Source organism: Hydrogenophaga sp. (assembly GCF_025699295.1).
In the GTDB taxonomy this organism is placed as follows: domain Bacteria; phylum Pseudomonadota; class Gammaproteobacteria; order Burkholderiales; family Burkholderiaceae_C; genus Hydrogenophaga.
This window is the reverse complement of record NZ_JAILWB010000008.1, coordinates 54,355-109,146: the sequence shown is the minus strand read 5'-3', so window position 1 is coordinate 109,146 and position 54,792 is coordinate 54,355. Positions and strand designations below refer to the sequence as shown.

64 protein-coding genes (2 of these 64 cut by a window edge) are annotated in these 54,792 nt (G+C 62.4%); 42 read left to right on the top strand and 22 right to left on the bottom strand.

The annotated features are described in order from the left end of the window. The 4 genes from K5880_RS10140 to K5880_RS10125 form a co-directional block, all read left to right on the top strand. Positions 1-997: the 3' portion of a hypothetical protein gene (locus K5880_RS10140; protein WP_297651337.1), read on the top strand. It extends 71 nt beyond the left edge of the window; 997 of the gene's 1,068 nt are visible here — the last part of the coding sequence; the start codon falls outside the window, past its left edge; the stop codon is at positions 995-997. Between the two features lie 109 nt (positions 998-1,106). Then, entirely contained in the window at positions 1,107-2,492 is a 1,386-nt protein-coding gene (gene dnaB, locus K5880_RS10135) for a replicative DNA helicase (RefSeq protein WP_297651498.1), read from the top strand. Positions 2,493-2,519: 27 nt separating this feature from the next. Continuing rightward, complete coding sequence (locus K5880_RS10130; protein WP_297651335.1) at positions 2,520-3,713, top strand: competence protein CoiA family protein; 1,194 nt, start codon at positions 2,520-2,522, stop codon at positions 3,711-3,713. A 176-nt stretch (positions 3,714-3,889) separates the two neighbouring features. Further along, a complete protein-coding gene (locus K5880_RS10125) occupies positions 3,890-4,288 on the top strand; it encodes a hypothetical protein (RefSeq protein ID WP_297651333.1) in 399 nt (132 codons plus the stop codon). On the opposite strand, the gene K5880_RS10120 is transcribed toward K5880_RS10125, so the two are convergent. Further along, entirely contained in the window at positions 4,285-4,560 is a 276-nt protein-coding gene (locus tag K5880_RS10120; RefSeq protein ID WP_297651331.1) for a hypothetical protein, read from the bottom strand. The two genes, K5880_RS10125 and K5880_RS10120, sit on opposite strands and share 4 nt — an antisense overlap. Positions 4,561-5,043: 483 nt before the next feature. Here K5880_RS10120 and K5880_RS10115 point away from each other — a divergent pair, with 483 nt between their 5' ends. The 6 genes from K5880_RS10115 to K5880_RS10090 all read left to right on the top strand — a co-directional run bounded on the left by K5880_RS10115 (position 5,044) and on the right by K5880_RS10090 (position 8,110). After that, entirely contained in the window at positions 5,044-5,265 is a 222-nt protein-coding gene (locus K5880_RS10115) for a hypothetical protein (protein ID WP_297651329.1), read from the top strand. 230 nt (positions 5,266-5,495) lie between these two features. Then, positions 5,496-6,110: a hypothetical protein gene (locus K5880_RS10110; RefSeq protein ID WP_297651327.1), complete on the top strand. Its 615-nt coding sequence runs from the start codon at positions 5,496-5,498 to the stop codon at positions 6,108-6,110. A gap of 47 nt (positions 6,111-6,157) precedes the next feature. Beyond that, a complete protein-coding gene (locus tag K5880_RS10105; protein ID WP_297651325.1) occupies positions 6,158-6,382 on the top strand; it encodes a hypothetical protein in 225 nt (74 codons plus the stop codon). A 118-nt stretch (positions 6,383-6,500) separates the two neighbouring features. Then, complete coding sequence (locus K5880_RS10100) at positions 6,501-6,923, top strand: hypothetical protein (RefSeq protein ID WP_297651323.1); 423 nt, start codon at positions 6,501-6,503, stop codon at positions 6,921-6,923. A gap of 85 nt (positions 6,924-7,008) precedes the next feature. Then, positions 7,009-7,131, top strand: coding sequence for a hypothetical protein (locus K5880_RS10095; protein ID WP_297651321.1), 123 nt, complete (start codon positions 7,009-7,011; stop codon positions 7,129-7,131). Between the two features lie 130 nt (positions 7,132-7,261). Beyond that, entirely contained in the window at positions 7,262-8,110 is an 849-nt protein-coding gene (locus tag K5880_RS10090) for a hypothetical protein (RefSeq protein ID WP_297651319.1), read from the top strand. Positions 8,111-8,265: 155 nt separating this feature from the next. On the opposite strand, the gene K5880_RS10085 is transcribed toward K5880_RS10090, so the two are convergent. The 4 genes from K5880_RS10085 to K5880_RS10070 form a co-directional block, all read right to left on the bottom strand. Beyond that, entirely contained in the window at positions 8,266-8,469 is a 204-nt protein-coding gene (locus K5880_RS10085; RefSeq protein ID WP_297651317.1) for a hypothetical protein, read from the bottom strand. A 16-nt stretch (positions 8,470-8,485) separates the two neighbouring features. Further along, a complete protein-coding gene (locus tag K5880_RS10080) occupies positions 8,486-8,830 on the bottom strand; it encodes a hypothetical protein (RefSeq protein WP_297651315.1) in 345 nt (114 codons plus the stop codon). A 117-nt stretch (positions 8,831-8,947) separates the two neighbouring features. Beyond that, positions 8,948-9,367, bottom strand: a complete 420-nt coding sequence (locus tag K5880_RS10075; protein ID WP_297651313.1) for a hypothetical protein — start codon at positions 9,365-9,367, stop codon at positions 8,948-8,950. 20 nt (positions 9,368-9,387) lie between these two features. Next, entirely contained in the window at positions 9,388-10,494 is a 1,107-nt protein-coding gene (locus tag K5880_RS10070; RefSeq protein ID WP_297651312.1) for a ParM/StbA family protein, read from the bottom strand. Positions 10,495-11,999: 1,505 nt separating this feature from the next. Between K5880_RS10070 and K5880_RS10065 the strand changes: the two genes are divergently transcribed. Then, complete coding sequence (locus K5880_RS10065; protein ID WP_297651310.1) at positions 12,000-13,538, top strand: integrase domain-containing protein; 1,539 nt, start codon at positions 12,000-12,002, stop codon at positions 13,536-13,538. Positions 13,539-13,830: 292 nt separating this feature from the next. Beyond that, the gene (locus K5880_RS10060; RefSeq protein WP_297651308.1) at positions 13,831-14,076 is read left to right on the top strand and encodes a hypothetical protein; all 246 of its coding nucleotides are present in this window, start codon (positions 13,831-13,833) and stop codon (positions 14,074-14,076) included. On the opposite strand, the gene K5880_RS10055 is transcribed toward K5880_RS10060, so the two are convergent. The 3 genes from K5880_RS10055 to K5880_RS10045 form a co-directional block, all read right to left on the bottom strand. Then, positions 14,060-14,710, bottom strand: a complete 651-nt coding sequence (locus K5880_RS10055) for a uracil-DNA glycosylase family protein (RefSeq protein WP_297651306.1) — start codon at positions 14,708-14,710, stop codon at positions 14,060-14,062. The genes K5880_RS10060 and K5880_RS10055 overlap by 17 nt on opposite strands. A gap of 76 nt (positions 14,711-14,786) precedes the next feature. Then, entirely contained in the window at positions 14,787-15,527 is a 741-nt protein-coding gene (locus K5880_RS10050; protein ID WP_297651304.1) for a hypothetical protein, read from the bottom strand. Positions 15,528-15,840: 313 nt separating this feature from the next. Then, the gene (locus K5880_RS10045; protein WP_297651302.1) at positions 15,841-16,836 is read right to left on the bottom strand and encodes a hypothetical protein; all 996 of its coding nucleotides are present in this window, start codon (positions 16,834-16,836) and stop codon (positions 15,841-15,843) included. A gap of 205 nt (positions 16,837-17,041) precedes the next feature. Between K5880_RS10045 and K5880_RS10040 the strand changes: the two genes are divergently transcribed. The 7 genes from K5880_RS10040 to K5880_RS10010 all read left to right on the top strand — a co-directional run bounded on the left by K5880_RS10040 (position 17,042) and on the right by K5880_RS10010 (position 22,113). Then, positions 17,042-17,578, top strand: coding sequence for a hypothetical protein (locus K5880_RS10040; protein ID WP_297651300.1), 537 nt, complete (start codon positions 17,042-17,044; stop codon positions 17,576-17,578). Positions 17,579-17,592: 14 nt separating this feature from the next. Next, positions 17,593-17,892, top strand: a complete 300-nt coding sequence (locus K5880_RS10035) for a hypothetical protein (protein ID WP_297651298.1) — start codon at positions 17,593-17,595, stop codon at positions 17,890-17,892. A gap of 175 nt (positions 17,893-18,067) precedes the next feature. Continuing rightward, complete coding sequence (locus tag K5880_RS10030) at positions 18,068-19,177, top strand: hypothetical protein (protein ID WP_297651297.1); 1,110 nt, start codon at positions 18,068-18,070, stop codon at positions 19,175-19,177. A 144-nt stretch (positions 19,178-19,321) separates the two neighbouring features. Next, positions 19,322-20,257: a hypothetical protein gene (locus K5880_RS10025; RefSeq protein WP_297651296.1), complete on the top strand. Its 936-nt coding sequence runs from the start codon at positions 19,322-19,324 to the stop codon at positions 20,255-20,257. Between the two features lie 118 nt (positions 20,258-20,375). Next, positions 20,376-20,699, top strand: coding sequence for a hypothetical protein (locus tag K5880_RS10020; RefSeq protein ID WP_297651295.1), 324 nt, complete (start codon positions 20,376-20,378; stop codon positions 20,697-20,699). Between the two features lie 40 nt (positions 20,700-20,739). Further along, complete coding sequence (locus K5880_RS10015) at positions 20,740-20,922, top strand: hypothetical protein (protein WP_297651294.1); 183 nt, start codon at positions 20,740-20,742, stop codon at positions 20,920-20,922. Positions 20,923-20,967: 45 nt separating this feature from the next. Continuing rightward, positions 20,968-22,113 (top strand): hypothetical protein, encoded by a 1,146-nt coding sequence (locus K5880_RS10010; RefSeq protein WP_297651293.1) that lies wholly within the window; start codon positions 20,968-20,970, stop codon positions 22,111-22,113. 123 nt (positions 22,114-22,236) lie between these two features. Here K5880_RS10010 and K5880_RS10005 read toward each other — a convergent pair whose 3' ends face one another. Next, complete coding sequence (locus tag K5880_RS10005; RefSeq protein ID WP_297651292.1) at positions 22,237-22,905, bottom strand: uracil-DNA glycosylase; 669 nt, start codon at positions 22,903-22,905, stop codon at positions 22,237-22,239. Then, positions 22,902-23,081: a hypothetical protein gene (locus K5880_RS10000; RefSeq protein ID WP_297651291.1), complete on the bottom strand. Its 180-nt coding sequence runs from the start codon at positions 23,079-23,081 to the stop codon at positions 22,902-22,904. Before K5880_RS10000 ends, K5880_RS10005 begins: the two co-directional genes overlap by 4 nt. A gap of 259 nt (positions 23,082-23,340) precedes the next feature. On the opposite strand from K5880_RS10000, the gene K5880_RS09995 reads away from it, so the two are divergent. Next, positions 23,341-24,129, top strand: coding sequence for a hypothetical protein (locus K5880_RS09995; protein ID WP_297651290.1), 789 nt, complete (start codon positions 23,341-23,343; stop codon positions 24,127-24,129). A 29-nt stretch (positions 24,130-24,158) separates the two neighbouring features. Continuing rightward, positions 24,159-24,518: a hypothetical protein gene (locus tag K5880_RS09990; RefSeq protein WP_297651289.1), complete on the top strand. Its 360-nt coding sequence runs from the start codon at positions 24,159-24,161 to the stop codon at positions 24,516-24,518. A gap of 46 nt (positions 24,519-24,564) precedes the next feature. Here the strand turns inward: K5880_RS09990 and K5880_RS09985 are convergent, their stop codons facing one another. Further along, the gene (locus K5880_RS09985; RefSeq protein WP_297651288.1) at positions 24,565-25,521 is read right to left on the bottom strand and encodes a hypothetical protein; all 957 of its coding nucleotides are present in this window, start codon (positions 25,519-25,521) and stop codon (positions 24,565-24,567) included. Between the two features lie 140 nt (positions 25,522-25,661). Here K5880_RS09985 and K5880_RS09980 point away from each other — a divergent pair, with 140 nt between their 5' ends. From K5880_RS09980 to K5880_RS09930, 11 genes are all read left to right on the top strand, one after another. Further along, on the top strand, positions 25,662-26,120 hold the full coding sequence (locus K5880_RS09980) for a hypothetical protein (protein ID WP_297651287.1): 459 nt from the start codon (positions 25,662-25,664) through the stop codon (positions 26,118-26,120). A gap of 257 nt (positions 26,121-26,377) precedes the next feature. Then, on the top strand, positions 26,378-27,349 hold the full coding sequence (locus K5880_RS09975; protein ID WP_297651286.1) for a hypothetical protein: 972 nt from the start codon (positions 26,378-26,380) through the stop codon (positions 27,347-27,349). Between the two features lie 201 nt (positions 27,350-27,550). Then, entirely contained in the window at positions 27,551-27,829 is a 279-nt protein-coding gene (locus K5880_RS09970; protein WP_297651285.1) for a hypothetical protein, read from the top strand. A 179-nt stretch (positions 27,830-28,008) separates the two neighbouring features. Continuing rightward, the gene (locus tag K5880_RS09965) at positions 28,009-28,938 is read left to right on the top strand and encodes a hypothetical protein (RefSeq protein WP_297651284.1); all 930 of its coding nucleotides are present in this window, start codon (positions 28,009-28,011) and stop codon (positions 28,936-28,938) included. Between the two features lie 286 nt (positions 28,939-29,224). Further along, a complete protein-coding gene (locus tag K5880_RS09960; protein WP_297651282.1) occupies positions 29,225-29,545 on the top strand; it encodes a hypothetical protein in 321 nt (106 codons plus the stop codon). A gap of 58 nt (positions 29,546-29,603) precedes the next feature. Next, the gene (locus tag K5880_RS09955) at positions 29,604-29,978 is read left to right on the top strand and encodes a hypothetical protein (protein ID WP_297651280.1); all 375 of its coding nucleotides are present in this window, start codon (positions 29,604-29,606) and stop codon (positions 29,976-29,978) included. Positions 29,979-30,027: 49 nt separating this feature from the next. Further along, a complete protein-coding gene (locus K5880_RS09950) occupies positions 30,028-30,651 on the top strand; it encodes a hypothetical protein (RefSeq protein ID WP_297651278.1) in 624 nt (207 codons plus the stop codon). Positions 30,652-30,854: 203 nt separating this feature from the next. Beyond that, positions 30,855-31,298, top strand: a complete 444-nt coding sequence (locus K5880_RS09945) for a hypothetical protein (RefSeq protein ID WP_297651277.1) — start codon at positions 30,855-30,857, stop codon at positions 31,296-31,298. 116 nt (positions 31,299-31,414) lie between these two features. Beyond that, on the top strand, positions 31,415-32,077 hold the full coding sequence (locus K5880_RS09940) for a hypothetical protein (protein WP_297651275.1): 663 nt from the start codon (positions 31,415-31,417) through the stop codon (positions 32,075-32,077). Positions 32,078-32,180: 103 nt separating this feature from the next. Continuing rightward, positions 32,181-33,263: a hypothetical protein gene (locus K5880_RS09935; RefSeq protein WP_297651273.1), complete on the top strand. Its 1,083-nt coding sequence runs from the start codon at positions 32,181-32,183 to the stop codon at positions 33,261-33,263. A gap of 30 nt (positions 33,264-33,293) precedes the next feature. Next, complete coding sequence (locus K5880_RS09930) at positions 33,294-34,250, top strand: hypothetical protein (protein WP_297651271.1); 957 nt, start codon at positions 33,294-33,296, stop codon at positions 34,248-34,250. A gap of 7 nt (positions 34,251-34,257) precedes the next feature. Here K5880_RS09930 and K5880_RS09925 read toward each other — a convergent pair whose 3' ends face one another. Then, on the bottom strand, positions 34,258-35,973 hold the full coding sequence (locus K5880_RS09925) for an ATP-binding protein (RefSeq protein ID WP_297651269.1): 1,716 nt from the start codon (positions 35,971-35,973) through the stop codon (positions 34,258-34,260). Positions 35,974-36,055: 82 nt separating this feature from the next. On the opposite strand from K5880_RS09925, the gene K5880_RS09920 reads away from it, so the two are divergent. The 3 genes from K5880_RS09920 to K5880_RS09910 all read left to right on the top strand — a co-directional run bounded on the left by K5880_RS09920 (position 36,056) and on the right by K5880_RS09910 (position 41,573). Next, positions 36,056-38,344 carry an ATP-binding protein gene (locus K5880_RS09920; RefSeq protein ID WP_297651267.1) on the top strand — a complete coding sequence of 763 codons (2,289 nt, stop codon included), beginning with the start codon at positions 36,056-36,058 and terminating at the stop codon, positions 38,342-38,344. Positions 38,345-38,469: 125 nt separating this feature from the next. After that, positions 38,470-39,660: a site-specific DNA-methyltransferase gene (locus K5880_RS09915; protein ID WP_297651265.1), complete on the top strand. Its 1,191-nt coding sequence runs from the start codon at positions 38,470-38,472 to the stop codon at positions 39,658-39,660. A 347-nt stretch (positions 39,661-40,007) separates the two neighbouring features. After that, positions 40,008-41,573: a methyltransferase gene (locus K5880_RS09910; protein WP_297651263.1), complete on the top strand. Its 1,566-nt coding sequence runs from the start codon at positions 40,008-40,010 to the stop codon at positions 41,571-41,573. Positions 41,574-41,646: 73 nt separating this feature from the next. On the opposite strand, the gene K5880_RS09905 is transcribed toward K5880_RS09910, so the two are convergent. The 6 genes from K5880_RS09905 to K5880_RS09880 all read right to left on the bottom strand — a co-directional run bounded on the left by K5880_RS09905 (position 41,647) and on the right by K5880_RS09880 (position 44,563). After that, positions 41,647-42,087, bottom strand: a complete 441-nt coding sequence (locus tag K5880_RS09905) for a hypothetical protein (RefSeq protein WP_297651261.1) — start codon at positions 42,085-42,087, stop codon at positions 41,647-41,649. A gap of 181 nt (positions 42,088-42,268) precedes the next feature. Continuing rightward, positions 42,269-42,829: a thermonuclease family protein gene (locus tag K5880_RS09900; protein WP_297651259.1), complete on the bottom strand. Its 561-nt coding sequence runs from the start codon at positions 42,827-42,829 to the stop codon at positions 42,269-42,271. After that, the gene (locus tag K5880_RS09895) at positions 42,826-43,146 is read right to left on the bottom strand and encodes a hypothetical protein (protein WP_297651257.1); all 321 of its coding nucleotides are present in this window, start codon (positions 43,144-43,146) and stop codon (positions 42,826-42,828) included. Before K5880_RS09895 ends, K5880_RS09900 begins: the two co-directional genes overlap by 4 nt. A 123-nt stretch (positions 43,147-43,269) precedes the next feature. Continuing rightward, positions 43,270-43,839, bottom strand: coding sequence for a hypothetical protein (locus K5880_RS09890; protein ID WP_297651255.1), 570 nt, complete (start codon positions 43,837-43,839; stop codon positions 43,270-43,272). After that, positions 43,836-44,120: a hypothetical protein gene (locus K5880_RS09885; protein WP_297651253.1), complete on the bottom strand. Its 285-nt coding sequence runs from the start codon at positions 44,118-44,120 to the stop codon at positions 43,836-43,838. The genes K5880_RS09890 and K5880_RS09885 overlap by 4 nt, the downstream gene beginning before the upstream one ends. After that, on the bottom strand, positions 44,117-44,563 hold the full coding sequence (locus tag K5880_RS09880; RefSeq protein ID WP_297651251.1) for a hypothetical protein: 447 nt from the start codon (positions 44,561-44,563) through the stop codon (positions 44,117-44,119). Before K5880_RS09880 ends, K5880_RS09885 begins: the two co-directional genes overlap by 4 nt. A 408-nt stretch (positions 44,564-44,971) precedes the next feature. Here K5880_RS09880 and K5880_RS09875 point away from each other — a divergent pair, with 408 nt between their 5' ends. From K5880_RS09875 to K5880_RS09855, 6 genes are all read left to right on the top strand, one after another. Continuing rightward, positions 44,972-45,172 carry a hypothetical protein gene (locus tag K5880_RS09875; RefSeq protein ID WP_297651249.1) on the top strand — a complete coding sequence of 67 codons (201 nt, stop codon included), beginning with the start codon at positions 44,972-44,974 and terminating at the stop codon, positions 45,170-45,172. 109 nt (positions 45,173-45,281) lie between these two features. Beyond that, positions 45,282-45,839 carry a hypothetical protein gene (locus K5880_RS09870; RefSeq protein WP_297651247.1) on the top strand — a complete coding sequence of 186 codons (558 nt, stop codon included), beginning with the start codon at positions 45,282-45,284 and terminating at the stop codon, positions 45,837-45,839. Positions 45,840-46,090: 251 nt separating this feature from the next. Then, positions 46,091-46,363, top strand: coding sequence for a hypothetical protein (locus K5880_RS09865; protein ID WP_297651245.1), 273 nt, complete (start codon positions 46,091-46,093; stop codon positions 46,361-46,363). Further along, on the top strand, positions 46,360-47,070 hold the full coding sequence (locus K5880_RS09860; protein ID WP_297651243.1) for a hypothetical protein: 711 nt from the start codon (positions 46,360-46,362) through the stop codon (positions 47,068-47,070). The genes K5880_RS09865 and K5880_RS09860 overlap by 4 nt, the downstream gene beginning before the upstream one ends. Then, positions 47,054-47,293 (top strand): ABC-three component system middle component 6, encoded by a 240-nt coding sequence (locus K5880_RS23145; RefSeq protein WP_366882788.1) that lies wholly within the window; start codon positions 47,054-47,056, stop codon positions 47,291-47,293. The genes K5880_RS09860 and K5880_RS23145 overlap by 17 nt, the downstream gene beginning before the upstream one ends. A 59-nt stretch (positions 47,294-47,352) precedes the next feature. Further along, complete coding sequence (locus K5880_RS09855) at positions 47,353-48,987, top strand: DUF2326 domain-containing protein (RefSeq protein WP_297651241.1); 1,635 nt, start codon at positions 47,353-47,355, stop codon at positions 48,985-48,987. 676 nt (positions 48,988-49,663) lie between these two features. On the opposite strand, the gene K5880_RS09850 is transcribed toward K5880_RS09855, so the two are convergent. From K5880_RS09850 to K5880_RS09835, 4 genes are all read right to left on the bottom strand, one after another. After that, a complete protein-coding gene (locus tag K5880_RS09850) occupies positions 49,664-50,335 on the bottom strand; it encodes a TetR/AcrR family transcriptional regulator (protein ID WP_297651239.1) in 672 nt (223 codons plus the stop codon). A gap of 137 nt (positions 50,336-50,472) precedes the next feature. Continuing rightward, complete coding sequence (locus tag K5880_RS09845) at positions 50,473-51,981, bottom strand: long-chain fatty acid--CoA ligase (RefSeq protein ID WP_297651237.1); 1,509 nt, start codon at positions 51,979-51,981, stop codon at positions 50,473-50,475. A 28-nt stretch (positions 51,982-52,009) separates the two neighbouring features. Continuing rightward, on the bottom strand, positions 52,010-52,384 hold the full coding sequence (locus tag K5880_RS09840; protein WP_297651235.1) for a zinc ribbon domain-containing protein: 375 nt from the start codon (positions 52,382-52,384) through the stop codon (positions 52,010-52,012). Between the two features lie 2 nt (positions 52,385-52,386). Further along, entirely contained in the window at positions 52,387-53,469 is a 1,083-nt protein-coding gene (locus K5880_RS09835; protein WP_297651233.1) for a thiolase family protein, read from the bottom strand. A gap of 456 nt (positions 53,470-53,925) precedes the next feature. On the opposite strand from K5880_RS09835, the gene K5880_RS09830 reads away from it, so the two are divergent. After that, positions 53,926-54,792: the 5' portion of an ABC transporter substrate-binding protein gene (locus K5880_RS09830; RefSeq protein ID WP_297651231.1), read on the top strand. 339 nt of this gene lie beyond the right edge of the window; the window shows 867 of its 1,206 coding nt (coding positions 1-867); the start codon lies at positions 53,926-53,928; its stop codon lies off the right edge, out of view.

Sequence of the window (54,792 nt, the reverse complement as noted above, 5' to 3'; positions counted from 1 at the left end):
CTGGATCGAGGACGTCCCGACGCTTGAAGAGCTCCAGCCCGAATACAACGCACAGGATGCTCAAGGCGCCGTGCTGCCCCCAGGCCTGCTCGCTCGGCTGCAAAACACCCGCCAGCTGCGCCAGACCTTCGCCCCAAGCACGGACAGTATTCGCCAGTGGTGGCTGTTGCGCGACCGCGCGGCCGTCGCACTCGTTGCCGAGACGGGCATCACCTGCGCTGAACTGATCAACCTCAAGCTCGCAGACCTCGGCGCAGGAGGGCTCAACATCCTGAAGGCTATGCAGGATGCCGGCCAAGGCACGCTGCTGCCTGGCACAGCGCCCGCGTGCGATCTCAACGTCGATGACCCGGCTATAGACAACCCTTGCGCTGCGCGTATGCCGCTGGCACCGGTGGTGCTCACCGTGCCCGCCTCGCGCACCCTGCAATCGCGAAGCATCACGCTCAGCACGCGCCTTTGCGAATCCTTGTTGCCGTGGGTCGCTCTGCGCGAACGCATGCTCACCCTAAAGGCAGCCACCTTCACCACGCTCTATGAGCGCTCGGCCTTCCTCAAGCTGCACAGCCTTCAGGGGCCACTGTTCCCCTCGCGTCAAGGCAAGCGCCCTGCGCCAGGGCAGGAGGTGAAGAACGAGCACTTTCTCCCCATGGAAAGCGCCTCGGTCTACCTCGTCTTCAAGCGCGCCTTCGCCGGGCTGCACGCCGGACAGGCCCGTCAGCCGCGCGGCGCGGCCAACGTCCCCGGCATCCACTATGGCGGCGCGCAAGGCCCATCGGTCATCCGCAACACGCTCATCCAACAGTGGCTGCGCGAGATGGACGAGGAGCAAGTGAAGCTGCGCGCGGGCTTCAAAACACTGGAGGCGCTGCGCGTGATTGCCCGAGCCGCCGGCATCGCATGCATTGCGGCCGACGCTCCAGATGCAGAAACGACAGATGAGCGCCCAGCGCGCCGCCGCGCAGCCGAATCCAAGGAGGCAACGAGTGAGCATTGAAGACTTTGACGACATCGGCTCGCTGGGCACGCCACCGGATGGATTGTTCGATCCAACCTTCTCGCCCGCCGCGCCGGCGCCGCGAGCGCACCGCGCTGCACGACCAACAATCCCCCAGGATCCGCCTGCGGGCTTCGACGTACCAAGCGACTTGGGGGCCTTGCGCGTTCCCCCGCACTCCATCGAAGCGGAGTCCAGCGTGCTCGGCGGCCTGCTGCTGGACAACGCCGCCTGGGACCGCGTGGGCGACATGCTGACCCCGGGAGCCTTCTACCGCTACGAACACCGCCTGATCTATGAGGCCATCGAGCAGCTGATCAACGCTAGCAGGGCAGCAGACGTGGTCACGGTCTTCGAGCGGCTGCAGTCGCACGGCAAGGAAGATGCCGCGGGAGGACTGGTCTACCTCAACTCGCTCGCTCAGTACGTGCCCAGCGCGGCCAACATCCGCCGCTACGCCGAGATCGTGCACGAGCGCTCGGTGCTGCGCCGCCTTGTGGCCGCAAGTGATGAGATCGCGACCACCGCGCTCAATCCGCAAGGGCGCGACGTGGCCACCATCCTCGACCAGGCAGAGCAAAAGGTTTTCTCCATCGGTGAGCAGGGCTCTCGATTGAAGGCCGGGTTTCAGTCGATGACCAACCTCGTCGCCGCCCTCATCGATGAGGTGAGCGCGCGCGCGGACAACCCGCAGGACGTCACAGGCCTTCCCACCGGCTTCATCGACCTCGATCGCATGACCTCAGGCCTGCAGCCGGGCGACCTGATCGTGTTGGCTGCACGCCCGAGCATGGGGAAGACCTCGCTAGCTATCAACATCGCCGAGAACGTCGCACTCAACGAGGGCAAGGCCGTCGCTGTCTTCTCCATGGAAATGGGCGCCTCGCAGCTGGCCGTGCGCGTCGTGGGATCGATTGGACGCATCAACCAGGGAAACCTTCGAACCGGCAAGCTCACGGATGAGGAATGGCCCCGCCTCACAGAGGCGATAGAGAAGCTGCGCAACGTCTCGCTGCACATCGACGAATCCCCGGGCCTCAAGCCCAGTGAGTTGCGCGCCAATGCACGCCGCCTTGCCCGCCAGACCGGGGGGTTGGGCCTCATCGTCGTGGACTACCTGCAGCTGATGTCGGGCAGCAACGACGGCGACAACCGCGCTTCGGAAATTGGGGAGATCTCGCGAGGGCTGAAGATGCTGGCCAAGGAGCTGCAGTGCCCGGTGATCGCGCTCTCGCAGTTGAACCGAAGCGTTGAGGCCCGCGCCGACAAGCGCCCCATGATGAGCGACCTGCGCGAGTCGGGCGCCATTGAACAAGATGCGGACATCATCATGTTCATCTACCGAGACGAGTACTACACAAAGGACGCTTGCAAGGAGCCAGGCGTGGCCGAGGTCATCATCGCCAAGCAACGCAACGGCCCCACCGGCACCGTCAAGCTGGCATTCTTGAACTCGCTCACGCGCTTTGAGTCCCTGTCGGGCTACGAACCCTGAGCAACAGCGAGGAAGGCGCGCTTCCCTATGTCATCCGTTCTGATCATGGCTCTTGACGCCCAGGGGGTGGTTCGCTTTGTCGGCGATGTCCCCAAGGGAGCTGCGTGTGGCTGCTTCTGTCCGACCTGCAACAGCCCGCTCGTGGCCAGAAAGGGGGAGGAGAAGGAGTGGCATTTCGCGCACGAGGCCGCGCAGGAGCGTCCTGAGTGCGCCGCAGGGGCCGAGAACCTTGCGCGAGCCTTGGGTATCGAGTGGCTGCGCGCGATGCAAGCCAAGGGTGCCCTTCGATTGCCAGACTACAAGACGCGCGTGAGCAGCGCTGTCCTGCCGCTTGATGGCGAATTGGTGCAATGGCCGGTACGGCTGGTCGGCCCATTGCTGTGGCACGAGCACGCGCCAAAGAACCACCCGGTGGCCACCGCAAGCCTGGACAGTGGTGTGCCGCTCGCGCTGTTTGTCCAGGTTGGAGAAAGTGGCGTCCTGGCGCTGCAAGATCTGCCGCCCAACTGCGCCTACGGCAGCTTGATCGTTGCGCCGAACTGGCCCGCAGGCACGCGCACGCGCGAGGACGCAATGGCCGCGATCAACCAAACGGTGACCTTCCGCTGGGGATTCCACCCAGACATGAAGGGACTGGTGGCCAGCGCGCAGCGACGCCTGGAGGAGCGCGAGCAGCGCATCCGCGCGGCTCAAGAGGCTTACCAACGGCAGCAGAGCGAGGCAGCGGGTAGGCGCTGGGCGCAGATCGCCCGCATGCAGCAGGGCCACCAGACGCAGCAATCACAGCTGGAACTACAAGAAACGGGGCTGTTCCCAGAACCGGCGACGCCCGCGGCAAGAAAACCGGTGAGCGACGAAGAAGCTCCTCGCTATTCGGTTGCGCCTGGCCACGCGCCGAACTGCAATTTCCAGTTCTTTCGCCTCGGGCCTGACGAGGCTTGGTTGTACTACCTGCTCGACCCTCGGTTTGTGAGCCAACACCCCACGGCCGCGGAGCGTGTGCACAACCCCGACGCGCCGAGCGCAAAGCGCTGGGCCATCGCGCCGGCCTTCGGTCAATTCGACGGCTGGGACGAGTGTTTGCCCCCAAGCGTCGGCATCGCCGATGAGGAAAACGGCATGTACTGGGCTCGGGGAGGCGTGGGAGCGGTCATCTTCCTCAGCCAGCGATCGAAGGGCTCGCACAGCGCACACGACCCGGCCGAGTTCGCGTCGAAGTAGGCCGCCGCGCACTGGACCAGATGGCTGGCACGGCTCCGCGCCAGCCCGTAGACTTCTGGCCACCTTTCGCAATTGCGACAGACGCGTGCCCCAGCGCACGCATTCACCACCCTGACGGGAACACCCCGTCAGGGGTGCTCCTTGGCAGGTTTCACAACCAAAAACAAGGAGTACAAATGACCCTTTGGAAAATCCTTGCGCTTGTCGCACTGGTGCCGCTTCTTGCGGTACTGCTGTGGCGAACTGTAGGGCCCGCGCTTCGACGCAAGTTCGAAGAACTCGACCAGTCGGCAGCTGCCGTGAGTCGCATGCGAGAACTCACCCATGACTTCTCCATGCTTGGCTCGACGATTCTCGCGCTCGTCGGCTACAAGTTCTCGGATGGCATCGTCGTGGCGTTTTCCGTCGCCTGGTTCGTCGCGTTCTACGCGTTGGCCAATCGCTTCGCCGAGCGCGAGGTCGAGCTGGCGAACGACAGTGCGGAAGAAGCCGAAGCCCGGCAACTCAAGACCATGAGAAGCATTGCATACACCGTGGTCCGGTCCGAGGCACGTCGACGCAGCGGGCGCAGCTAAATGTTGCGCCCCAGCGAAGACCACACCTTGCGTTTATTGGGGACCCCCCTAAAATCGGAAACATCACAATGCAGCAATTGCTTCAACACCTCATGTCTGGCCTCGATTTCCTGAAACTCTTCATGCTTCTGGGTATCGCAGCAGCACTCGTCGTCAATCACTGGCTTGGCGAGGACAACAAGAAGCTCGTCGAGAAGAATCGCCGAAATCGCGAACAGCGCCAGAAGGAGCTCGCAGCGTTCGCTATGAGCGAGTAGCTCAGCAGCGCGCAAGCGCCCTGTTCGAGAGCCCGAGAGGCTCGAACCCACAAGCCGCCCGCAGACACGTGTCTGTAGGCGGTTTTTCTTTTCCCCACGCGGCCAGAGCGTGCAATATGCACGCGCATAGGACGGTGCGCAGCGGCGAGCGTGCCAGATGCAACAGAGACGACCGGCACGCATGCACGAAGGCGAGTAGGCGCCATAGAATGGCCCTTACCTTGGTGCTCGCACCATTTGCGATTCCTGCAATCGCCTCTACCCATGGCTTCGGTTTCGAAGCCGCTGCCTGAAACAGATGCAGCAAGCCATGAGACGTAGCGCTGCTCGCAGTGCTACGCCTGGCGTCACAACCGATTGGTGCCTGGCACTGGCCGGTTGGTGACTTGCCCATCTGGTCGTGGATCTCTCGTTCCCGGCGCGCGTCGTTCCTTGTGTGCTTTCTCTGCGGAGAGTGCACAAGGGGCGACGTGCCCGGTAACACTTTGGAGAGTCCCCATGACCGCAACGAATTCCGTTTCCCAGATCCGTGAACCTCTGTCCACGCCGGTGCTGATTCAAGCCGGTGTTCCCATCCAGAACGTCCTGTGGTTCAACCGCTTGACCCCGGGCGCGAAGATGCAAGCACTCGCGACGAAGCGCGGCACGCAAATCCTGAATACCGTTCGGGAATTCATGGCCGTGTCGAATCACGTCAACCGTATGGCGATGGCCGCCTGAGGCCACGTGTCCAAAGCCCCCCCGCAGCAATGTGGGGGGGCTTTTCTTTTTTCCCTATGGGGTCCCACCAAGCCCGGCTGGACCGGCTCGCTTGCGCACTCGTGCCCTCCCTCTGACAATCCAACCACCTCAGTGCGCTGCACTGTTCGGCGACCCTGCGTCGCCATCCAACAACCCTCAGGGACACAAGCTCCCGAGGGGGCTCGTGTTCCCTCCATCGAGAACAAGCAATGAGCCACCCATCCGATGTTCTTTTTGAGCGCATGCGCTCGGTGGTGGAAGAGCCGGGATACCCGCTGCTCACCCACTACAAGCAGGACTTCTACAAACACGACCGTCAGGCCCTGATCGAAATGTTCGCGCCCGGCATGGCCTTCCTCTGGATCGTGCGCGCCTACGGTACCCATCTCACGCCCCTGTACATTGACGGTCGCTACAGCGCTGAATCGCTGGCCGCGTTGAAGATGGACGGCGAAGCCCGAACCTACCTGGTCAGCGAGGTGGGCGTTTACCAGGTGACGCACGAAAAGGCCAAGAGCGAGCTCGCCAGATTCGACTACGAGGTCCGCAATGGCTTCGTGATGACGACGGTCGGCGCGAATCTGGGCAGCATCGACCTCACTATCCGCCATACCCAGAAGGGCCAGACGGCCGCGATCCTGTTCAGCAGCGATCGCGCACTCGAAAGCCTCTCAGCTCGTGACGTCATCGCCCTGCAACGCATCGCGCTCGCGCAAGCGATCGAGCGCTCGCAGAGCCTCTTCACGCGAGTGGGGGAGGTGAGTTACAACGGGCAGAGCATCATGACGCAGCGCGCCGAGGTGCAGGAGGTCTGTGCAGCATGACGATGCCTTGGGCCCCACCTCCTGGAACGCTGGATCTTCGACCCGGCATGCTCGACGACTGGACCATGCTGCTGCTCAGTGAAGACGCAGCCCAATGTGTTCAGATCGAAACACCCGCCGGCTACCTCATCAAGGTGCCGAGCTTGGAACATGACCTGGGCGATCAGCCCGAGGAGCTGCGCGATGTCATCGCCGCGGCTCGAGAATCAATGCGTGACTGGATCCTCGTCCGCACCAATCAGACGCCAGTGGATTACTCGATGCGGCACTGATCCCGGTGCGGCGCCACTGCGCCAACGGCTCCACCTGATCCCAGCGATCAGGTGGATTCCTTGAGCCCCCCCCTGCCGGGGGCTGAAGGAATCCGGCACAGCCGTTTTCGCTGCCCACATGGCAGCCATCAACTCAACCCATCGGGTGCACCACCACCTGCTGGGCGGTGCGCCTTTTGCCTTAGGTACCACCATGACCAACACCATCACCCCGGACCTGGATGACCGCTTCTTCGAGGGCATCGTCCAGGGACATACCCACCTCTACGACGCCATCGAAATCCAACCCGTGAGCGACCTGCTCCAGGACGGCAGCGATCAGCGCTACGTCGAACCCGACTACGAGAACCCGACGTTCTTCTCCGTCTACGTCCACCTCAAGGGCGGCGGCGTCGAATGCGTTGGGGATCACGGCCGACACTCGCGAGCCCTGGCCTATGCCATGGAGCTCAGCACCGAACACGGTTGGCCGATCAAAGACTACGTGCCCCGCAAGTTCTACGACAGCGAGTCGCCAGTTGAACCGGCCCTCCAGCCCTGATCACCTGTCGCCCGAGGCGGTACGCCGCTTGATGCGACAACACGGCAAAACCATCCAATGCCTGGCCAGACAGATGAACGTGTCGATGACGCGAGTTCGCGCGGTGCGCACGCACGGCGTGCACGGCGCCGCCTACTGCCAGGACTGGCTGGAGGCCATGTGCACCAGCACAACTGAGCCGATCAAAGCGACACAAGCAGCCGCCTGAGGAAAAATCCTCTTCGTTGTCGGCTTTTGCCGCACTGCGTCGCCCGTGTGGCGACATTCAACCAACCCGCCGGGTAGCCTCACTACCCGGTCGGGTACGAGGCTTCCGGCGTTTTCTACTGGAAAACACCATGAACCTCAAAGAACAAGCCGCCACCTGGCTCAAGTCCGTGATCAGCGCCCACGTGGGTGCCAACATCCGTCGCTACAAATGGTCCACCTACACAGGCGAGATCAGCCACAACATGCTCGGCGGAGTGAACTACCTCTCTCCAGCTGAAGGCAAAGTGGTCGAGCAGGACGAGCAGTTCACGCTGATCAAGAGCGGCCCATCCTCCTTCTGTGTCGTGGCGACGGAGCATCTGAGCGCACCGGTTGCCGTTGGCGACAAGGTAGAAGTCAAGTTCTACAAGCTGCGCCGGTTCGACGGCACGGCCGCCGATGGTTCCGACGATCCGAGTGACCGCGGCAGCCGCACCATCATGCTCACCGGTGCCGAGACGTTCTTCCCGGCCAAGTGGCAAGGGCGCTACCTCGCGATCAACGACCGCTTCTCGGTTGCCTACACCGAGATCGGCAATCCCTATCTCCGCGACATGATCGAGCAGATGGAGAAGCTGCGTGTCGACGGTGGCATGCGCCGAGTGGTGAACGTGCTGGTGGACGCCGGCGCCACCAACCTCAACTTCATCGACCCGAAAGAGTCCGACTCTGCTCTCATCGCCCCCGCGATCACGGCCGAGGTGAAAACTGCGAAGTTCCAAGGTACCGTGATGCTCGGCTACGACCGTGCCTCCGACACCTACTTCATCGATCTGAGCGCCGGCCCCGAGCAGGAGCCACGCCGCATCGAGGACGTGCACTTCAATGAAGTGGGCGAGCATCTGATCGACGCCATTGATGATCGCGCCTGGCTCAAAGCCAAGGTCACGGTCCTCAAGAAGGCGCCGAAGAAGAAGGCGACCCCCGAACTCCCCTAAGCTCCAGCGCAAGCCCAAGCCTCTAACGAGGCGGGTCAATCGCCAAGCGGAATGAAGAACCCCGGCCACACATCTCGTGTGCCGGGGTTTTTTTTTGGCCTTCGCGCGCCGTCTGAGCCCGACGACAAGAAGGTGCGCCCAAGGAAGGCGCTGAGTCAGTAGTCGTCGTGGTTGCCGAAACGATCGATTGACCCGTGATCATGCGTAACGGCCCGGTCGACGCGGGTGCGAGCATCGTCATCCCCACCGTCCTCATCGGGTTCAGGGTTCGTCGTACCGCGCCCGGGGGTGAGGGCGGCAACCGTGACCAGCATGACAATGCCCACCACGCAGGAAAGAATGAATTGGAAGGTGCTCATAGGATGTTCGATTCGATCAGGCGTAGCTCCAAGCGGGAAGCGGCTCGCCCTTGCTCAAGGCAACCATTGACGCAGTAGCAGTCTTGATGTACCTGAGTTTCTCACAAAGGGTTCGCGGCTTCGGAGCGTCGCGCAAGCCGAGTTCGTCGACCATGCGTTCCAGTTGCGGGTCCAGGTAGGAGGCATGCTTCCAATCCGGCACGCTCATGCCGGGGGAGACCAGGCGCAGCTTCATCTTCAGCAGGTCGCGGCCATAGAGAGCACTCAGCAGCCAGTGAGGCTCTTTCGCAATTGCCGGCTCCAGCTCGCAGTGCTGGCGGAAATCGGCGGCAGTCAGGTCGAGTTGGGTCAGGTAGGGCATCTCAGGTCCAGAAACTTGGTTTCGATGCAATCAGGTTCTCATGGATCCCCTTGATGTCAAGGGCGCCCGGAAACGAAAAGGGCCGGACAAGCCGGCCCTCTCATGTGCTGACTCCCATCAACCCGTTGCGACCTCTGTCCCTGCCATCGCGTCCAGGGCGCCCCCGAAGAGCGACGTGAAGGCGGCCGCTCCATCCTTGGCGTCTCGAGCCGCCTCCGCGGTCGCAACCACAGGCGTCGCGCGCCGCTTGGCTGACTTGCGCACAGGTGTTGCCCCCAAAGTGGACGCACTGGCCATGTGCCCCATGGACAGCGGTACCGCGCGCGAATCAGACGGCCCGTGCTTCTGCCGCAAGAACACAAGCCCGAGAGTCATCAACTCGCGAGCGACGACGTTTCGCTTCTTTGGTGAGATGCCGATGAGGACTTCGTAAACACCGAACGGATCGTCTTTGTAGATCCGGGGAGTAACGCGAACTTCGGAGACGACGTCATCGTCATCCTGGCCGTGTCCGGCATCGTTAGGCAAGGTGTCCATGTCCGTATCCCTCGTTTCTCTCAGACCGCGGCGGATGCCGCCTCACTGATGGCCTCGGCCGCAATGTGGAATCCCCTCACATTCGAAAAGATCGCGCCAGCATCCATCTTGATCCGACGCTCGAGCGAAGGAACATGACGGACCAAGAAGCTGTGGAACACCTCGGCGCCACCGCCACAGATCAGGATGGTTCGAAAGTCCGCGAAGTCGCCGACGTTCGCAAGCATCGCTTCGTAGGCGGTGCGCAAGACGGCGTCAATCGCCGCCGCATAGTTCGCCAAGTAGTACGTCCGTCCAGCAACCTCGAAGGTTTCAGCGCGCAGGCGAATGGCCTGGTCGATTTCTTCAACGATCTGGTAGTTCTTCACCAAGCCAGGATCGATCTCTTTGGCCACGGCATGCGCACATTCCAGCATCGAACCGGAGTGGGCACCAGAACGCGTGAGGTTGGGCTGGCGATCCCTGGAAACGAGGTAGTCGACGGTGCCACCTCCAACATCAATCACCAGGTTCCAACCCTCAAGGCCCAAGCCTTGGGTGAGCCCGAGGTTTGCAAGAGCGCCAAACGGTTGCATCAGGACGTAAGCGTTCAAAACACGCACCGTACGAGTGCCGGCAGCACTGTCGACAGATCCGATGAAGTGCGTGCCCTTCGCGAGTTCGACGAGGCGGGTCCGGTATTCAGAGTAGTTATTCAGGGGCAGTCCTAAAGCCAGGTGCTCAATCACCAGCTCCTGCGGGTTGCCAGCGTCCTCAAGCATGTAGTGCATCGCACCATGCATGAGGGCAAGGTAGTTCGGAGTCGTGCTGTAGTCGGCAAGGACGTGACGAGGCTGTGAGCCCTTCAAGTGCATAGCGACGCCCTTGCCAGCAAAGTAGAGGGCTCCGTCGATTTCAGTCAGGCACCCATCGCTCGCTTGGTCTCCAGGCTTGTACTCCAGCTTGCGGCTGCGAGGGATTGATGCTGCGATCGATGGAAAGGTGCCAGTCTCAATCATGGCCTCATTGAAGATCACCTTGCGCCCAAGGGTGTACTTCGTATTGGCGTAGCCGACATCGATGGCGCGCGTGGCCACGGTAATGGAAGCGCGTGGGGCGCCGTAGGCAAGGGGCAGATCGCGTTTCAAGGGACTCTCCTGTTTCAAGTAAGCACAAACGTGTGCGGACAGGGAATTCTTCGAGAACTGAGCAGGCTTGTCGCGCGATCCGGTCCAGTTTTGGCGCGCGCGCCAGAAAATCGTCAACGAAATTCCGAAAGAGGGGGGGTTTCGGTATTTCGCGGCGCTTGCCGCAGATCGTAGGTACCGAAAGAGGGGGGGGTTCGGTATTTCGCCGCGTGTGCGACGGCTCGCAGATACCGAAAGAGGGGGGTTTCGGTACTAGGGCTGCATTCCGAGATTGATTCCCGCCTCACACCACATGTGGGCGCGGTTCGAGCGCCCCTGCAGGGGTGCCAGCAGAGTCGGGCGACCACACATTCGGAGCCAGGCCTTCCCCAACTTGAAGAGCACGACACGTCATGCAGTCCGCATCTCTTGACGCGGCTATCGAGCCAACAGTGGGCCGGTTGTCCACACCTCACGAAAGGCGCAGATTCAAGGGAACCATCGAAGAGTGAGTGATGACAAGGCCCTGTATTTACAAGCCCTGCCGGGATGCGCTAAAGGAAGGATCGTGAGAATGAGAGTCGCCGTGCAACTGTGGACAACCTCCGAGTGCAAGAACACTTGCCAACAGCTGGCCCGATTCGGTTGCAGCCTCTCAAGATGGCCGATAGAGTCCGAGCCACTACATCCACGTGATGTTTCGCGGGCCCAGCGCCTGCCTCTACCGCTCCCAAGATGGAGCAAGCCGTACCTCTCCACTTTGAGAGGCACGCGCCAGGACCAAGCGGTCCGAAACCGGGTCAGTGACCCAGCGGCTTGTCCCGCGATGCGGACAGGAAGTGGCGGCCCCATTGGGGCTTAGCCCTCTAGCAATCCATCAGGTCCAAAGACTGGACCCGCCTTCACGTGTTGTTCTCTACAGAAGCACCTGAGCCGGCGACCCTTCGGGGTATCAAGCAACTACTTCACGTGCCGACGCACGCGCCCACCTTGAGTGGCAAGTCAATCCGCCTGGCAGAGCTGGGAGCCCAGAGGGGCCTACAAAGGGAATGACGGGAAAGAGCGCGAGCGGAACGGGTCAGGGGACAAGTCCTCCTGGCAAGTGAAGTCACGAGATCAGCGAATAGCTGGTTGAGGCTGGCCAACCGGAAACGGCCCTGACCTTGGAGGTCAGTTACCCCCCCTGAACCCACTCACTGGTTCAGGGTGCCCCTCGCAAGAGGGTTGCCCCACGGAGTCGCTTCCCGTGACGGCAGGATGGATTACTAACGTACCCGGCGAAGGACCAAGACTTGAGAGATGCCTGCCAGGAGGCGCAAAACCTGGAACCCAATCTGTAGAGGGGCCGAAAGGCTCGATGTTGACGTGCGTGCGTTGTTCTGTTGCCTTTGCGGCGGAGGCCTTGATGGGCGGTCCGGAGCCATTGCAAGGGAAGAACGCATTCACTGGTGGCACCAGCGTGACGCAGATCGCAGGCGCTGGGATTCTGGGACCCGGGTCGACCCCGCAACGATGAGGAGCAACTGATGGCGAAAGAGGAAACCAACATTGGAGATGGTGGCGATCTGCCCGAGTCGAAGGAGGGGCGCCGCGAGCGCCGCTTGCAGGAGCGCGCGCGCGCTAGGGAAGTGAATCGCCAGATCAGTGCAGACCTGAAAGCGCAAAAGACGACGGCCGCGAACAGGAAACGCCATACGGGCGTCCTGGCGGCTGTGGCGGAACGCGCGGAGCACGTGCACAAGCACGACATCATTGCGCAGGTGATCTACCTGTTTGAAAAGGGAAATCTTCCTGCAGGCACGGGCCGCAAGCGTTCCATGTCTGAAACAACGCAGACCCAGCACAAGGAAGCACTGATTCGAGCCATGCGCGAACTGAAGGAGGAACGAATGACGGTTCGCAATCTAAGCGAGGTGGGGCGCAAGCATGTTCTTGCCTTGATCAAGCGCTGGGTGAAGGAGGGCCAGTCGTACGGAACGATTCAGAACAAGGTGAGCAGCCTTCGGGTGATGACGACGCTGATGAATCGCCCTGGAGTGGTGCCGCGCGACGGCGCGTATCTCACTTGGTTGAACGACCACGGGATTGATCTGGTGGCCATGCGCACCAGCAAGGTGGCTCTGGAGCCGAAGACCTGGTCGGTGAAAGGAGTCGATCCAATGCAGGTGATTGAGAAGATGCGTGAAGAACACCCGGTTGTGGCGATGTGCCTGGAACTGCAGTACGCATTTGGCCTTCGTGCGGCCGAAGCGACTCACGCGGAGCCGGTCAGCGGGGATCTGGGAGACTTCCTGCACATCAGGGGTGACTCGCGCGGCGGCGCAAAGGGGGGGAAATCCAGGACGGTGCCGTTCTCGGAAGATCCGACGCTGCGTGCGTGGCAGCAAGACGCACTGGAGCGAGCCAAGCGGCTGGCCCGCAACCATCGCTTGTTGCGCCTGGCGGTCCCTGGAAAGGACTACGAGCAGATGCAGAACCACTTCTACTACGTGTGCGGCAAGTACGGGATCACGAAGAAGGGGATGGGGGTTGTGCCACACGGCTTGCGGCACATGTACGCCCAGCGTCGCTACCAGGAGCTCACGGGCCTGCCAGCGCCGGTTCAAAGCACGGTTGAGATGTCGGTGTACCGCGCCAACGCGGAGGTGATTCGTGAGGGAGCGCGGCAAGTGAGTGTGGAGGCGGGTCATCAGCGTCCTTCCGTCACGGGGGCCTACAACGGGAGCGTGTACTCGCAGTCCAAAGAGCAGACGGCGCGCGCCAAGGCATGGCTCGACCGACTTCAGTCGTGCGACGGGTTGAAGGCGCTTGCGCAGTCCCTGGACGTGCGATCGATGTACCTGTCGGGGAAGGCCGCGAAGGGCGTTCGCCTGCTGCCGGGAGACGCAGTTCGGCTCCTGGTGGACAAGGAAGTGACCCCTCAAGTGATGTACGAGCTCGGTCTGCTGCAGCGCACGGCGACCAGGCTGCTCAAGCTCGACGAGGGCGTGCTCGTCGACGTTGTGCATGTCGAGCAAGCGCAAGAAGAGCGCGACAGCTATCTCGAGCTGAATCTGCAGGTCTGAGCGCAGGTGGAGATGCGAATGGCGGAAAGTCACTTTGTGACCCTGCGGGCAGAACGCCAGGGCGATGAGGCGGAGGTCGCCGAGGTCAGCGGTTTCGCGCTAGAACTGGCCCGGTTTGAGATGCAGTTGCGCGATCTGCTGGCGACCAGGCGGCATATGCCTGGGTCGGGCCTCCAGAGCCCAAAAAGTTAGTTTTGATTGGACGATGCCCCTACGCTGACTGGACACCGAGCAGGGCTCCTGTAGCCTGATCGCACGCACAAAGATCTTCCTCACCCGCCAGATCAAACCCATGAGCGCCAGCCCATCCACAGATTCCAGCGCCGCGCCTGCGGTGCTTCTTCACGCACTGGAGGCCAAGCACCCACTGCGCACCAAGCCGCTGGGCGAGATTGCCGCTCAGGTGCGCAACCTGCAGCAGGCCGCATGGCGAGATCTGGCCAGCTGGTACATCGCGCGCGTGTCGTTCAACCAGCTGGTGGAGGCCTGGACTGAGACGAATGAGTTTCGGGCTTGGCCAATCACCCCGACGCCCTAGCGGTGAGCACCGCCGCCACCACCGCATCCCGATTGGCCCTGCGCTCGGCGCCGCTCAGGCTCCGCTGGCGGTTCATGTAGACAAAGGCAATACCGCGACTGGCCACCGGTTCGCGCGCGTGGTCGGCAGCCCACTTCCCGATGAAGACCACGATGCGCGGCGCGAGCACATCGAGCCAGCGCTCGAAATGCGTGACAACGCAGTTGTCGGTCAACGCGCGCGATGGCGCCGCATCACCCTGCGTGCGGCAGCGCACCACGTTCGTGTAGGCGATGTCTTCCAGGCTCAGCCCGCACTCGCGCAATGGGAAATAGTTGCCGTGCACAGGCCAGCGCACAATGAAAGACTCAAGCTGGATACGTAGCTGTTCGTACGCTCCCTCGCTGGGGTTGTCGCGCAAGGTGCGCAAGGCGGCCGTATAAGGAAGGTCTTCAGCTGACAGCGATTTGGGCGTGCCCGGGTTCTGCCCGACTAGGAGCACGCGGTGCGCCTCGTAGTTCGCTCCCACGTACCCTGGCTGGGGCACGTTCTCTGCGTCGTCGCGTAGCAGCTTGGCACTGTGCGCTTTGGTGCACGATGCGCAGCGCACCACCCGTGCGAACTCGCGCGGCCAGGAGATCGGGACGTGCGTCAAGTCCACCTCCGCGGGTTGTGCCGGATGGACAGAAGACATCCTCCCGGGGATTTGGGGCGGATGCGCTCTGGCCGCCTCATTGAGTGGCGCGGGGCATCCCAGGGGTGCCAGCTCCCTTGTTCGCGCCGGGGTTGCCGCCCTGATCCTCAGTCTTGCCTTTCGAGCCCTTTTCGGCGTCGGCAATTGCCTTCACCAGGTCGTCAAAGCTGCGCACCCCCGGGGCCTCATACAGACCGATCAGCTTGGGTTCAGCATTGCAGGCGAGCTTCTTCTTCGCCGAGTCGGTGTCGGGCTTTGGCTTGCCATCGGCTCCGTCCACGGATGCGATGCTGGCAGAGTCCGAGGGCGTCTTCTCTCCGTAGGGAGGCGTCACAAACGGCAAGATTGCAGCAAGGTTCTTCAGCCCAGCTGTCGAGTCTGAATCTGCGTTGACCGACTCCAGCGCCCCGTCCTTGAGCTTGAGCGCAAACTTGCTGCTGTCGAAGGCCCCCGGCTCATAGCGCACGAACATCCGTTTGCTGTAGTCGGTGCGCACGGAAAACACCTGCTTGAGCAAGGGCACGCAGGTGTTCTCCGCAGCCGTGCCGAGCAGCTTGCCTGTCTTGTCCTCGACGTGGGCGCGCAGCTGGTACAACTCAATCACGTTGAGTTGAGCGTAGACAGGGATGCCTTGGTACTTCAGGCCCGATGGAGTGGTATCTGGGGTCGCGTTTTCCACCGTGTACAAGTGCCCGGAACAGGCACTCAGCAGCGTGGCGGCGCACGCAAGCGCGAAGGTGCAAGCGCCACGGGGGGCCTGAAAGGTGCGATCGCTCATGGGTTCCCTCCAAAGGCCGCCTCATCGAGGATTCAGCGCATGTGTGTCGCCTGGTGACTTGTCCGGCGGCCGGTGGGAGGCCGGGGCGGGCATGCGGCGCCACCCAGCCCCACCTCAGCATGCATTCCCGCCCGCAGATGGTGGCCGATTTCTCGGCCGACGCCAAGACGCTTGGATGCACATATTGGGGAAGGGGCAAAGCCGCGCGCCCCTCAAATAGGAGAACTCCTGGCAAGTTGAGGTCACTGCCGCTGCGCCCAGTCGGCTAGTTGCCCCTGCCAAGGGGCGGCCCGATGGATTCGAGGGGGCTCCGTCAGCGTGGCCACGGCAGGAGCGTCTGTGCAGCTTTGGCCTGGGTGTGCACGGCCCGTCCACCACCGAAGAACTCACGCAGCCTGCTCGTTCCGGTTTCGCCAAGCCCGCTCACGCGCATTGCGTCACCACGGCCAAGTCCAGTGCTCACGTCGCGCGCTGCGCCCACAGTAGCCACGCCGGCGCGCTCCAGCGCTTTGACCACAGACATGCCAACCCAGGGGGCCAGGTTGCGCACCACGTCCTCATCGTGCGGGCGAGTCAAGGCATCGGGCTCAAGCACGCCAAACTTCCACAGCGCCCACTGATCGGGTGCCTCGTTCAACTCCAGGCCCACGCCGCGAAGCGTCAGCACAAGCTCGCGCAGCGTGATCTTGCCGAACTGTCCCCACAACTCGCTCAACGTCATCGCGCGCAGTGCGCCAACGGTGTCGATGTGGCGTTCCAGGCAACGTGTGACGGTCGCAGGCCGCAGTCCCAGTTGGGAGATCGAACTCGCATCACTCACGCAGCGCTGTGCCGCCGGCGTCTTGTGCGCAATCTCCGCTTGGGCGAGGGCCGCGTGCAATGGGTGGTCGCTCTCCCGAAACCCAAGCCCGTGCTCACCCAGCAGCCTGCGCAGGTGCTCGACGCTGGTTTGACCAACATCCTTCATCGCAAGCAACTCGTCCTCGCTGGCCAGCGCGAAGTCCTCCGGGCAGACCAGGTTGCGCTCGCGCATCTCAAAGACCGCCGCGCGACGCAAGCCAAGGTCTTCTACCGGTGTGTCCAGACCCACGGGGGCGGCCGTCGCTTCGCGCGCGCGCGTTTCGCGCGGCGACCAGCGAAAGGGCTCCAGAACGAGCATCGCCGGGTCAACGCCTTGCTGTTCGGCATGGGCCACCAACCGCCTGGTGCGCAGCACCCAGGCCTGCAGCGTCCGCAAGCAATTGCTCAGCTCCTGCGGTTCGACGGCCAATAGATCCTCGATCGCGACGATGGTCATCTGCTCGGGCATGCGTTGGCCTCTCATTGTTCACGGACAAAGCGCCCGCCAGCGCGCGCGCCATCTTCAAACGCCGGCAACTCAGAACGCGAAACTCTATCCTCGCCCATCAAAGCGCGGCTGGCTACCACCGCGCGCTCTCGCCCCCTAGACAAAGCAACTTTGTGGCGTACCTTGAACGCAAGCCCCCCGGTTGGTGGGCACATTCAAGGACACGATGACCACAACCTCCCCCGCCGCGGGCGCCGCGCCCGATGACCGCGCCCCTGATGCCAACAACGTGCGCGCAGGCCGCGAGTACTTTCTGCGGCCCATCTCCAGCCGCGCCCAGGCAGAGCAGTTCTGCATGAGCCTCGAGCGCGACGGCTTGGCCTTCCACTTCGACGACCCGCTCGATGAGATCGTCAACATGCACAGCGGCGAGCGCACCTTCAACGATGCCGAAGCCGGCGCGCTGCGCCAGCGCGTGAGCGAATTGTTCGAGCACATGGAAGGAGACCCGTACAACATCGCCGTGGCGTGCACCAACGCCCAGGGCGGGCCGCTCTACCGCATCGACTGGCTGCGCGGCTACGACGAGAACGACGGCAAATGGGGGTATGTCACCCGCGACTCACTCAAGGAAGAACACGGCCTCACCGAAAGTGAACTGACCGGCCTGAGCCCCAGCGTCATGGCCGTGGGAGACTCCATCCCCATGGTCCCGCCCATGCCCGCTGCCGGCGACCTCGCCACCATCACCCGCATCCAGTGAGCGAGCAACACGCAGTGGCAAGCCGCGAAAACACCCTGGCCGCCAAGCTGCGCGCCACAGGCATTGGGGTGCTCGGCGTCAGCGAGGCCGATGACGCAGTGGATGGCGAGATCGCCCTGAGCGACAAGACCTACGTGCAGGTGCACACCTTCGAGCCGGGCTGGAGCGTCGGGCGAGAGCTGCCCAATGGAAACTTTCGCCACTACCCATCTCGCGTGCGCTTCATCGATCTGATCGCCGACATCCGCGCGGCCCTGGCCGAAGAAGCGGAAGAAGCCGTAGGCGGACAAGCCCATCCCCGCAGCAGACGCTAAGACCGGGCGTCATTGCGCCCACGCAACCCCGGTCTACGGACCCTTTTAGCCACGTAGACCGGGCTCGGCTCACGCGCGCGGTCCCTATCGTTGCCCTACGCCCAAAAGGTGATTCCACGTTCAGGACGCCAAACCAAGCCGCCTGACCAACCGCGCCTCCCAGTTGTCCCCCCGCATGAACGACTTCGCACCAACGCTGCCCCTCGTGGACCAGACGCCAAGCAGCTTCGCCGAACTCGCGCCGATGCTCAGTGAGTACACGCGCAGCGAATATGTGCAGCTCGAGAAGAGCACTCGCCGAAGCAGCGGGGCGAGCCGAAGCCTCCTGTTCACATCCCTCATGCGTGCCTGCCTGCGCCAGCCCAAGGTCCCCGGGGCTGATCTTCTGCCCCCCGCCGATCACCCGCTGCACCAGGCGCACCAACTCTACGGCGATCTGGCGTGCGCGCTCGTTCGCCAGAATCTGCGCCAGCGCAGCCTGGATCAACCCCCCGGACGGCACTCGCGCGAGTCCTCCCGCACTCTGGGTGTACTCATCTCCCCGTACTGGCAGGCCGATTTCAGCGTGCGAGAGATAGATCTGCACGCACTGGTGCATACAGCCCGCGCACCAGGCAACCAAGACACGAGTTCCGCAAACCCGCTGGCCTGGGTCTTGAAGTGCGAGCTCATGCTGCAGTTGCAGCTACCTGTCATCCGCAAGAAGGGCTACCGCGACGTACACATTGCCTTCTCGCTGTCGCAGACCAGTGGCCCACAAGCCCTCACTGTTGTTGTCTCCATGGACGAACTGGGTCACTCGCTGGCCACCGTCGTCGAGGGCGCCAGCCGCCAGCGCTTCCAGCTGGGCTCCATCAGCGCGGCTGAGGTTGCCATGCAATGTGCCTTCCTGCACACGATGGGGATCCCGCCCATCGTCAACCGTGAGATCCGCGCCCAGGCCCTGCAAGCGTTGCATGTCCAGGCAAGCGAAGGCCTGCAATGCGCGCGCTCAGAACTGGTCATCAACGAATACGGCGCCCACATCCTTCAAGCGGCAAACACCGACGCCCAGGTGCACGCGGCCATGGCCCGGCTTCAGGACGCACAGATGCTCTCCTTTGCGACCGTGCTCAGCCAGGAGCGCGAGAGCGTCATGCAACCGCTGGGGGACAGCCCCATGACGGATGTGGGATTGCGCAGATGGGTGCTGCGACAGCTCGCACAGGGCCGCAGTGACTCACCCCGCTGGGCGTTCGACCGCTACCCCGGCCTGCAGTTGTGCGCCGCTGGACAGGGGACCTGACAAGACGCACGCGCATCTATCGCAACAGAGAGGTGAACGCAACCGAAGCGGCTCACCACGTGAATGAAGCGCCTTGCCGACGCAAGCGCAACTGGACCGATTCGTTGGCGCGCTACCGAATGCGTTTCCACAATCGATCGCACCATGACAGCCACCCCAAACGACAAGAACTCTCAGGCGGCATTGCTGCTGCCATCGCTGCGCGAATGCTTCCTTGCGAATCGCTACTTGCTACTCGCGCTCGTCTCCAATGAACGGGCGCGCGCCGGCGCGGCCAAGGCCTATCCGAGCGGCACTGCCGTGCTGCTGCGCTGCGTGTACCCGCAAGTCCGCGTGGATGCGCAAACCGCAACGCAGTGCGACGCAAGCGCATGCCTCGACCTCGATTGCATCAGTGCCCGTTCGATAGACCCTCTGGCTACCCTTGCCGCCCCGCACCCGCTGCACAGGGAACTCTTCAATTGGGCTCCCATGCCAGCGGCATGCGAAGCCTTCGCGCAGGCTGGCACGCAGCAGCAGCAGCAAGCCGCCGCCCAGGCGCTGGACCGCAGCAGCATCGTTCACCTCGCCTTCGCACCTGGAACTCCCCATGAGCCGCTGTACGTTCTCAGCGCGAACGAGCAAGGTGCATCCGTCACGCATCGGTACCAGAACTCCCAGTGGAGCAGCTGCGAACTCGACTACGGTCTGCGCAGTGAATTCGAGGAGGCTCTGGAAATGGCTCACCTGCGAGCATGCACGGAGAACGGCACTCCCACGGTAGGGGCGCCAAGCGAACACGACATCAGCGACATGCACGACGCGCTGCGTGTACAAGCGCTCGCGCAGCGACAAGCCGCGGTGAGCGCCTGCCTCATCAGTGAACGTGACGTGTTCGTCCCTCGCATCCGACTCGCCAGCATCACCGATGCCGCGCAACACATCGATGTGCTGACGCCGATCCCGTCAATCGTTGCAACCACCCAGAGCGAGATCGAACAGCAGTTCGACTCCTTGTTGGTTCGCGTGGCGCTGCGCGAGCGCGCAAGCTACCCCCGTCCGAGCGGCTTCGGCGAACTCGATGAAGACGACGCCTCCTGAAGAAAAGGCCGGTTTGCAGGCCTTGACAACAGGGCACGTGCCTGTAGCTTGAATTCATGCCCCGACTGGGCGCCGCCGACGTGATCCGCATCGCAAGCGGCCAAGTACGCAATCCCGCATGAGCCTGCCACCCCTTCCCATCAACGTGCGTGAGCACATCGCGAACACCCTAACGGCCGAGCAGGCACAGGGCGTCATCGCTGGCGTGTTTGCCAGAGCGCGTGAGCCACACGAGACAAATCCAGACCTGCCTCTGCTCAGCTACGCGGCGGTCGGTGTTCAGGTGCACCTGCGAAGAGCGGGTGAGGCGCCCGGCACCGCAGCGCTTTGCGGCGCGCGCCCCGTAGGCGTGTTCACGATATGGGCCAACTCCAAGGCTGCCCATCTCAACTGTGTGCGGTGCGAGACCGTGCGCGATCGAGCGCTGAACGGCCTCGGTTGAGTCACCAAACCAGCCCACCCCCTTCACCCATAGCCACGAAATGACCTTCTACGTCTATCGCCCCGCCGAGCGCGCGTTCCTCGCAGAGGACGAGAAGTCCTGGACCCCCGACATGTTCAGCGCCGCCGGCTTCACCGATCGCCAAACTGCCGACCAGATCGCCCTTCGCGAGCTGGGCCCTGGCCACGACGCCCATGTGCTCGACGACGGCGTCGACATCTGAGCAAGCCTTTTCCTCACCCAGACCAGACCCAATCGAGACAAGCGCATGACCACGAAAGCCCTCCCCGAGCAGATCACGCAACTGGAACAAGCCAAGCAGCTGGCCACCAGCCCGGCAATCGCCCTGCAGGCCGGCTCCACTGCCGACGCAATGGCCGAGGCAAACGCTCAGACCAGCCGGCTGTGGATGGTGCCGCGCGCTCAGATTCGGGTCCTCGACGGCTTCAACGTGCGTGTGAAAAGCACTGCGCTGGATGAGCACATCCGCTCGCTGGCCAACAGCATGCTGCAGGCGGGCTTCGATCAGCAGCACCCCCTGGCCGGCTACGTGGCGCGCGAAGGCGCGGCCGATGTGATCTACGTGACCGATGGCCACTGCCGACTACAAGCGCTCGATCTTGCGGTGAGCGAAGGTGCTGCCATCGAGCGGGTGCCGATGATCGTGAGCGACCAAGCCCGTTCGATGGAAGAGATCACCGTCGCCCTGGCCAGATCGGCAACCGGCAAGCCGCTGGAGGCCTTGGAAAAGGCCGCCGTTTGCAAACGCCTGATCGGGTTTGGCTGGTCGGAGCAACAGGTTGCCAGCCGCCTGAGTCTGACCGCCACGTACGTGCGCGATCTGCTGACCCTCATTGGCGCGCCGGCGCCGCTGCGCGATCTCGTCGCCCAGGACAAGATTTCCGCGACGGCCGCTCTGCACGTGATCGCCGAACACGGTGACGCTGCCACCGAGCGGATCCAGGAAGGGCTGCAGAAGGCCCAGAAAAGCGGAAAGACCCGCGTCACGGCCAAGTTCATCGCCCCGGCCGTGCAGCAGGTAACCGTCAAGCAAGGCGTGCGTCTGTACTCGCTCGCGCAGGAGCTGCGCGCCGACCCCGGGTTCGCCAGCCTGAGTGAGGACATGCAGAAGAAGCTCGACGACTTGCTGCAGCAGATCGCCAGCAAGAAGGAGCGCAAGGGCAACGCCGGCAAGAGCGAGGACGGCGCTTCGGCCCACGACGCTGACAAGGGTGGCGAGCCGGCCAATGACCAGGCCATCAGCAATCCTGGCGGGAAAGACACCAATCCGGAAGCCACTCCGCCCGCCAGCAAACCCGCAACCCAGTCGCAGCCCTACGAGCGGCCCATCGGCGAGAGCCCGTTCGACGACGAGCCTGGCATCACTCGCGAGCCCTTCACTGAGGCGGCCTGAGGCAACGCGCGATCACTGTAGCCGTCGTCAGCGATTCGCCAGCGCCCCTGGCAAGAAGACCGCCGCAATGCGGTCCGCTCCGTCCCCTGATCGCAAGCAGTGGCGCGTGAAGTAGAACGCAGACTACCGCGGGTCGAGCTTCTGAGCGAGCAAGCGCAGCGCCTCCACGATCTGAGAACGATTTTTCGCTGATCGATTGACGAACACGGGCGAGGGATGCGGCATGCTCTGCACCCCAACCCCCGGGCGCACCTGCACCACCAGCTGCGAGGCCAATGCGGCCTTGCGCCCGACGAACACAACAATCCGCAGGCCCGGCAGCAAAGCCAGCAACGCCTCCAGCCATTCTCGCGCCTGGGCGACATCGGACCCGCGTACAGGCCGGATCCTGCCCCCCTCGCCGACGTACCAGGGCACGACATTCCACAGCAGCGTGCGCCGGCGCTCGATGCCGGCCTCCTGGGAAGACAGGAAGAAGTTCTTGGCCGTCTCGTCGGGGTTGTTGCGCGAGACAAACCCACTTTGCACGGCGCGCGGGCCCGGGGCCTCCAGCAAGAAAAGCACCTCGGCCTCAACGCCACCGTCCAGCGGATCGAAGTCGGGCACCGACCTCGGATCGACCTGTCGCTCTCTGATTCGCATGGCCAGGTCACTGAGCGGGCGCATGTGAGCGGCCTGCAGCCTGCTGCGTCGAAACTCGCGCTCCTCGGCGCTGGCAAGTGTCTTGGGCGCGTCGGGGCGGCCGTCGCGCAACCAGGCGCCGTGCGGGCGCAGCGGCGGGGCGGCACTCACGACAGCTCGACCCCGCGCCAGGCCTCGCGCACACGAAGCACCTTGAGGTTGGACTCGCCGCCCATGCTACCGCTGCGCGTCCTGCCGCTGCAGGCGCGAGCGGTGCGCACGACACGCCCGAGCGCGCCCGGTTGCTGGCGCAGGTCCAGGCCCCAGCCGTAGCGAAGGCTGTGCATGATCCGCACCAAGGGATGGCGTCGTTCAGATCGCATGTCTCATTCTCAGCCCGCCGCGCATCCGGCGCCAAGGTGCAGCCCGCTACCAGCGTCCCAACTGAACCGATTCAATTGCCTGCCTGTCTCGACCTCACCACAATCGAGCCGCACTGACCCCCTGGTCACCGCGTCGGCTCCTGCCGGCATTCATCCAACCCTTCCGGGAACCTATTCCCGGACGGGACTTTGGTTTCCCGGAATTCCCTTCGTGGAGCATTTCGTGAACACCAAACCCAACTACCCAGTCGAGATGGTCGATGGCCTGGGCCTGAACCTGGAACAGCGCCTGTACGTCATCGACAACGGCGCCGGCTTCAGCTGCTTCGGCTTTGACAACTGCTTCGAAGAGGCCCAGCACCTGTCGGACCTCATGGAGTTGCCTGCGCTCGACCCCGAGCTGCGCGGCACACGTGAGTGCTACAGGCTCAACGAGAAGCTGCTGCGCTTGTTCGCCAAGCACCCCGCCTCCAAGCGCACCTGGTTCCGACCGGGCACGCCAAAGGCGGTTCAACGCGTCCTGGAAGCGGCGCGCGCGAGCTGCGACGACTTCGGCACCAATGGAACCATGCTGCGAATCTTCTATGGCGATCCGCAAACTGGCCGAGACTGGTGCGAAGAGCACAGTACCGTGGGCTTCATCGCCCGCACCGGCGGCGTGCTGCGGGTTCCCCTGCTGCTCGAGCCTCTGCTCGATGGCGAGCGCAACCTGTGCCGCAGCGAATTCGGCGATGCTGTCAACACGGCCAACATCGTGCGGATCATCGACGTGCGCCGCGCCGAGGAGGTCTACCGCGCCAAGAACTACGTGCTGCCCCAGTTCGCCATTGAGGTGAAGGAGGGCAACGCGGCCTACCCGGTGGTTGTCACGCGCGAGGACCAGTCCGTCGCAGCGTTCGACAGTCATGAGAAGGCAGCCCAATGGATCGCCTTCATGCAGGGCTTTCGGGTGCACCAAGCGTTTCGCACGCAGAAAGAGCACCGCGCCGAACTGGACACCGTGCTCGACTGAGGCCAGCGCCACCCAGCAACGCTGAACCCATGATCAACGACCTCCACCCCCAAGAGAACTTGCCGACCTACCGCGAAGTGGCGAAACACATCGCCGATCGGAACGCAGACACGCGCCGCGCGGACCTCCATCCCTACTTCCCGGGGTTGTCGGCGCGGCAGCTCAACAAGGCCATGGAGAACGCCCTCAACAAGGGCCTGATCGAGAGCGTCGGCCGCGGCCTGTACCGCGCCCGCGTCGAGTCGCGAGCAAGCATGGCGCCCACCCTTTCGCAGAACGCGCAAAGGATCGTCATGCAAGCGACAAAGAACCTGTCGAGCATCGAGCGCGCCTGGTTCGCTGTGGTCGCAGACCACCTGGCAGGCCGCGAGCGCTACGCGTCCGCCTGACACCATTGATCAAGCCCCCATGCAGAGCAATCCGCTGGGGGCTTTTTCATTGCTGTCGCACTTGACCGTGCTGCCCTATGGTCACCTTGTAGCTGAGGAAATGGGGAGGTAGGGGCTCATCGCGCTTTCGGTCCTTCGGCATCTTGCTTCGTTCCGTCAGCATCTCCCGCTTGCTCTCGAATCTCCGATCTCGTTCAGCCCTCTCCGCATCTTCCGCTGCGATCACCCGGGCTCGCGCTTCGTCGCGGCTTCTCCCAAGCCTTTGAACCCATACCGAGGTCCAACCAGTCAGCAGGGCGACAATCCCCGTCCACGGCTCAAACTTGTCTCCGTCTCCCGCAGTCAACCAGGCGATGAAAAGTGCCAAGGTTGCCAGAGACCCCAGAACGAGTGCGCCCAAAGCCCATGGATGAAGACCTGCCAGCGCTGTCTTGCTTTCAAAGCCTCGACTCCGTTCTTCGAGCCGTTCCACAGTTCGCCGGTCCTGCCCGCTCGCCGCCATGAGGCCACTGGTCGCACGACCGTAGCGCAGGAAATCGCGCACCATCCCAAGGATGGTTTTCTCACACATGCATTCGGGGCCGTCAAAGTACCCCCAGATGAGTTTGGGCTTCCGCTGCCGCAAGTTCAGCGACTCGAAGGGAAAGAGAAGCACTGCTATGCCGCCCCGAGAGTCTTGCGAGATCACCATGGAGGCGCCAACTTCGATGTCTTCTTCTGCAACCCCTGGAAGGGGGTGCTTTCCGAACCAGATGCTTACGCTCCTGCTCGGGTCATCAGTCCGGACATAGAGATGCTCCCACGGGTGCTCGCTGCGCGCTACCTCGGCTGCATGCTGAAGTCGTCGTCTCAGCTTGTCGGCAACGATCGGCCAACTCGCGCGCCGGTAAAAGCGCTTTCTCAATGCGCGCTCGCTCGCATGCCACTCACCTCTGACCACGTTCGCTACGCGTGCGCGCTCTTTGGCCTCATCGTCTTTCAGAGCGTCCTCATGAGCCGTCATACTGCTTCCCCCTTGGTCCGGAGTGGACATCCTAGCGGAGCTCATCTACCAGGCCGATATGGGCGGCCTGAGCCACAAGACGGTGCCCCTCGCTGCCGATACAGTTGCAGCGAACGAACAGACTCCGCGAGGGACAGAACATGAAGGCTGAGGAAGGATTCCAGCAAGGGCCCGGCAGCAAACTTGACCCGCAGATCGTGGGCAACGTGGGCCTCTACTACTGCTGCTACAAGCTCTCGCTCATGGGATGGAACGTGATGCCCACTGCTCGCAATGCCCGCGGCGTGGACCTCATTGCCTACAGCTACGACGCGACCCGCCTGGTCAGCATCCAGGTCAAGTCACTTTCCAAGCGTTCAGCGGTGCCATTGGGCGCGTCGCTGGACAAGGTAATGGGGCACTACTGGGTCATCCTGAATCAAGTGCTCGCCACACCAGTGGCCTACGTCCTCCAGCCCGCAGAGGTCACGGCGCTGGCCAAGCGACAGGAGAAGGATGGCAAAGTGTCGTTTTGGCTGGATCCTCCACAGTACGAACAGGATCGGTTTCGGGAGGGCTGGATGCGAATCGGACACGCGGGGCCGTCGTCGCAGCTGTAGCGCGCGCAGGAGACCTTGCTGCAACTGACGACGGGCGCAGTCGACCCTCAACAACCAAGACGGGATCGGCACTCCAGCTGGACCGAATCGCTTGCTGAGGAAGAGCCTCACCACTATCGTCCCAACCACACGCCTCAGTGGCACCGGTGCAGCGCCTCGGCGACGAGCGCGTGATCGCACCCTTCACCCTCAACCCCACCGGGATCACGCATCCCGCAGGGGGCGTGGTCCCTCCATTTCCCATGGAGATCCACGAAATGAAAGAACTCGCAGAGAACCTGCCGTTCGGCCAGGTCAATGCGCACCTGCACGACGAGATGGTCATGCGCGTGGGCATCCCCCACAAAAGCGGCCACATGGCAGCCCACGCCTTCAACCAGGCCTACCCGGTGATGGTCTCGGCCAACGCCTTCTGGTCGCAGAGCAAGCAGGCCTTTGCCTTCCCCGAGGCGACCGACCTTAGCGAGACCGACTTCGCAATGGACAGCGCGGGCTTCGTCGCCATGAAGCTCTGGAAGGCCAAGGGCCGCCAGCGCGGCATGGGCGGCATCTTCCCCTGGACGTACGCCGAGTACATCGAGTTTGCAACCGGCTCCGGCGCTTCTTGGTGGAGCCAAAGTGACTGCTGCGTGGAACCCGAGATCGCCACCAGCGAGGCGGAAGTGGACTTTCGCATCCGCGCGACCGGCACTTTCCTCGAAGGCACGCTGCGCATCCTCTACGAGTGGCAGAACGAACTGGCCAAGACGACAACTTCGAACGTGGTCGCCAACATGCTTCCGCCGCCGGTGCCGGTCATCCAGGGCTGGGAGGTTGAGCACTACGAGCGCAGCATGGAGATGATGATGCAGGTTTGGGAGCGCTGGCAGCCCTGGCTGGCCACACCCGCCCTCATCGGCGTCGGATCGGTCTGCCGGCGCACGCTGCGGCACCCCAGGCACGGCCTCTACGCGATCCTGGATCGCGTGAAGACGATGATCCCAAAGGGGAGCCGACTCCATCTGTTCGGCGTCAAAGGCGAGGCACTTACGGAGCTTGGCGACCAGAGATGGATCGCCTCGGCCGACTCCATGGCCTACGATTTCGGCGCGAGGCTCAAGGCCCACCGTTCTGGCGTCTCCAACTCGATGGCGCACCGCTGCACCGAGATGGATCGCTGGATGAAGGCGGCAATGCAGCGCATCAGTGCCAATAACGAAGAACGCTACTCACCGTCGCTCGTGGCGTGAGCAGCGGCACAACACGAATAGAGAAGGGCGGCCCACAAAGGCCGCCCTTTCTCGTCTGCGGACTTGAAGTGGCAGGGACGGGGTAGCACCATCTGGGACGTGCCCCCGGCCAGCGCGCAAGGGCGCTTGCCCTGAGAAGCGATTGCATGCCCAAAGACAGATCCTTCGCATCGCAACAGGTGGCTGCGCTATCGTGCACCCATGAACTCAAGTCGCGACCAAGAGGACTTCGGATGGAAGGACGAGCGCCCCATCTGGAAGCTTCTCGCCTGGCTGATCAAGCACCTCGCTCTGATCATTGCCGCCACTGCGGCGCTGGTCTGGGGAGGGCCGGTGGCAGGGTTTCTGGTCCGTACCGCGTCGGCAATGGGCGAGCCTCTGACAGCACCGACTGTCGAGTTTTTGACCCCTTCGGCGGACCGGGCGGAGTTGCCATCGCACTTCGCCGCTCATCCAGATGTTCCCCGAAGCGCGATCTGAGCCGATTCGGTAGCCCAAACTCGCAGCGCCCCCCAAAATCAGCTCACCCCATGGCCACAGTGCCATCTGCAGCAAGACAGCCGTAAGGCGTCCACGCTGCCAAACATCAGTTCAACAAACCCACCCGGGACCACCTCCCGAGCGGGGCGTGGTCCCTTCATCACATGGAGATCCACGAAGTGAATCAAACCAAGAGCGCCAGCCCCGGCATGACCGGCAGCGTGATCAGCTTTCCCGAGCGAGGCCCCTGGGGCGACAGCAAGTGGCGCGGCAACGCGTCAGGCCACGTCTACCGTTCCCTGTTCGAACAGGTTCGGCCGCAGGTGTTTGTCGATCCCATGGTTGGCAGCGGCACCAGCGTCGAAGTCGCCCGCGAGATGGGCATCGAGGCCTACGGTCTGGACCTGCATCAGGGCTTCAACGCCGTCTCGATGGACATCCTCAACCATGTAGGAAAGCCCGCTGATCTCGTGATATCTCACCCGCCATACGGCGGCATGATCAAGTACACGGGCCCCGGCGGCATGTGGGGCGACAAGGCCGATCCCGGTGACCTCAGCCACTGCGCGGATGATGCCGAGTTCCACGAGAAGATGCAGATGGTGTTGCTCAACCAGCGCCGCGCAACGCGACCAGGGGGCTACTACGGCACCCTGATCGGTGATTGGCGCCGCGGCGGGGTCTACACGTCCTACCAGGCCGAGATGATCGCTCGCATGCCCGCCAACGAGCTGGCCGCCGTGATCATCAAGACCCAGCACAACTGCGTGTCCGACACCAAGACCTACGGCGCGATGAAGCTGCCGCGGATCCTGCATGAGTACCTGCTCATCTGGGAAAAGCGAAGCGTCTCAGCTGTCGTCCTGCTTTCCACGCTCGTCAAGGAGCAGGGAGCACGGGTGAGTGGTACCTGGAAGAACATCGTTCGCCTGGTCCTCCAGGGCTTGGGCGGGCGCGCCACTTTGGACAAGCTGTATGCGGCGATCGCCGCTGCAGCGCCCGAGCGCCTTGCAGAGAACCACCACTGGCGCGAGAAGGTGCGTCAGACCCTGCAGCTGCACACCGACCTGTTTCGCAATGAGGCACGCGGCCTGTGGGCCGTTGCCTGAGCGAAAGGCCTTCACAACCCCCAGAAGAGCCCCGGACCGCAAGGTCTGGGGCTCTTCGCATTCATGGCCACAAACTGGACCATATCGGTGGCACGCCGAGTCGCGCAAACACACAATCGATTCACCACGGCATTCGTGCCACGTCGGCGTCTCGCGCAAGCGACGCCGGCCTCAACCCTCCCGGCAATCCCATCCCCCGTAGATGGGCCTCCCCCGGCAGGGGTAGGTGCATCTGCGGCTCTCCACCACTCAGAGCCTCAGTAGAGGCCCTCGAAAGGACTCCCTCATGCATCTGACCCTCACCGCGCCGCTGACGATTCGCAATCTCGTCTCGCGCAAGATCTATGACGTGCTGCCCGTGCCCATGGCAAACAGCACCCCCAGCCAACAGCCCGTTCTGTGGCGCAGGTTCATGAAGCTCGGTGGCCGCGTGCTGCCGATCTCCAAAGACGACTGCGAGCGTGTTCGCGAGTACATGCGCAACCACGGCACCGAGGCCATCAGCGCCGATGGCAAGGTTGCGTTCACGCTCAACGGTGACTTTCTCGCCGAGTGCGTGCCCGATGCCTGCGACCAGGTGGGTCTCACCGACCCCGAACTGCACTGAGGCCGTGGCAATGCAAAGAGCACGACGCACCCTCTATCAGCAGCTGCGGCGCAACGGTATGAGCACTCGTGCGGCTGGATGCGCTGCAAGACGCGAGATCTCCTACTCCCTCGGGAAGTGCCAGGCGCAGGTCTACGCGCTCGGCTCGCCCATGGGGCACGCGCATTTCATCAGCCTGCAGCTTGAAGAGCGCTTGGGCCTTGTCCGCAAGAACCGGCGCGAAGCATTGCGCTACGCCCGCTACGCCAGAGCCAACGCACCCGCACATGCGGCGCAGTTTCCGCAGCGGCGCGACCACCGTCTGATTGCTTCGTTCGCCGAGCTCTCAGGCCACTACCGTGCGTGGGCAAGCGCGCACATCACCCATGCACACAGGCTGCTCAGCAACCTGCGCGAGACCCAGGCCGCCAGCGGCTTGCGCCTCCTTCCATAAAACCCGCCTGGGCTGTCCGCGAGGACGCCCAGGCAACGCCTGGTACACCATGAACACCACCAACACCACCAACACCATCAACAAAGCTCCCATCGCACGACGCCTGTTCGTCAACTTCGTGCCTCAGGCCTGGATCGCCAACACGGCCATCCCCATCGGGCAACCCGAAGCGAAGGATGCCACCGAACACCTGCTGCAGCTGTCCCTACGCGAGATCCACTCGATCAAGGACCGAGATGCCAGCAGCGACGAGTTCGTGGACGCCGTCGCGTGGGCGCACTACGGCCCGTTCGAGGTCGAAGCGGTCGATGCGGTCAAGGCCTACTTTTCCGTGGGCGAACTGACCGAGATCACGCAGGAGATGCTCGACGCCGCGCGAGCGGGAGAACTCCCCGCAAACGCCTCGACCGACAGCGAGGACCGCACCGGTCTGCTGAGCAACTGGATGCTCACCTACGGCGAGCACACGCTGCTCTTCGCCTGCGAGGCTGAGAACGTGAGGCATGCCATCGAGCAGTGCGAGAACGCGAACCCGGGCGAGCGCGTCATTGGCGCCTTCTTGATGCCCACCGCAAGCGAGTGCAGCCAAGACCCGATGCTTGCCGCGCATGTGCAGCGAGCCAACAACTTGATCGCCAGCCTGGCTGATGCCGCCATGGCCAGCGTCTGCTGATCGAGAAAAACCAAGTTTTCATGCCCCGGCGCCTCACGGTCCGGGGCATTTTTCTTTGATCGTACGAACGCCTGCCCGCCCCGCAATCTGCGCCCGAGCGCTGCAATCCGTGCAGCGGCGTAGCGCGAAGGTTCACGCGCCTAGAATCGACGCCTCCCGCATGCCACTGAAAGAGTCCTCCAATGACGTCCTTTGCAGAGTCCATGAAGCGCGAGATCGCACGCGTCGCCAGAAAAGAACTCAAAACCGAGTTGGCAAGCCTGCGCAAAGCCAGCGCCGCGCACCGCACGGAGATCGCATCGCTCAAGCGCCTGGTGAAGACGCAGAGCACCGCGCTCAATCAGCTGGTGAAGCTCGCCAACAAGACCGGCGCCACCGTGGCAAAGAACGCGAGCAAGGCGGTGCCGACCGCGAGGCAGCCCGCAACGCAGTCCGCCCAGAATGCCTTCTCCGCTGCTGCATTCTTGGCGCATCGCAAACGCCTGGGCCTGACTCAGAAGCAGATGGGCAAGCTCGTTGGTGCCTCATCCCTGTCGATCTGGAAATGGGAAAGCCAAGGGGTGGTGCCGCGCGCCAAGCACCTCGCTTCGATCCAGGCCGCGCTGAAGATGGGCAAGCGCCAAGCCCTCGCCGTCGCGCTGGACTGACCGACGCTTCCGGGCTCGGGGTGGTGCGCCGGCGCGCCCATCCCGCGCCAACGGGGCATTCCTCTCGCGTTGGAGAGACGCGCGCGGCGCCTCGCGCCGTCAGACTTCTGCCCAGTATGAGCAAGAAGTCCAAGTCCCCCAAGAACGCGCCGCTGGTGCCGCTTGTCCTCGTTCCCATGTACGGCTACATGCGCGTTGCCCAGCGCATAGAAGCCGATCACGCCATCAACGACTATGAGATCAGCCTGCGCCGCGACGTCTATGGCGCCAGTGCGGAAGAGATCCTTGCGTTCTTGGAGACAGCGCTCGCACAGCGCATCATCCAGAAGTGGCGCACCGATCGTGACGGAACGAGCGCATGGGTCGAGCTCGATCGCGCGCTGCGCGAGCACGAAGGCGGCTTCATGGCCGCCGCGCAGACCAGAGCCGCCAAGCTGCGCCACTTCAATGAGCAAAGCGAAGCCATCGCCGAGTGCGCCGCCCTGAGCGTTCAGGCTCTGGATGGTCGGACCCTCCGCGGCATGTTGCGCCAACTCGCAAGCAGTGCTGGCGAAGGCGTGCCCCCGCAAGTGCTCATCTACAAGCTCGGCCACGACCTGGCCATGACGATCCGGGCACGCCAGGAAAACGGCTTCTGTAGCGACTGGGATACTGAACTGGCGGCACTCACCTTCGGGATGGAGCTTGAGCTCGAACTGAATCACCTCGAGACCTCAGCGCCTCTAATCGCAGAGGACCACGCCTCCCAGGGCGAGCGTGAGGCGCTGGCCACGGCCTGACCGGTCGGCCCAGCTGGGCAAGGTCAATCAGACGTTTAGTCGCGACCTTATTGTCAAGTCGCAACCTAAATGCTAAAGTCGCAACTAAAAAAGGAGTTGCGACATGAAATTTCCCGCCCTACAGGACCTCGACGGACGCTGGGACGGCGCGGGCGGCCCGATCCTCGTCGAGGTGAAGAAAACCAGCAGCATGCGCGATGTGCGCGACATGGTTTTGATGATGCTTCAGGTCCTGGACGAACAGCCCAAGAAAGCGCAGGCGGTGGGCGTCCTCACCGAGACGCGGCTCTCCGAGACGCGGGTGCTCGACGAACTGCAGGCGATTCGAAGCCTGGTGCGCCCAGACCTGAGGGATCGCGTGCATTGCCTGCTGCACACGCAGGACGGCACTTTCACCGGCTCCATGATGAACAAGCCCAGCGAGTTCTACAACTGGCTGCAAGAGCTCATCGCCAGTGAAATGAGGGCCGCCGGCCAAGGTGGGGGCGGCGCCAAGGACGTGTTTCCGGCACGTCATGCTGTCGTGGCGACCCTTGTCGCTCACCGACTGTGGGCGCACGACCCCACCCCGATGCGCATCGGGGCGCTCCAACGCACAGCAGGCGTGAGTTATCCGACAGTGGCCGCGGCGCTGCAGGATCTGCGCGAGAAGCGCCTGCTTGAGGAGGTGGGCACATCGGTAAGACTTCGAATGCCCGAGCAGCGTGAGCTGATGCAGCTCGCGCGCGAGCACGCCGCGGTGCGCACCTCGGAGTACTTTGTCGACCCGACTGGCATGGAAACGCCACAGCGCCTGCAAAAACTGTGGATCAACAGGCAACTGGCGGGAGCCAAGAGCGAGGGCGTACGAATCGGCGGCGTCGCCGGCGCAGCGCACCACTTCGAGTACCTCGACATCAGCGCGCCCCCGCGGATCGACTTTTCCGTGCAAGGCAACGATTCGAGTTTCGTGCGCAGGCTCAACGCTGGCTTGGTGCCGCGCACGGATCCAGCGCAGAAGGTAGTGCTGGCCGTACATCACACCTGGGACCCATTCTTCATCGAGAGCCTCAACGGCGAATCAATGGGCGCGCGATATGCAACGCCCCTCGAATGCCTGACCGACCTCATCGAGCTTGGCTACACACGCGAGGCCGAAGAGATGGCACACCACATGATTGAGGAAGTCCCCTCGGCGCAGCCATGAGGGCATCGAAGCAGAGACAGGGAGGTCCAGATGGAACTGATGTCGCCAGATGACGTGCTCGCCCAGATAGCGAGCGCACTGCCGCCAACGTGCCGAGACAACGTGATCATCGTTGGCAGCCTCGCAGCGGGGTTTCACTTTTTCTCGGGTGACCCAGAGCGCGCCATCCGCACCAAGGACGTGGACTGCATGTTCACCCCACACGCGAGCGCTGTGACCGTGGCACACCAGGTAACCGAGCAGCTGTTCGACGCGAAATGGCAGCAACGCCAAGGTGCGTGGAGCACGCCTGGAGACGCCAGCACGCCTGAGGACCAGTTGCCGCTGGTGAGACTTGCCCCACCGGGACAGGCCCAGTGGTTTCTAGAACTGCTGGGGGCCCCGGATCTGCAACGGCCCGACTCACCAGCAAAAGCCATGCACCGCATCGAGACGAACCGAGGTCACTTTGCGCTTTGCAGCTTCAGATACCTGGGCCTTGTGGAGTGGCGGCCGATACTGACCGAGCACGGACTGCGGATCGCCCGGCCGGAGATGATGGCGCTGGCAAACCTGCTTCACCACCCCCGGGTGGCGCCCGACCTCATCTCAGGCACAGACGGCTGGAAACGATCGAACAAGGATCTCGGGCGCGTGCTCGCCCTGGCGTGGCTGACCCGTGAACGCGACATGCGACACGACACGGAAGACCTAGACCGATGGGCCGAGCACATGACTCAGGCCTTGCGCGAGCGCTTCCCCGGCGAGGCGCAGGCACTGGCAACTGGTGCGGGCACGGGACTCCGCCAGATGCTCAGAAGCGAGCGCGACCTTGCGCAGGCGCTGCGAATCTGCAACCTTGGTCTGCTCGCGTCCCTGGAGGTCGGCGAGTCAGCATTCAGAGCGATCGGCGAGCAGGTGCTTGCCGAAGTCGTTGAGCCCTTGGAGGCGGCGTTCCACGTGCCAGGGGAAGGTTCAACGCCAGACTGGCCCAGACCACATCGGTAGCGAGGGGCTAGGAGTCAAGGTCGCCCAAGGCGGACGCCGTCAACGTCTGATCCACCGGCAAGGTGAAGTACAGCGCACACCCGTGGCCAGGTGTGCTGTCGGCCCATATGCGGCCGTTGTGGCGCTGCACGATGCGCTGCGCGATAGCGAGGCCCGTGCCGTCGCCCTGGAACTCCAGGGAGTGATGCTGGCGCGCGAACATCACAAACAGGTTCTTGGCCTTGCTCACATCGAAACCGACGCCTGCATCAGCAACGAAGAACTCACCGAAGCCATCGTCCTCGGGGCGCCAGCCAATCTGCACATCGGAGGTATCCTGGCCCGCGCTGAACTTCACCGCGTTGTCCAGCACGCTATACAGCAACTGAGTGAGCATGATCGGGTCGCCCGACACCACGGGAAGATCTCCAGCGACCACGAAACGCACACGCGCATCCGGGCGCTCCCGCTCCACGCGACCAATAGCGTTCTGCACCAAAGACGCCATGGCCAGTGGCACAGGATGTAGGTCGGCACGACCGATGCGGGCGTAGTCAAGCAGGGCTTCCACCATCGCGTTGACCCGGCGCGTCGCGGTGCGCACGCCATCGCGGTAGCGCGCCAGTTCATCGTTCTCGGCGACCCGCGCATCCTCAACAATGAGGCCGGCGAAGGTGTTCAGGTGGCGCAGTGGACCGCGAAGGTCATGCGTGATGTGATGCGTAAAGACATCCAAGTCCTTGTTGGGCACCGCGTACTGGCGCACTCGCTCGGAGACGCGGCGCTCGAGCTCCGCGTTGAGGTCGTTCATCACTTTGTCCAAGTCGCGCGCCACGGTCATGTCCCGGGTGATGCAGGAGAGGCCTTCCAGCGATCCGTCCCGGTCGCGCAGCGCCGTCAGCAGCACGTGGCCCCAAAACGGCTGCCCATCGGCGCGCCGGCGCCAGCCGTGCACCTCCCACTGGCCGCGCTCACAGGCCAGGCGAACTGCATCCTGGCTGGACAATTCGTCCTCCTCACCCGGTACCGACGCCTGCAGGGCACTCAAGGGCATGCCGATGATCTGTGCCCGCACAAAACCGTGCAGGCGATGCGCGCTCTCGCTCCAGTCATTTACGCGACCCTCCGCGTCGAGAAAGAAGATGCAACTGTCCTGCAAAGCATCCGCCATCAGCGCGTAGCGATGTTTGGCGCGCACCAGCTCAACACTGGCCTCGTCAGCGGGACTGATCGACACCAGCGAAACTGCCCCGCCTTCGATCGTCGCACTTGCCCCCCCATTTGCCCCCCGAAGCGTAGTGAAGGACGCCCGCGCGTGCACTTCAATGCCATCCCCGCGCTTGATCAGAAGATCCAACTCGGGGACCGGCGCGCCCGAAAGAGTGCGATCCACGCGGGCGCCAAGCGCTGCCACTGCAGTCTGGTCCGTCACGCGCAACGCAGATTCCACGCTCGCTCCCGAGGACAGAGGCGACTCGTCCAACCCCATCCAGTCGCAAAGCGCCTTGTTCACACGTTGAACGTGGCCGCGCGCATCGAACAGGGCGGTCGGATAGGGCATGGCATCGAAGAAGCGATCCGCCTGGACAAGCACATCGCCGCTCGAACGCGCTGAGTTAACGGTTCCCGTCGGCATGAAAAAAGTCGCACCCAAAGAGCGCAATCCCTGAAAGTTTGTGAAAAGCCGCGCCGCGGTGGAAAGGCGCGCGGCCCGCGAAGCGTACCAGCCGGCATCCTGTGCCACGGCGACACTCCGATTGTGTGCGGGGTGGATTAAACCGGACGTTGCAAGACATTAAACCAAGAGATGTCTATGGGGCGACCGGTTGAACCCGTCCGACGAGACCATCGCCGCTGAGAGCGACGCACGCGAATCTCCACCTGGACATCAAGAGCAGACGGAAACGCTGCTGCTGGCTACCATTCCCCTCGTCTTGGATCCATGCATCCAGCACGCGGCCCTCTCGCGGCCGCCAACACCCATCTGCTCCAGCAGGAGCGATTCAACCCCGCCCGGGAACCACTCCCGGCCCGGGGGATGCGTTTCCCGGTCTTGTCCCCCAAGGAATCACATGGAAACCATCGAAACCACCGCAACCAATGGCGAGCAACAAACAGTGCGTGCCACCGTTGATCAGCGTGCCTTCTTCAAGTCGATGCGCCACCTGTTTGCCTCCAGCTTCTCCGTCATGGGCGAGCTGGTGCAAAACGGCCGGCGTGCACAGGCCACGAAGATCGCGATCACCTGCGACGAAGCGGCCAGGCTCATCACCGTCAGCGATGACGGTGTGGGCATCGACAACTTCGACGTGCTACTCGACCTCGCCCGAAGCGGCTGGGAGAGCGCCGAGGTGCAGTTGGTCGACAAACCCTTCGGCATGGGATTCTTCGCCTGCGCGTTCGCCGCACAGAGCGTGAAGGTCTACTCCAAGGGAAAGCGCCTGGTATTCAGCCAGGACGATGTCATCGAGCAGCGCGCGCTGAGCGTGCAGGAGCAAAGCGAGGAGGAGCGCGCCGCAATGGGCGAGTGGACCACCCGCATCGAACTCGTCGGCGCCAGTCGCGATCTCCTGGGTTCCCAGCAGCAGGTGCACTTCAAAACGCACAGCTTCGAGACCCGCATCCACCACCTGGTGTGTGGCTTCCCGCTGCCCGTCACCTACAACGGCACGCCACTGGCGCAGCATGCTTCTCTGCCGGCACTGCGCGACGTCTGCGAGGCAACCTCTATTGGCCACGTGCATGCAGTCTTCATGCACGCCAAGCCGACACGGGCCGCTGAGTTGACGCCTGCACACGCAAACAACACCGCGCTGTACCTGCAAGGCCTACCCATTGAAGCCGGCCCATTCGGCTTCAACACCCACGGCAGCATCAGCTACATCGTGCACCTTGACTCCTCACAGTTCACAGCACGCATGCCCGACCGCTCTCACCTGTACGACCGCGACAAGAACGTCGCCCGCATCTGGGAAGAGGTTGGCGCAGTGATCCGACGCCACATCGTGAGTCAGAAGGATGTGCTCGACCCCCAGGATTTCGTGCGCAAGTACTGGAATCCGGCGAGCAAGTTCAACATCCGACACGTTTTCAATGACGTGCCGTTCATGCCGCGGCGTGAGTTTCTGGACGTGAACACCGTGGCCATCAACACCGACTACACCGATGTTCTTTCGCACGTGTGGGGAGGACTAGGCGAGGACGGCGAGGCCCTGATCAGCTATGAGGATGTCAAGTCCGGGGCGATCAAGGTCTGGCGCAACGCACCAGGCTGCGTTCAGGAAGATCCCTGGGCTGCCACACTGCTCAAAGTGATGCAAGTAGCCGACATCCGTTCGGTCAATGCGCAGCACGAAGAGCACTGGATCAACCGCATCGCGCCCGACAGTGCCGACATGCAGTTCGAGGTGCAATTGGAGACGCCCGGGGCGAAATCGGTCGACTACTGTTGGCAGGATTGCAACGCGAACATTCGCGAGGCGGCCGCAGCAACGGTGATCGTGACCTCCAAGGTCGATCCAGCCTGGTGCGAGGAACATCGCATCGAGAACAACTGGCTCTTCGTGCCTGATGGCGAAACACTGGAGGCGGTCGATGCGTACGGCGCCGGCGACCACAACTACTACGCCTGGCTGCTGGGCAACAGCGAGCAGGCACAGGACCACCCCGTCAACGCGCTCTCGACTTTCACCGACGACAACCACTATGTGGAGGATTGGGAAGAGGATGCAAAGCGCGATTGGGACCTCAAGGTCGGATTGCTGCGCGATAGCCATCTCAGCGAGACCATCGGCCGACTGCTCGTGAACACCTGGCCGCAGTTCAGCGACCGCAACCTCGGGCAGATCAGCATCGCGCGCGCTCGCCGAAACCACATCGGCGCGCAACGTGGTGACGATGAATACGGTGATGCGAAGCTGGACCTGATCCCCATGGATGACAACCTGATCCGGGCGATCTGCCAGCAGCTCAAACGCACGTGCGGTGTTCAGGTGAGCGAAGCCCAACTGGGTGACGCAATCTGGCACGCCGTCAAGCCGGGCGAGTTGCACGGTGGCCCGCTCGATGGAGCGTTCTACCGCCACGCCACGATCGTGAATCCCAACAACAAGTGAAGACCCCCTGGGCGAACCTGATTCGCCCGCCTCAAGCCCCCTGGTGCCATGCATCAGGGGGCTCTTCTTTTGTCTCGCGCGGCCGCCGATTTGACAACGTGGCCTTGTCCGGTAGCTTGGACCGCATGCAACTCGACCTCTTCGCTGCCGTGCTCGATGAGTACCTGCAGTCAGGCAGCCTATCCAACGAATCGCTCTACGCACACCTAGGGCGCGCCGGGGCTGTGCAGCCCGCGGCATTCGCGCAGCGAACGGCAATCGGAGCAAGCGGCGAGCAGCACAGCCCGGCCAAGCGCCGCGTGCGCTGGATCCAGCAGACCCTCAAGGCCATGGGCCTGATCGAGCGCATCCCGCAGCAGCGCGGCGTCTGGCGGGCCACCACCAAAGCCAAGGCCGACCTCACCCCGGCGCAGCCCAAGGTCGTGCTGCTGGGTTTTCACACCGAACTTGGGATCGGCATCTGGGGCAACGCGGTCGATGTGCTCAACCGCATCGATGAGCCGGTGAGCCTATTCTTGACTTCGCCGCCGTACGCCCTGCGCCAGCCGCGCGCCTACGGCAATCCGAGCCAACAGGCGTATGTGGACTTCATCACGTCGACCCTGGAACCTATCTGCCGCACGCTTGCCCCAGGTGGCGTAGTCGCTCTCAACGTATCCAATGACATCTTTGTTGAGGGCTCGCCCGAACGATCGACCTACCGAGAGGAACTGGTATTGGCCATCAAGAGCCGCTGCGGCCTGGCGCTGATGGACTCGCTCATCTGGCTCAACCCTTGCAAGCCACCCGGGCCGATCCAATGGGCGAGCAAGCAACGCATGCAACTGGGCGTGGCATACGAGCATGTGCTGTACTTCACCAACGACCCGCATCGCTGCAAGGCCGACAACCGTCGCATCCTGCAGCCCCACACACCGGCGCAGCGCCGCCTGATCGAGCGCGGGGGCGAGAACCGCACCGCGGTCAACGCCGACGGCGCGTACCGCATCCGCCCGGGCAGCTACGGCAACGCTACAGCAGGCAGCATTCAGCGCAACGTGCTCAACGTCTCCCACAACTGCCCATCGCAGCGCGCCCTACGGGCCAAGACAGACGCGCTGGGCCTGCCGCGCCATGGGGCCGTCATGCCCCTAAAGCTGGCCCGCATGTTGGTGGAGTTCTTCTGCCCCCCGGGAGAGCTCGTGGTGGACCCGTTCGCGGGTTCCTTCACCACGGCTCGCGCCGCCGAGGACACTGGTCGGCGCTGGATCTGTGGCGACAAGCACCTGGAATACGTACTGCTGGGACAGCACCGGATGCAGCCGGCCGTAGCCTGAGCGCACAGAAAAAAGAAACCCGGCCATGGGCCGGGCTTGGAAGTCTTCTTGCTGTCACACGCGAAGACCCCGCTCAGGGAGGTGAAGCGGGGAAGCCTTGCGGCCTCGGCGCAGATCATAACGAAACTATCACCACCAAGTCCGGGGTGTCCCCACGGGGGCCGTTGGCCCACTTGCTCGGGACTGGACCGTTTCGCTTGCCCGTGCACCCAAGCCCGGCCAAACTCACCCCCGTTCGTCCATGCGACGTACGCGCCCGCGCTTTGCCGCCGTGGCGCCTTCACCCACCCAGTAGGGGCTCCATTGCCCCTCACGGGTCGGGGGCCCTTCATTTCCACAGGCCCCCCATGAAATCTCACATGTTGCTTCTGGCTCGCCTGAAGCAGATCTCGCCCATCCTGGCCCTGCGCGCTCTCTTTCCTTGGGAAGTGCCGGTGTTGGAACTCGACGACGGCACCACGATCCTCGAAACCGAGGACGGCACACGTCAGCTGCGCGACGCGCAAGCGCGGCCTCTGATCAGTGCACGCCCGATCGGCGATGACATCCAGATCTCGGTGCACGACGCACTTTTGCTGGAGCCGAATCACCCGCTGAGTCTATGCGTGGCCCTGCTGGGCGTTGCAAAGAATCCGATGCGGATGAATACCGAAACGCTCGACGACCGAGTGCTCAGCCTGGACTCCGCCTGGTGCTTGCTGCAAAACTTCAAGGGCAAGGCTGAAATTGCCGAGGACTGGCACATGGACGCCACCATCAAAGTCCTTGAAGTCGCCGCGGAGTGGCACACGCTGCGCATGGCCGTGTTCGAAGACCGTGCACGCAAGCAGCAGCTCGATCGCATCGAGGCGCTGCAGTACCTGGTGAGCCAGCCTGGCTGGCCGCGCCAATCAGTCGAGAAAGTGTCACTCAATGAGGAGCCACGAGGCTCATCGCTATCGATCAAGTTCGCGGAGCGCAATTGGCCCACTGAGGTACCAGCGATGCAGATGAACTGGCAGGTAGCCCCTCCGCTCAAAGCGGCCCCGTTGCCCAAGGGCAAGGGCGCCTCGCGCAAGGTTGCCGGCGTCGCCTCCAGTGCGTCGATGGTCCCCCGTGCGACGAAGCTGAAAGAGGACGTTTTGGCTGTGCTCAACAACGTGCAGATCACCGGCAACGAGGTCCGCATCGTGGAGCGCCTGTCACCCAAGCTGTACAAGGCCGTCAACGACGTGCTCACGGAAATGGGGGGTAAGTGGTCCACGCCGAAGCAAGCGCATGTGTTTTCTACCAGTCCGGCAGAGACCATCGCCACAGCCATCTTCGAAGGGGAACTGCTCACGTCCAAGGACTATGAGTTCTTCCCAACGCCGCCCGAGCTTGTGGCGCAGCTTCTGCTGCAAGTGGGCCTGGAGCCAGGCATGCTGGTGCTCGAACCCCAGGCGGGAGAGGGCGCCATCGCCATGGCCGCGGCCGAGGTGGTGGGCAAGGCCAATGTGACCTGCCACGAGTTGATGCCGCGCAATGTCGCGCATTTGCAAGGCCTGGGGTTCGCCATTGAGCGTCCCGAGGACTTCCTGCAAGTGGCGCCGTCGCCGCGCTTTGATCGCGTCTTGCTCAACCCGCCGTTCTCCGGTGGCAAGGACATTGCGCACATCACGCACGCCATGAAGTTCGTCAGGCCGGGCGGTCGACTGGCGGCCATCGCATCGACGACCTGGCAGACGGCCGACAACGCCATGAGCCGCGCCTTCGCCCTCTGGGTTGAAAAACACGCGCTGGCGACCCAACAGATTGGACGCGGAGCGTTCAAGGCCTCGGGGACCGAAGTGCCAACGGTCTTGCTGGTGCTGCAGGCACCGCAGGACGAACAACACGAAGCCGTTGAACAGACGGTCGACGAACTCGACGAGTTGGCAGCAGCCTTCCTCTGATCCAGAAAACGAACAAGCCCCACCGGGAGCCAGGCAGCAGCTTGGCAACCGGTGGGGCTTTTTCTGTTTGGCGCTACGGGGCCGACGCGGGCGTGGCAACGACAATGCCCATGGAGGCGATCTCACTGCGCGCCGCAACTAGAACCTGATCAAACTCACCCACACTCAGCTGCTCCAGCTGAAAACCGTGCATCTCGACCATCTCGCGCAGCACGGCGAGTTCGTCCTCGCTGGGCACACTGAAGTGCCAGTGGCCGTCGACCAAGCTGCGCTTGTGCACGTCATTGAGCACGCGCAGGGCATCGCCAATGAGTGCAGCCAGGCCCTTGACCACTCCGTGCATCTCGATGCGCCGCGCCATGATGCAGGCCACGCATAGATCCTGCCAGGCCGTGGCTGAGGCACCTTCCTGGCCCAGCGCATCGATCGAGCCGGCCAAGCTGGTGCGCAACCCGACCAACACGTCTGCAGGCAGCTTGCGCGCCCTGGTCGCCGCGATCTCAAACGTGTTCAAGGCGGGCTTCCAGCGTGACTGGAATGGCCTGCTGCGCTTCGTACTTCCCATGGGTGCAATCTACCTCGCCAAAGTGCCTTCGAGCCAGTGAGTCAGCGGCACCAGGGTGTCTCGCTTCCACGTGGCCGCCTCCCACTGACAGACCTTGGACCGCTGGCTGTCGTGAAAAGAATGCATTGCTCTACCTCGCTCCCTTCGAGGAACGGCGGTAATCCCATGGGGGCATGGGACTTCGGTCCCGCCAGAGACCAATGCCGGTCGTACGCGCCCCTTGTTCGGCGAGGGAGTAGCGTTGTCGGTCGCTTGCACTCTGATCGCGCTCGTAGAACTTGTAGTGCCAGGCCATGCCGCGCTCCACCTGCATCAGGTTGATGTCCGCACCGCCGAGGAAGACAGTGCCCAGGATGCGGCCGTACCGGTCTTGCTTGGCGAAGCGCACGGAGACCGTCTTGCCGTAGACAAGATCGGAGAGCGAGCGCTTGGAAGCGCTGCCGAAGGCCTGACCGGATTCGGGCGCGTCGATGCCCTGCAGCCGAACCCGAATGTTTTCCTTGGACGCCGTCAGCACCGTGATGGTGTCGCCATCGGCCACGCCGACGACGCGAGCTGAGAACTCGCCCGCCCACAGGTGAGAGGTCGAGGCGGCCAGGGCACCCAGCAGCAGCAGGCGCGCGAGCCATCGAGCGGCCCAGCCGGGCAGGCCAATCATGCGCAGGCCAGTGGAGAGGAGGAGGAGTTTCATTTGTCCGAAATGGAAAGATCAAACTCAGTGGCTTTGCCGGCGAGCGCAAGGTGGCGGGCATTCACGCCCATGGCCTTCCAATAGGCATACATCGGGGGCTTGTGCTTCCTGTAGGCCACCTCGGCGTTGGCCCGGCACGTGCGGCTGGTGGCCTGCAGCATCTTGACCAAGGCGACGCGGGCGCTCAGCGGCAAGGCGGCGTAGGCCGCACGCACCTCGGGGATAGCCAGCATCGGGTTACGGACATCGGCGCGGCTGCTGCGCGGGGTCAGGACCGGCTGCACCGGACATTCGGCGGTAGGGATCGAATCGTTCATTGCTTTGCAGTCTCAGGGCTTGAAGGCGACGGCCTTCCTGACAACAGAATTGCACGCAACCAGCATTCGTCAAGAGCACGCGGCACGAAATTCCCCTGCACCCAGCGACACACTATCGCTACGTCAAGCGCAGATATCTCCAGTACGAGAGTTGATGACACCGCACGCACAGGCCCGCCAAAGGACGGTATCCACGGTCGCGACACGCAGTCCAACCTCATGCGCCAAGCGTTCACACAGTTCGTGGACTGTCGTCTGCTCTCGATCCGCCAGGCGCTGCAAGTGCACGTCAGGCTTGGCCACATCAGCGCCCAGGTTCTTTGCGAGGTGGTACTTCGTGATGTCCCCAACCCAAGGCAGGCTCGCACAGAACCCCAGCTTGTCGTCCGCGGTCAGGTACGCCTGCAAGAGTGCTTCACGTTCCCGCCAGATCCTCTCGATTGCCGAGACCTTCCCAGCATGCCCGAAGGCATCCGAGACTTCGCTACCTGCATAGAGCGCCTTCATGCAGCGCTGATATATCCCCTGCGCGACAGTCGCCTTCATGCCGCTGTTGCAGATCACGAAGATGGCCTCGCGAGCGAAACTCTCGGCATCGCTGGGCGCGGTCACGCTCTCGGACCATTGAATGTCGTCTTCGGCCTGAGCGCCAAGGCGTGCGCGAATTTTCTGGAAATCCTCGACTGTGATCACGAAGCCCTCCCCGCTGCTTTCAGTTCGGCACTCGTTGCCAAGCGATAGCCGTAGCCAATCTTCACCAGTAGGGGCGCCTTCTCACGCCACCTCGACGTCTGGCGCTCGCTGAACCACCTCGGCGTGTTTCCATTCCAGGAAGCTTCGACTCGGCGGCCATCGAGATCAACCGAACTGATATGGACTCGCCACACGCTGACTGTCGTCATAGTCGTGTTCCCCATCTTCGAGCGGCCCACATCGAAGACCACCATCCCGGCACGCATGCGATCGATCTTCATGAGGCGTCCGCCATGCCCTTGTCGTCGTCTTGAAGGCGATCGAGCGCCACCAGCGCACTGTCGATGGCTTCCCGCGGCGAGTTGCCACTTCCACGAACTTGCGGCTCGCCATCCTCACCGTAGACTTCGGCATCCCAAGGGCCTTCGAACTCAGGAATCACCGCAATGCGGTGGCGCTCCATGGCATTGAGGCGAGCGCCATCCCGGTGGTCCCGCTTGTCCACAACGGGGACAACAAGGCTTGCAGAAGCAACGAACCGGTATGCCTCGCGCGCCGTGTCGGCCTCTGCCAACTGCAACGCGTGGTCATCCCCTGGATACTTCCGCTCAGCATAGGCGCGCAGCGCGTCGCCTTTGAGCAAGCCTGTCTTTTGCCAGTGCTCAATTTCCGCGCAGCGCGCAGCCAAGTCTTCGTGGTCTTCACCACGGTTGATGTCAGTCATGGTTCAAGAGTCTTTCGAAACGTTGATGGAGAAGAGCTTCATGAGCCCAGAGTCGCACTCAACTGCGATCAGTCAAGGCCTCCGCACCACAAAGATAGGCTGCCCCCACAGCGTCAAAGGGCGATCAACACCGGCACCAGGGCATGTAGACATCCCCTCCGCGGCCCGCTCCCCTTGGCGGCGACGCAGCCAAGCCAGATCGTTTGCGCGGGCCACGAACCCAGCCTAGACTGCTAGCGTTTTCGTCTTTGACGTTCTCGCATGCCGCCATCGCGCTGTGCATGCCAAGCCCAACGGGTGACTCCGGAGTGTCATCCACAGCGCTGCACCACCTACGGCGCAACGCATCAACCCCGTGAGGATTCACTGCCTCACGGCGGTGGGTCTTCATTCACTTTGAGACTCACCATGCAAGACCAACTCATGCCCAGCGCGCCCGAGCAACCTCCCACGCGGGAGGAGGCGATGGCAAGCTTCAAGACGCTCGTGGGCCAGTACGGCCTGCAGTGGACGGCCACGGTTCCGGCAATCGCCTGGGCTCAGCTGGCCCGCGCCAACACTGTGCTCACCACGGCCGACCGCCGAGAAGCCCTCGGGCTGTCGCAATAGCGCTCAACTGCTGAGCTACACGCGCCCGGCATCGCCTGGGCGCTCCATCAACCCCGCGAGGTATCGACTGCCTCGCGGCGGTCGAGCTTCGCCTTCATGGGACACAACCATGCAAAGCGAACTGTTCGAACAGCCCAATGCGGCACCAGACCAGCCAGCAGGACAGGCCATGGGCGGCGTCATTCCACTGCGCAGGGAAACCCCTGTGATGCGCGCGATGCGTCGCATCAGAAGCGTCATGGCAAAGGGCCTGGCCCCCGTCATAGCGTTCTCCAGTGGCAAGGACTCATCCTCTCTGGCCAACCTGGTGCTGAACACGGCACGTGAGATGAAAGAGCAGGGCGAGCAGCCGATGCCCATCCTGGTGGTTCACTCCAACACCGGGGTGGAGCAGCCCGAGATTGCCCAGCTGGCCAAGGACGAGCTGGCCAAGATGAAAGTCTTTGCCAAGAAGCACGGCCTTGAAGTGGAGGTGCGCATTGGACAGCCCACGCTGTCTGCGTCCTTCCCCGTGCGAGTGATCGGCGGGCGAGGGCTGCCATCGTTTCCGGACTCCAGAGCGGATTGCGCATCGAAATGTAGTCAAGCGCTTTTTTGGCTTATTGAGCAGAGTAGAGATTGCTCTGCGCGAGTGGTTGATGTGGCGCTCCTGTCATCCCGGCGATGACAAGTGCGCTATGTCAGCAACGTCCGTCACACGACAGTGGATCGGCCGGTCCTTGGCTTCGCTGCTTGCGAGCAATTCCTATGCAGAGTGTGATCTGGATCACGCTCTTCGGGATATGGCTTTGGAGCAGGTAATGTTTGAGAGACAATCGCGGACCGATGCCGCCGCTGACCGGCGCACAGCAAGGTGCGGATGCCAATTGCAAGCAGTGCGCATCGTGATCGAGAACTGGTACGGAGGAGGACAGGCACGTGGAACTGTATGTGGGACTTGCATTGATGTTGCTGGGCGTGGTGCTCTTCTTGACGGGCCGCCGTGCTGGATCGAGAAGTGTTCGAGTTGAAGCCAGCGGCGGTTCCGTCGCCGTCGGCGGCAGCAACAAGGGTTCGATCACTAACGTGAACCTGGGCGCACCGCCGCTGGCGCCGCACGAAACGCACTGGCTGACCTGGGTGGCGATCGTTGTTGAATTGATTGGCATCGGCGTGACCATCTGGCACGCGTTCCACCTTGCGGCCAAATGAGCAACGACCAAGGCGGTGCTAGCGACAAACGGTCGTTGGTTCCATCGCCTGGCCAGTTCATCGCTAGGCTGGGCGGCTTGGTGCCGGCAGCACCAGCCGCCACCGCAGACAAAGGCAGCGTAGCAGTTGCCGGCGACAACAACGGCTCAATTCTCAACATCACCGCGACGACCCTCACTCTAGCTGTGCAGCAGCAGGTCGCCCGGCAGTTGCCTTCCTATCTTTCTCGCGTCGTTGCGAAGTTTTCCGAGGACTGGTCGAGTTACGGCGACGCGCCAAGGCGTTTATTGCCACCTGAGATCGACGAGAAGCTGGCCTACAACGACTTCCCGCCAGCGCATCCCTTCATCACTGACTATCTCAAGCACATTGGCGTTCTTGAATCAGCTTACCGCGGGATCGAACAACGCAACGACGACGCCGGGCGCATGGTGCGGCGCCGCGCAGCTGTCGCGTACCACAGCGTGTTGCACAGATTATGCGATTTGAATGGGGTGCACCATACCCAAGCGCACGACTTTGCCCGGAAGAATGCGGTAGCCCTCGTGCAGGCGGTGATTTCCGAAATGACGGCCGACTTTCAGGCCGCGGCGCTAGCTAGTTCCGTCATGCAGGAGACAGCCGACCTGGCAATTAGCTTGATCGTTGCCGACGCTGTCATCGAATGCCAAGTACTCGAAAGGCCCGCCGATGCTGCTACCGCGTGAACAGAGTCCGTGGAACTGCGGCTACTACCTCGGCGCCATGGCGCTCCAGGCTCTTTCGCAAGCCCCAGCCAGCAAGCTGGACCTGCCAAGCCTCCAAGATCAAATGAGCCTCCTTACGAAACGTCCTATCTCACCAACCCAGGTCGTCGCAGCGGCGGCGTGGCTGTACCTCATTGACGCAGTTCGACTGGACGAGACCGGGGCACTCCAGAAATGCAACTAGTTTCTCTCACGATCTCGCGTGGCAATGAGGTCCTTCGCAGCATCCTTTTCAAGGGCGGTTTGAATCTCATCCTCGACAAGCCGACGGCGTCCGGGACTGAGAGCGGCAACAACGTTGGTAAGACGACGGTGTTAAGACTTATCGACTATTGCCTTGGCTCGGACGGCGACGAGATCTGGCAAGACGCTGAGTTCAGAGGGAACAATCAGGACGTCTATGAGTTTCTTCATAGCACACCATCGGTGTACATCGAGCTTGTGGTCTCCGATCCGGAGCGTGGCACCCACTCACTTCGGCGTTCCTTCAAGCGCGCGGGTCAAAAGAAGCAGGTTGGACTCTTCTCCATAGACGACGTCACCTACGAGTCCATCACGGCATACCGTGATCAAGTGAAGAACATCCTTTTTGGCACCTCAGGGAAGAAGCCGAGCTTACGCCAGCTCGCTCCAAAGTTTGTCAGGTCCTCGTCCGACCAGATGAGCAAGACCCTGAAGTTTCTTGGCGGTTACGGGAGTAGTGTGGCGTACGAGGCCGTCCACCTATTCCTGTTCGGATTCTTCAATGTCGAAGTGCTGGAAGAACGGGCAACGCTGGCAGCCAAGCGCAACGAGATCGTGCGCGACTTGGCGGCTGCAACGCGTGCACGCAAAGAAGGTGAGATCGAACAGTTGCTGCTCCACCTGCGGCGCGAGGTGGAACAGGCCCAAGCCCTCATGGTGCTGCGCGGGGAAGTACCAGAGATTTCCGCCGCGGCGAACTTGGTTTCTGACATTCGCGTTCGTGCCGCAGCCGTCGGTGCTGCACTGGGTCGCGTCGAAGGCGAAATCGCGTCAATCAACTCGGCTATCGCCACTCTGAGGCACGACTATGACGATATCGACTATGTCGCGGTCAAGTCCATCTATTCCGAGGCCGGCAAGTACCACGACAAGCTACAACACGATTGGGAAGAACTCGCGACCTTCGTCGCCAACCTGCGTGGACGCAAAGAACGCTTCCTTCAGCGGCAGTTGGACGAGCTGAATGGAAAGGCGGCAGCGGGGCAGCAGGAGCTGGCAGCGTTGCAGGTGCAAGAAGCAGACCTGGTTTCAGCGCTCCACCAGACCCGTGCTTTCGAGGTGGCTCTGGAGGAGAGAGCTGATTTGCATGACAAACTCAAGCAGATCGGCGGCCTAGAAGCGGGCTTGGACGCAATCCAGACGCTTCGAGCTCATCAAGAAGAGATCGATAGACGGCTGGAGGCGACGAGGCAGACCATCGAGGATCGGAAGGCCGAGTTGACCCAACGCGTCGCACTCTTCAACACGTTCTTCACCACGCTTTCCAAAGAACTTTATGGAGAAGAGTATCTGCTGACGTTCGACGACAAAAACGGCACCATCGTGTTCTCGCTGACCGCGGTCGGAGCCAATGTTGGCGCAGGGAAGAAGGCGTCCCAGACCGCAGCGTTCGACATTTCGTACATCAAGTTCCTTCGCCAGGCCGGTATCAATTTTCCAACCTTCGTTTGTCATGATGGGATTGAGTCTATCCATGGCAACCAGCTTAGCCAGCTCCTGACCACGGCGAACTTGATGGATGGGCAGTTGATCCTCGCGGCAATCCGAGACAAGCTGCCTGGCATTAGCGACACGTTTCTTGAGGAAAACACGATCATCGAGCTCTCCCAGGACGACAAACTTTTCGGGGTATGAGCGACGCTGGTCTAAGCGCGCAGAAAATCCGAAGTGCCCCGCTGCCACACACGTGCTCGCATCTCGGCAGCAAGGATGGTAGTGATGGACGCAGTGTGCTTCTACCGAGACATTCTGTTGCCGGGAGGATTCGCGGCAAGTTCGATAGCTTGTCCATAATCGTCTCCTCTTGAGTGCGCGGCACTCTTCAAAACGGCGCTGGTGACCGGAGGGCTTCAACCGGGCCGGGACCAGCGTAAACGACCACCCCCTGGGCTTTGGCGAAGACGACCCATACCTCGCCGGCTTGGCGCACTTCGTAGTCCTCGCGGTGGCCATGAAGGTGTTCCTCCGTCCTCGCCTGCCATCGATCAAACGAGGGCCTGCGTAGCAAGGTGGGAAAGTCAGCCTGCATAGTGCCCCCGTAGGGCGCCAGAGTAGTTGCTCTGCCGCATCCGGAAAATCAAGGAATTACAAGACCTCGTGCCACAGGGCTGACCCAGCTCGAGTCAAAATTGATGCGACTAGCTTACTTCGCTGCCAAAGTTATTGCGACGGGACTTCCGGCGTGAAGCTAAGAACCTCTTGAGGCTGCTCGCAAGATCGTTAGGCGCGCAGCCACGACCCGCCTCCAGCCTCCCATGTCTGGCGCGCGTTGCTCGCTGCAAACGCATTCTTGCGCTTGCAACTCTGTCTGCTACTGACCGCCGCTTTTCGTCAACGCGTTGGAGCTTCGCTCGCTCGCCGCAACCGAAAACAGTCCGCTGCTAACGAACTTCTCGTAGATGTCTGCCAAAGCATCCACCGACAAAGAGGATCGATCTATGTATTTGTACTGGAACAGCATGGTCATGTAACTTCGGATGCCCATCAGCATGAACACCATCGGACCAAGTTCTTCTCTTGAATAGCTCCGAATCTCGTCGCGCTCCGAGCTGCGCTCTAGAGATTTCAGATACCCCTCATACATTGCAACCACGTGGCGGTGGTAGGCGGCTGGTGCAAAGATCTCCGCTTCATTAAGAATACGAAGGAAGCCGGGATTGCGCCGACAGAAGTCGAAGTACGCAATGAACCTAGCCCGTTCACGCGCGGCGCCCGTGAGTTGAGGGTCGAGCTTGGCGCGAATATGTGCCATCAGGCGCTCGCCCAGAAACGGAAGCAGCTGGTCGAAGATATCTTGCTGATTCTTGAAGTAGTTATAGAAGGTTCCGTTGGCAATATTGGCGCGTGCCGTCATCTTGCTCACTGTGGCCAGCGCGTAACCCTCCTCGCCGACCACACTGAGTGCGGCCTCAAGCAGCGCACGGCGGGTGTGCTCTTGCTTATCGCCTCTGGATCGCTTGACTTGAATCAGTGAGTTTGGCATCGGCTCGGGATCAACGGCTCCGGGAGTAAGGGACTCTTGATTGCTTGAAGCCCTGCGACGAGTATGCAGAGAGCATCGCTGGCATGGCCTTTCATGACCGAGCGTCATGCCCGCTGGAGAATTTTACCCAACCGGAGTCAGGTGCCCAGTTTGATCGCCCGCTTCAGTATCTTTCCGGATGCGTTGCGGGGCAAGTCGGGAACAAGGGTGATGCTCTTCGGCACCTTGTACTTGGCAAGCCGCAATGTGCAATGAGCCCGCAGCTCGGTTTCCGAGGCTTGCGCACTGTCCTTCAGCACCACGTAGGCGGCGCCCACCTCTCCCCATCGCTCGTCTGCAACGCCGATCACCGCAGAGAGAAGCACAGCCGGGTGATCTCCAAGGACGCGTTCGATTTCGGCAGGATAGACGTTCTCGCCCCCGGAGATGAACATGTCCTTCAGGCGGTCCACGATATGCACATAGCCGTCCTCGTCAATGCGGGCACCGTCACCGGTCTTGAACCAACCGTCATCGAAGGAATTGCGGGTGGCCTCCGCATTATTCCAGTACCCTGACATGCACACCGGGCCGCGAACATACAGTTCTCCCGCCTGGTCAACCGCGCAAGCACCGCCTTGCTCGTCCACAACCTTAATCTCGGTGTGGAGGGTGGGATGTCCGCAACTTCCAATCTTGCGCGCGACATCGTGTATCTCTGTGACGAAGATGGCGGGCCCGATTTCAGTCATCCCATACGCAGGTTGCAACGGAAGGCCCGTCGCCACCAGGTCGCGGATCAGGGCGTTGGAACTTGGAGATCCACCCATGCCTGCAATCTCCAGCGTCGGTAGTGGCGTGTGCGCAAAGTCCGGGACTTGCGTGAGCATCGAATAGTGAGTTGGTGTGCCGAAGAAGTGGGTGATGCCGACGGACTTGTCTGCCATCAACGCCAGCGCACGTGAGGGTTCATAGTCTCGCTGAATGACAACAGTGCCCCCCGCGTACAGGACCGGGTTCGAATAGCAATTGAGACCTCCCGTGTGAAAGGTTGGCATCGCGCACAGGAACACTGACCTATCCGTGATGCGGGTTGGGCTGAGCCAATTCAGCACGTTGACGTGCATCATCCGGTAAGACAGCATGGCGCCCTTGGGACGTCCTGTAGTGCCGGAGGTGTAGAGGATCATCCAGATGTCCTCCCCCTGCATGCGATGTGCAACCACCGATGCGCCGCTGCGCGCCAGAACCTCGTAGGGAGAATTCGGGCTAGCATCGACACTGATTTCCACTGACGGCTGGCTGCCGGTGATCAGGTGCTTGAACTCCGCGTCATGGAACACTGCCTTCGGCCCGCAGTCGGCGACGATCCATTGGAGCTCATCGGCACTCAATCGCCAGTTAGTGGGAACGAAGATGGCGCCCACTCGCGCACACGCGAATTGCAGCTCGAATGCCTCCGAACAGCTCTTCGACACCAACACCACGCGATCCCCCCGCTGCACATCAAACCGGCTTTGCAGCGCAGCCGCCAGGGCACCCACGCGCCGGTTCAACTCGACGAAACTCACGGAAGTTCCCTTGGCATCATCCACCAGTGCGCGGTGTTGAGGTCGAAACCTCCCGTGGTGTTCGATCCAGTCGTTGTAGATGGCTACTTGTTCCATGGCGGTTTTGACCGTTGTTCTGGAGGCGTCAGGTTCCGTTCGTCAGACGGAAAACTGGCAGTGACTGACCGTTGCGTTCGATGAACTCGAGCGACACTTTAGCGTCCACGCTCACCGTGCCGCCCCCCACGATGTTTGTCAGCATGCTGACACCTTCCTCGAGTTCGACGATGGCGATTTCGAATGGCAGCAAGGGCTCGAACGCACTGGGTGGATTGGCCAGAACGCGCGTATGGGTTCCGATGCGCGCGTTACCGGAGGCGTCTTTCCAGTCGTACTCCTCGCCCCAGCAGGACGGGCACGCGTGGCGTGGGTAGAAGTGCGGCTTGCCGCAGGACTTGCAGTACGGAATCAGCAAGCGGCGCTCGATCAGGCCATCGAAGTAGGGTTTCAGAATGCTCATGATTAACGCACCTCGCGACCAAGAATGACGACCTGGGCATCCATGTAGGAGCCCCCTGTGCTGGTTTCCAGCACCACATCTGCATCGGGTACCTGGCGCGTTCCCGCCTTGCCCATGACCTGACGCACAGCTTCAACCATGACGGCGACTCCGCCGCCCGCTCCACTGTGCCCCTGCGACAGCATGCCCCCATTGGTTGTCATGGGAAGCTTGCCGCCAGGCCACGTGTGGCCCGCGGCCACGAAAGCGCCAGCGCTTCCCCGCTCCACCAACCCCAGCTCTTCAAGTGCGATAAGGTTGAAGACCGGGTAGGAGTCATAGATCTCTGCAACCTTGACGTCCTTTGCGGAGACGCCGGCCATAGCGTAGGCGTCCGCGCCAGCGGCCGCGTAGCCGAATCGTGTCATATCCGCTTCTTGAGCGAGCGAATAGTGCGTGACACGCCCGCCCACGCCGAGCACATAGCAGGGCGTGTCGGTGACGTCTGCAGCGCGCTCGGCCGAGGTCACCACGAAAGCGGATGCCCCGTCCGCCAGCACGTTGGACTGCTTCGCGTGCAAGGGATCTGAGAGCACCTTTGAGGCCATGACCTCTTCCACCGTTAGCGGCTTCCTATACATGGCGTTGGGGTTGAGTTCCGCCCACTTACGCAAGGCCACACACACGGCGGAGATCTGCTCTTCCGTAGTGCCAGTCTCGTGCATGTACCGACGTGTGATGAGCGCGGCGATCGAACTGAAATGTTGACCAAACGGTCGCTCCCACTCTTCGGGGATGCCGAGGGTGGAGAAAACGTTGATGGCCTGGTCAATGGGCAGGCCGGAACCCAGCCGGTCCGCATGGAGGCACAGCACATTCCTGGCCATGCCCGACTTCACCATGGCTGAGGCGGTCTTGAGCAATGTGCTGCCGCTCGCACCGCCCGCCATGACTTGCAGGTTGGAATGGACCGAGCCGTTGAGACCGAGTTCCTCGACCAGCCGGCCAAAGATCAGGTCACTGTTGAAGTCGCGGCTGAAGATCGATCCGGTCGGCATGATCACGTCGATTTCCGACTTGTCGATGCCGCTGTCACGCACTGCCATCCGCGCGACTGATGAAGCTGCCTCGAGCGCGCTGCGATCCGCGAATTTTCCAGTCGGTACCTCGCCTATGCCTACCACCGCGGCGAGTGGACCTTTGCTACTTGACGCCATTGATGCTCCTTGTTCGCGCCGACAGGGGCGGCGGCGCTGAGGGGTGTTCCAGACCGGCCTTGGACCGGCACCTGCGCCACATGGCCGGGGAGGAAGTCCCAGGCTCGTGGCGGTCGAAGTGTCGTTCGATGGGGTGCTGCGTGTCAAGAGAAAAATGAATGATCAGTCATTTAATGAATATTTTCGAAGAGTCGAAAAAACTCAAGATCGTGGGTTTTCATGGCTAGCAGGTTTGAAGAACTAGGGGTTTTCCATTAAAAATGACTTTGTGTTCATTTTTATGTTGACCTAGAAAAATGAATGAGCAATCATTCAGGCCTTCCAAACCACAACCGGAGACACGCCATGAAGACTCAGTTCCTGACCCTCGCCCTGAGCGCGGTTGCACTGGCGGCGACGTCAGCAGCGCACGCGCAGATCTCCAACGACAAGGTCCGCATCGGCTTCGTGTCCGACCTGTCAGGGCCCTTCGCAGACAACGATGGTCCGGGTGGGCTGGAGGCCATCCGGATGGCTGTGGCCGATTTCGGTGGAACGGTCCTTGGCAAGCCCATCGACGTGGTCGCCGCAGACCATCAGAACAAGGCCGACATTGCCTCCGCCAAAGCACGCGAATGGGCCGATACGCAGGGGCTGGACATGCTTGTGGGCGGTGCCAACTCCGCCGCTATGCTGTCGATCAACAAGATGGTTCCTGAGAAGAAGTTCGTGTTCATGGTTGTCTCGGCGGGCGCCACCGGGTTCACGAACGAGGAATGCACGCCCTACACGGTGCAATACGCATACAACACGACGGCGGTGGCACGTACGCTCGGATCAGCTGTCGTGGCAGGAGGCGGAAAGTCCTGGTACTTCCTCACCACCGACTACACGTTCGGGCATTCGCTGGAAAACGAGGCCGCCAAGGTAGTGGCCGCCAATGGCGGTACCGTGTCGGGCAAGGTCCGCCATCCCATCAACGCCTCCGATTTCTCGTCTTTCCTGCTTCAGGCCCAGTCATCGAAGGCGCAGGTGCTGGGCCTGGCATCTTCGGGAAGTGACACGCTGAACGCGATCAAGGGCGCCAAGGAATTCGGTCTCACCAAATCCATGAAGCTGGCTGGCCTGCTCATGTTCGTGGGGAATATCGACAGCCTTGGTTTGGCCAATTCGCAAGGTCTGTTGCTCTCCGAGGCATGGTACTGGGATCAGAGCGATGCATCGCGAAAGTTT

Excerpts from the sequence above, each read along its gene's own strand:
- K5880_RS09975 (WP_297651286.1), top strand. The coding sequence starts at position 26,378 with ATGAAAGAACTCGCAGAGAACCTGCCGTTCGGCCAGGTCAATGCGCAC.
- K5880_RS10090 (WP_297651319.1), top strand. The coding sequence starts at position 7,262 with ATGAACCTCAAAGAACAAGCCGCCACCTGGCTCAAGTCCGTGATCAGC.
- K5880_RS23145 (WP_366882788.1), top strand. The coding sequence starts at position 47,054 with ATGCTGCTACCGCGTGAACAGAGTCCGTGGAACTGCGGCTACTACCTC.
- K5880_RS10065 (WP_297651310.1), top strand. The coding sequence starts at position 12,000 with ATGGCGAAAGAGGAAACCAACATTGGAGATGGTGGCGATCTGCCCGAG.
- K5880_RS09845 (WP_297651237.1), bottom strand. The coding sequence starts at position 51,981 with ATGGAACAAGTAGCCATCTACAACGACTGGATCGAACACCACGGGAGG.
- K5880_RS09870 (WP_297651247.1), top strand. The coding sequence starts at position 45,282 with ATGCAAAGCGAACTGTTCGAACAGCCCAATGCGGCACCAGACCAGCCA.
- K5880_RS09895 (WP_297651257.1), bottom strand. The coding sequence starts at position 43,146 with ATGAACGATTCGATCCCTACCGCCGAATGTCCGGTGCAGCCGGTCCTG.
- K5880_RS09970 (WP_297651285.1), top strand. The coding sequence starts at position 27,551 with ATGAACTCAAGTCGCGACCAAGAGGACTTCGGATGGAAGGACGAGCGC.
- K5880_RS09835 (WP_297651233.1), bottom strand. The coding sequence starts at position 53,469 with ATGGCAGTGCGTGACAGCGGCATCGACAAGTCGGAAATCGACGTGATC.
- K5880_RS10095 (WP_297651321.1), top strand. The coding sequence starts at position 7,009 with ATGACGCGAGTTCGCGCGGTGCGCACGCACGGCGTGCACGGCGCCGCC.
- K5880_RS09940 (WP_297651275.1), top strand. The coding sequence starts at position 31,415 with ATGAGCAAGAAGTCCAAGTCCCCCAAGAACGCGCCGCTGGTGCCGCTT.
- K5880_RS10100 (WP_297651323.1), top strand. The coding sequence starts at position 6,501 with ATGGCAGCCATCAACTCAACCCATCGGGTGCACCACCACCTGCTGGGC.
- K5880_RS09960 (WP_297651282.1), top strand. The coding sequence starts at position 29,225 with ATGCATCTGACCCTCACCGCGCCGCTGACGATTCGCAATCTCGTCTCG.
- K5880_RS10015 (WP_297651294.1), top strand. The coding sequence starts at position 20,740 with ATGACCTTCTACGTCTATCGCCCCGCCGAGCGCGCGTTCCTCGCAGAG.
- K5880_RS10080 (WP_297651315.1), bottom strand. The coding sequence starts at position 8,830 with ATGCCCTACCTGACCCAACTCGACCTGACTGCCGCCGATTTCCGCCAG.
- K5880_RS10125 (WP_297651333.1), top strand. The coding sequence starts at position 3,890 with ATGACCCTTTGGAAAATCCTTGCGCTTGTCGCACTGGTGCCGCTTCTT.
- K5880_RS10075 (WP_297651313.1), bottom strand. The coding sequence starts at position 9,367 with ATGGACACCTTGCCTAACGATGCCGGACACGGCCAGGATGACGATGAC.
- K5880_RS10105 (WP_297651325.1), top strand. The coding sequence starts at position 6,158 with ATGCTCGACGACTGGACCATGCTGCTGCTCAGTGAAGACGCAGCCCAA.
- K5880_RS09945 (WP_297651277.1), top strand. The coding sequence starts at position 30,855 with ATGAAGCGCGAGATCGCACGCGTCGCCAGAAAAGAACTCAAAACCGAG.
- K5880_RS09915 (WP_297651265.1), top strand. The coding sequence starts at position 38,470 with ATGCAACTCGACCTCTTCGCTGCCGTGCTCGATGAGTACCTGCAGTCA.
- K5880_RS10020 (WP_297651295.1), top strand. The coding sequence starts at position 20,376 with ATGAGCCTGCCACCCCTTCCCATCAACGTGCGTGAGCACATCGCGAAC.
- K5880_RS09990 (WP_297651289.1), top strand. The coding sequence starts at position 24,159 with ATGATCAACGACCTCCACCCCCAAGAGAACTTGCCGACCTACCGCGAA.
- K5880_RS09955 (WP_297651280.1), top strand. The coding sequence starts at position 29,604 with ATGAGCACTCGTGCGGCTGGATGCGCTGCAAGACGCGAGATCTCCTAC.
- K5880_RS09850 (WP_297651239.1), bottom strand. The coding sequence starts at position 50,335 with ATGCCAAACTCACTGATTCAAGTCAAGCGATCCAGAGGCGATAAGCAA.
- K5880_RS09930 (WP_297651271.1), top strand. The coding sequence starts at position 33,294 with ATGGAACTGATGTCGCCAGATGACGTGCTCGCCCAGATAGCGAGCGCA.
- K5880_RS10110 (WP_297651327.1), top strand. The coding sequence starts at position 5,496 with ATGAGCCACCCATCCGATGTTCTTTTTGAGCGCATGCGCTCGGTGGTG.
- K5880_RS10025 (WP_297651296.1), top strand. The coding sequence starts at position 19,322 with ATGACAGCCACCCCAAACGACAAGAACTCTCAGGCGGCATTGCTGCTG.
- K5880_RS10060 (WP_297651308.1), top strand. The coding sequence starts at position 13,831 with ATGAGCGCCAGCCCATCCACAGATTCCAGCGCCGCGCCTGCGGTGCTT.
- K5880_RS10030 (WP_297651297.1), top strand. The coding sequence starts at position 18,068 with ATGAACGACTTCGCACCAACGCTGCCCCTCGTGGACCAGACGCCAAGC.
- K5880_RS10085 (WP_297651317.1), bottom strand. The coding sequence starts at position 8,469 with ATGAGCACCTTCCAATTCATTCTTTCCTGCGTGGTGGGCATTGTCATG.
- K5880_RS09840 (WP_297651235.1), bottom strand. The coding sequence starts at position 52,384 with ATGAGCATTCTGAAACCCTACTTCGATGGCCTGATCGAGCGCCGCTTG.
- K5880_RS10040 (WP_297651300.1), top strand. The coding sequence starts at position 17,042 with ATGACCACAACCTCCCCCGCCGCGGGCGCCGCGCCCGATGACCGCGCC.
- K5880_RS09860 (WP_297651243.1), top strand. The coding sequence starts at position 46,360 with ATGAGCAACGACCAAGGCGGTGCTAGCGACAAACGGTCGTTGGTTCCA.
- K5880_RS10010 (WP_297651293.1), top strand. The coding sequence starts at position 20,968 with ATGACCACGAAAGCCCTCCCCGAGCAGATCACGCAACTGGAACAAGCC.
- K5880_RS09875 (WP_297651249.1), top strand. The coding sequence starts at position 44,972 with ATGCAAGACCAACTCATGCCCAGCGCGCCCGAGCAACCTCCCACGCGG.
- K5880_RS09880 (WP_297651251.1), bottom strand. The coding sequence starts at position 44,563 with ATGACTGACATCAACCGTGGTGAAGACCACGAAGACTTGGCTGCGCGC.
- K5880_RS09980 (WP_297651287.1), top strand. The coding sequence starts at position 25,662 with ATGAAGGCTGAGGAAGGATTCCAGCAAGGGCCCGGCAGCAAACTTGAC.
- K5880_RS10045 (WP_297651302.1), bottom strand. The coding sequence starts at position 16,836 with ATGCCCGAGCAGATGACCATCGTCGCGATCGAGGATCTATTGGCCGTC.
- K5880_RS10130 (WP_297651335.1), top strand. The coding sequence starts at position 2,520 with ATGTCATCCGTTCTGATCATGGCTCTTGACGCCCAGGGGGTGGTTCGC.
- K5880_RS09950 (WP_297651278.1), top strand. The coding sequence starts at position 30,028 with ATGAACACCACCAACACCACCAACACCATCAACAAAGCTCCCATCGCA.
- K5880_RS10115 (WP_297651329.1), top strand. The coding sequence starts at position 5,044 with ATGACCGCAACGAATTCCGTTTCCCAGATCCGTGAACCTCTGTCCACG.
- K5880_RS09885 (WP_297651253.1), bottom strand. The coding sequence starts at position 44,120 with ATGAAGATCGATCGCATGCGTGCCGGGATGGTGGTCTTCGATGTGGGC.
- K5880_RS10000 (WP_297651291.1), bottom strand. The coding sequence starts at position 23,081 with ATGCACAGCCTTCGCTACGGCTGGGGCCTGGACCTGCGCCAGCAACCG.
- K5880_RS09935 (WP_297651273.1), top strand. The coding sequence starts at position 32,181 with ATGAAATTTCCCGCCCTACAGGACCTCGACGGACGCTGGGACGGCGCG.
- K5880_RS09910 (WP_297651263.1), top strand. The coding sequence starts at position 40,008 with ATGAAATCTCACATGTTGCTTCTGGCTCGCCTGAAGCAGATCTCGCCC.
- K5880_RS09900 (WP_297651259.1), bottom strand. The coding sequence starts at position 42,829 with ATGAAACTCCTCCTCCTCTCCACTGGCCTGCGCATGATTGGCCTGCCC.
- K5880_RS10050 (WP_297651304.1), bottom strand. The coding sequence starts at position 15,527 with ATGAGCGATCGCACCTTTCAGGCCCCCCGTGGCGCTTGCACCTTCGCG.
- K5880_RS09985 (WP_297651288.1), bottom strand. The coding sequence starts at position 25,521 with ATGACGGCTCATGAGGACGCTCTGAAAGACGATGAGGCCAAAGAGCGC.